Source organism: Yaniella halotolerans DSM 15476 (assembly GCF_000420805.1).
GTDB lineage: Bacteria > Actinomycetota > Actinomycetes > Actinomycetales > Micrococcaceae > Yaniella > Yaniella halotolerans.
This window is the reverse complement of record NZ_ATVQ01000003.1, coordinates 342145-383185: the sequence shown is the minus strand read 5'-3', so window position 1 is coordinate 383185 and position 41041 is coordinate 342145. Positions and strand designations below refer to the sequence as shown.

At 56.5% G+C, this 41041-nt stretch carries 41 protein-coding genes and 1 tRNA gene (1 of these 42 cut by a window edge); 27 read left to right on the top strand and 15 right to left on the bottom strand.

The features are described 5' to 3' along the window. Positions 1–249 (bottom strand): UBA domain-containing protein (locus G583_RS0111640; protein ID WP_022870996.1); only part of this gene is annotated, 249 nt, incomplete at its 3' end. Positions 250–483: 234 nt separating this feature from the next. Here G583_RS0111640 and G583_RS0111635 point away from each other — a divergent pair. The 4 genes from G583_RS0111635 to G583_RS0111620 all read left to right on the top strand — a co-directional run bounded on the left by G583_RS0111635 (position 484) and on the right by G583_RS0111620 (position 3974). Further along, positions 484–669 (top strand): hypothetical protein, encoded by a 186-nt coding sequence (locus G583_RS0111635; protein ID WP_022871356.1) that lies wholly within the window; start codon positions 484–486, stop codon positions 667–669. Then, entirely contained in the window at positions 662–2074 is a 1413-nt protein-coding gene (locus tag G583_RS0111630) for an amidase (RefSeq protein ID WP_022871355.1), read from the top strand. The genes G583_RS0111635 and G583_RS0111630 overlap by 8 nt, the downstream gene beginning before the upstream one ends. Positions 2075–2181: 107 nt before the next feature. Beyond that, complete coding sequence (locus G583_RS0111625) at positions 2182–2802, top strand: AmiS/UreI family transporter (protein WP_022871354.1); 621 nt, start codon at positions 2182–2184, stop codon at positions 2800–2802. Further along, positions 2802–3974 (top strand): ArsB/NhaD family transporter, encoded by a 1173-nt coding sequence (locus G583_RS0111620; protein WP_022871353.1) that lies wholly within the window; start codon positions 2802–2804, stop codon positions 3972–3974. Before G583_RS0111625 ends, G583_RS0111620 begins: the two co-directional genes overlap by 1 nt. On the opposite strand, the gene G583_RS0111615 is transcribed toward G583_RS0111620, so the two are convergent. Then, the gene (locus G583_RS0111615) at positions 3957–5033 is read right to left on the bottom strand and encodes a substrate-binding domain-containing protein (RefSeq protein WP_022871352.1); all 1077 of its coding nucleotides are present in this window, start codon (positions 5031–5033) and stop codon (positions 3957–3959) included. The two genes, G583_RS0111620 and G583_RS0111615, sit on opposite strands and share 18 nt — an antisense overlap. A gap of 162 nt (positions 5034–5195) precedes the next feature. Here G583_RS0111615 and G583_RS15820 point away from each other — a divergent pair, with 162 nt between their 5' ends. From G583_RS15820 to G583_RS0111570, 9 genes are all read left to right on the top strand, one after another. Beyond that, positions 5196–5711 carry a MarR family winged helix-turn-helix transcriptional regulator gene (locus G583_RS15820; RefSeq protein ID WP_022871351.1) on the top strand — a complete coding sequence of 172 codons (516 nt, stop codon included), beginning with the start codon at positions 5196–5198 and terminating at the stop codon, positions 5709–5711. A 175-nt stretch (positions 5712–5886) separates the two neighbouring features. Further along, on the top strand, positions 5887–6567 hold the full coding sequence (locus G583_RS15815) for a TetR family transcriptional regulator (protein WP_022871350.1): 681 nt from the start codon (positions 5887–5889) through the stop codon (positions 6565–6567). Positions 6568–6574: 7 nt separating this feature from the next. Then, the gene (locus tag G583_RS0111600; protein ID WP_022871349.1) at positions 6575–7492 is read left to right on the top strand and encodes an ABC transporter ATP-binding protein; all 918 of its coding nucleotides are present in this window, start codon (positions 6575–6577) and stop codon (positions 7490–7492) included. Continuing rightward, a complete protein-coding gene (locus G583_RS0111595) occupies positions 7489–9138 on the top strand; it encodes an ABC transporter permease (RefSeq protein WP_022871348.1) in 1650 nt (549 codons plus the stop codon). The genes G583_RS0111600 and G583_RS0111595 overlap by 4 nt, the downstream gene beginning before the upstream one ends. Positions 9139–9267: 129 nt before the next feature. After that, the gene (locus G583_RS0111590) at positions 9268–10962 is read left to right on the top strand and encodes a potassium channel family protein (RefSeq protein ID WP_022871347.1); all 1695 of its coding nucleotides are present in this window, start codon (positions 9268–9270) and stop codon (positions 10960–10962) included. A gap of 78 nt (positions 10963–11040) precedes the next feature. Continuing rightward, positions 11041–11907 carry an ABC transporter ATP-binding protein gene (locus G583_RS0111585; RefSeq protein WP_022871346.1) on the top strand — a complete coding sequence of 289 codons (867 nt, stop codon included), beginning with the start codon at positions 11041–11043 and terminating at the stop codon, positions 11905–11907. Beyond that, complete coding sequence (locus G583_RS0111580) at positions 11904–12542, top strand: ABC transporter permease (protein ID WP_022871345.1); 639 nt, start codon at positions 11904–11906, stop codon at positions 12540–12542. Before G583_RS0111585 ends, G583_RS0111580 begins: the two co-directional genes overlap by 4 nt. Then, positions 12539–13240 carry an ABC transporter permease gene (locus G583_RS0111575; RefSeq protein ID WP_022871344.1) on the top strand — a complete coding sequence of 234 codons (702 nt, stop codon included), beginning with the start codon at positions 12539–12541 and terminating at the stop codon, positions 13238–13240. The genes G583_RS0111580 and G583_RS0111575 overlap by 4 nt, the downstream gene beginning before the upstream one ends. 40 nt (positions 13241–13280) lie before the next feature. Beyond that, positions 13281–14207, top strand: coding sequence for an ABC transporter substrate-binding protein (locus G583_RS0111570; RefSeq protein ID WP_040895623.1), 927 nt, complete (start codon positions 13281–13283; stop codon positions 14205–14207). 7 nt (positions 14208–14214) lie between these two features. Here the strand turns inward: G583_RS0111570 and G583_RS15810 are convergent, their stop codons facing one another. After that, on the bottom strand, positions 14215–15480 hold the full coding sequence (locus G583_RS15810; RefSeq protein WP_022871343.1) for an AI-2E family transporter: 1266 nt from the start codon (positions 15478–15480) through the stop codon (positions 14215–14217). Between the two features lie 289 nt (positions 15481–15769). Here G583_RS15810 and G583_RS0111560 point away from each other — a divergent pair, with 289 nt between their 5' ends. The 8 genes from G583_RS0111560 (at position 15770) to G583_RS0111525 (ending at position 24163) form a co-directional block, all read left to right on the top strand. After that, positions 15770–16501: a metal ABC transporter ATP-binding protein gene (locus G583_RS0111560; protein WP_022871342.1), complete on the top strand. Its 732-nt coding sequence runs from the start codon at positions 15770–15772 to the stop codon at positions 16499–16501. 3 nt (positions 16502–16504) lie between these two features. Continuing rightward, complete coding sequence (locus G583_RS0111555; RefSeq protein ID WP_022871341.1) at positions 16505–17368, top strand: metal ABC transporter permease; 864 nt, start codon at positions 16505–16507, stop codon at positions 17366–17368. 20 nt (positions 17369–17388) lie between these two features. After that, positions 17389–18315 (top strand): metal ABC transporter solute-binding protein, Zn/Mn family, encoded by a 927-nt coding sequence (locus tag G583_RS0111550; RefSeq protein ID WP_022871340.1) that lies wholly within the window; start codon positions 17389–17391, stop codon positions 18313–18315. Between the two features lie 18 nt (positions 18316–18333). Further along, positions 18334–18813 (top strand): thioredoxin-dependent thiol peroxidase, encoded by a 480-nt coding sequence (bcp, locus tag G583_RS0111545; protein WP_022871339.1) that lies wholly within the window; start codon positions 18334–18336, stop codon positions 18811–18813. 65 nt (positions 18814–18878) lie between these two features. Continuing rightward, positions 18879–18964, top strand: a tRNA-Leu gene (locus G583_RS0111540). Between the two features lie 80 nt (positions 18965–19044). Then, positions 19045–20667 carry an ABC transporter substrate-binding protein gene (locus tag G583_RS0111535; protein WP_022871338.1) on the top strand — a complete coding sequence of 541 codons (1623 nt, stop codon included), beginning with the start codon at positions 19045–19047 and terminating at the stop codon, positions 20665–20667. Positions 20668–20788: 121 nt separating this feature from the next. Then, positions 20789–22273 (top strand): malate:quinone oxidoreductase, encoded by a 1485-nt coding sequence (locus tag G583_RS0111530; RefSeq protein ID WP_022871337.1) that lies wholly within the window; start codon positions 20789–20791, stop codon positions 22271–22273. Positions 22274–22462: 189 nt separating this feature from the next. Next, positions 22463–24163: an HNH endonuclease signature motif containing protein gene (locus tag G583_RS0111525; RefSeq protein WP_022871336.1), complete on the top strand. Its 1701-nt coding sequence runs from the start codon at positions 22463–22465 to the stop codon at positions 24161–24163. Here G583_RS0111525 and G583_RS0111520 read toward each other — a convergent pair. The 4 genes from G583_RS0111520 to G583_RS0111505 form a co-directional block, all read right to left on the bottom strand. Next, positions 24160–24450 carry a hypothetical protein gene (locus tag G583_RS0111520; protein WP_022871335.1) on the bottom strand — a complete coding sequence of 97 codons (291 nt, stop codon included), beginning with the start codon at positions 24448–24450 and terminating at the stop codon, positions 24160–24162. The genes G583_RS0111525 and G583_RS0111520 overlap by 4 nt on opposite strands. Before the next feature lie 19 nt (positions 24451–24469). Beyond that, the gene (locus G583_RS15805; protein WP_022871334.1) at positions 24470–25735 is read right to left on the bottom strand and encodes a sodium:phosphate symporter; all 1266 of its coding nucleotides are present in this window, start codon (positions 25733–25735) and stop codon (positions 24470–24472) included. Positions 25736–26166: 431 nt separating this feature from the next. Beyond that, complete coding sequence (locus tag G583_RS0111510) at positions 26167–29286, bottom strand: AAA family ATPase (protein WP_022871333.1); 3120 nt, start codon at positions 29284–29286, stop codon at positions 26167–26169. Then, positions 29286–30476, bottom strand: a complete 1191-nt coding sequence (locus G583_RS0111505) for a metallophosphoesterase family protein (RefSeq protein ID WP_022871332.1) — start codon at positions 30474–30476, stop codon at positions 29286–29288. The genes G583_RS0111510 and G583_RS0111505 overlap by 1 nt, the downstream gene beginning before the upstream one ends. 45 nt (positions 30477–30521) lie before the next feature. On the opposite strand from G583_RS0111505, the gene G583_RS0111500 reads away from it, so the two are divergent. Then, the gene (locus G583_RS0111500; protein ID WP_022871331.1) at positions 30522–31424 is read left to right on the top strand and encodes an ADP-ribosylglycohydrolase family protein; all 903 of its coding nucleotides are present in this window, start codon (positions 30522–30524) and stop codon (positions 31422–31424) included. A 55-nt stretch (positions 31425–31479) separates the two neighbouring features. Further along, a complete protein-coding gene (locus G583_RS0111495) occupies positions 31480–32094 on the top strand; it encodes a methyltransferase (protein ID WP_022871330.1) in 615 nt (204 codons plus the stop codon). A gap of 10 nt (positions 32095–32104) precedes the next feature. On the opposite strand, the gene G583_RS16650 is transcribed toward G583_RS0111495, so the two are convergent. Together G583_RS16650 and G583_RS0111485 are read right to left on the bottom strand one after the other, a co-directional pair. After that, positions 32105–32317, bottom strand: a complete 213-nt coding sequence (locus G583_RS16650) for a CDGSH iron-sulfur domain-containing protein (RefSeq protein ID WP_084677372.1) — start codon at positions 32315–32317, stop codon at positions 32105–32107. Beyond that, positions 32314–33255 (bottom strand): iron-containing redox enzyme family protein, encoded by a 942-nt coding sequence (locus G583_RS0111485; RefSeq protein ID WP_022871328.1) that lies wholly within the window; start codon positions 33253–33255, stop codon positions 32314–32316. Before G583_RS0111485 ends, G583_RS16650 begins: the two co-directional genes overlap by 4 nt. 159 nt (positions 33256–33414) lie before the next feature. On the opposite strand from G583_RS0111485, the gene G583_RS0111480 reads away from it, so the two are divergent. Further along, complete coding sequence (locus tag G583_RS0111480) at positions 33415–34044, top strand: protein-L-isoaspartate O-methyltransferase family protein (RefSeq protein WP_022871327.1); 630 nt, start codon at positions 33415–33417, stop codon at positions 34042–34044. Between the two features lie 27 nt (positions 34045–34071). On the opposite strand, the gene G583_RS0111475 is transcribed toward G583_RS0111480, so the two are convergent. Genes G583_RS0111475 through arsB form a run of 4 tightly spaced genes read right to left on the bottom strand, consistent with a single transcriptional unit; the run spans position 34072 to position 37867 of the window. Continuing rightward, positions 34072–35895, bottom strand: a complete 1824-nt coding sequence (locus G583_RS0111475; protein WP_022871326.1) for a DUF2207 domain-containing protein — start codon at positions 35893–35895, stop codon at positions 34072–34074. A 19-nt stretch (positions 35896–35914) separates the two neighbouring features. After that, on the bottom strand, positions 35915–36247 hold the full coding sequence (locus G583_RS0111470) for a hypothetical protein (RefSeq protein ID WP_022871325.1): 333 nt from the start codon (positions 36245–36247) through the stop codon (positions 35915–35917). Positions 36248–36282: 35 nt separating this feature from the next. Further along, a complete protein-coding gene (locus tag G583_RS0111465) occupies positions 36283–36714 on the bottom strand; it encodes an arsenate reductase ArsC (RefSeq protein ID WP_022871324.1) in 432 nt (143 codons plus the stop codon). Continuing rightward, positions 36698–37867: an ACR3 family arsenite efflux transporter gene (arsB, locus tag G583_RS15800; protein WP_022871323.1), complete on the bottom strand. Its 1170-nt coding sequence runs from the start codon at positions 37865–37867 to the stop codon at positions 36698–36700. The genes G583_RS0111465 and arsB overlap by 17 nt, the downstream gene beginning before the upstream one ends. Positions 37868–38019: 152 nt before the next feature. Here arsB and G583_RS0111455 point away from each other — a divergent pair, with 152 nt between their 5' ends. The 3 genes from G583_RS0111455 to G583_RS0111445 are packed head-to-tail and all read left to right on the top strand — an operon-like array spanning position 38020 to position 39867. Then, positions 38020–38316 carry an ArsR/SmtB family transcription factor gene (locus tag G583_RS0111455; protein WP_245540627.1) on the top strand — a complete coding sequence of 99 codons (297 nt, stop codon included), beginning with the start codon at positions 38020–38022 and terminating at the stop codon, positions 38314–38316. Between the two features lie 15 nt (positions 38317–38331). After that, positions 38332–39462 (top strand): cysteine desulfurase family protein, encoded by a 1131-nt coding sequence (locus tag G583_RS0111450; protein ID WP_022871321.1) that lies wholly within the window; start codon positions 38332–38334, stop codon positions 39460–39462. A gap of 6 nt (positions 39463–39468) precedes the next feature. Then, positions 39469–39867 (top strand): MmcQ/YjbR family DNA-binding protein, encoded by a 399-nt coding sequence (locus G583_RS0111445; protein ID WP_022871320.1) that lies wholly within the window; start codon positions 39469–39471, stop codon positions 39865–39867. Here G583_RS0111445 and G583_RS15795 read toward each other — a convergent pair. Beyond that, positions 39859–40977 carry an FUSC family protein gene (locus G583_RS15795; RefSeq protein ID WP_022871319.1) on the bottom strand — a complete coding sequence of 373 codons (1119 nt, stop codon included), beginning with the start codon at positions 40975–40977 and terminating at the stop codon, positions 39859–39861. The genes G583_RS0111445 and G583_RS15795 overlap by 9 nt on opposite strands. A gap of 11 nt (positions 40978–40988) precedes the next feature. Next, a protein-coding gene (locus G583_RS15790; protein WP_022871318.1) for a hypothetical protein crosses the window boundary here: on the bottom strand, positions 40989–41041 show its end. The gene runs 664 nt beyond the window's last position; 53 of the gene's 717 nt are visible here — the last part of the coding sequence; its start codon lies off the right edge, out of view; the stop codon is at positions 40989–40991.

Genomic DNA, 41041 nt, shown 5'->3' with positions numbered 1-41041 from the left:
CATCATCCGCCACACCCGGACCAGCTGCTTTTTCGCATTCTGAGAGTACTTGGTGGGTTTGTGATTGCGCCGGTCGATGCGCACCACGTTTTTGACCCCAAGGGTCTTGGAAGTCAGATACCGCCGAGCTGTGGACCGACCGGCCCCGGTCGAGGCACAGAACTGATCGATAATCTCTGATTTCTCTGCTTTGGTTCCGGTGCGGTAATCGGTGCGCAATTGCTTGGTGACTTCTATGCGTGTAGCCATCGAGGTTCTTTCCTTCTTCATAACTTCAGGCTAGAGTCTCGCGCTCACGGTCTGTGAGGCACGACACGAGCTAGACGCTCAATATGAATAAGGTACGTCGCAACCTTGAAGATGTTAGCCAAGTCACATACGCTTGAAATAGTTCCATCTGGAACTATTTCATTTCTAGCTACGTATTTGACTGACCCGATACACGAAGCTCCAGGCACGTCCTGTTGAGCATTTCAAGGAGAAATGTTGAGTATTTCAGTGAAGGACATCCTCACCGATAAAGGCGTCCACCCAAGTGAAGAACATCTGGAGAAAATCGAGGCGAAGTGGGCCGAAATCCGCCAGCTCAAGGGGAACCTTGAGAATGCGAACCTCGACGACGCTGACATCGCACTGCGGAATATCCCGGGAGGAGATCACGTTGCCTAAGGAACTGCTCTCCAAAACGACCACCGAAGTCGCCAAAATGATTGAGAATAAAGAAGTCTCACCAGTTGAGCTCACGCAAAGCTTGCTCGATCATTCTCATGGTCTCAATGACCAGGTAAATGCTTATATCAGTTTCCGAGAGGACGCCGCTTTGGCAGAAGCCAAGGTTGCCGAGGACGAGATTTCACAGGGCAACTACCGCGGACCGTTGCATGGCATTCCCCTGGCCATCAAAGACAATATTTATGTCGGTGGCGAAGTCACAACGATGGCATCAAAGATCCATGGCGACTTCGTATCCAAGGATGATTCTTCGGTCGTCAAAAAGCTACGAGAAGCGGGCGTCGTACTGACCGGTAAGCTCAACATGCATGAGTACGCTTGGGGCATCGACAATAACAGCCCACATTTCGGGCCAGTTGCGAATCCATGGAATCCCGACAAAGTGCCCGGCGGCTCAAGTGGCGGCTCCGGAGCGGCAGTAGCCGCGGATATGAGCTTCACTACCCTAGGCACAGATACGGCAGGATCCATTCGGATACCTTCTGCAGCATGTGGGCTCGTAGGACTGAAGCCCACACACGGTCGTGTTGCAAAATACGGTTGCTTCCCATTGGCCTGGAGCCTGGACCACATCGGCCCCATGTCCAAGAGCGTCGCTGATGCGGCGGCAACACTACAGGCAATCTCCGGGCACGATCCTCGAGATCCGACTTCAGTAGATGTGGCGGTCTCGGATTATTCAGCAACACTGGATAGTGACCCCAAGGGGCTGAAGATAGGCGTAGAAGAGGATTATTTCTTCCGCGATGTCGACTCTCCCATTGAGGACGCCGTACGAAAACAGATCGACCAACTGGTGGATCAGGGGGCCACACTCAAAACAGTGAAGATCCCTTCACTTCGACATTCAGAGTGGGCTGAGCTGGCTACGAGTCTCTCAGAGGCCTCTGCTATTCACCACACCGATCTGCAGAACCGTCCAGAAGACTTTGGTGCAGACATTCGCTTCCTCTTCGAACTGGGTGAACTCTTCTCCTCTGTGGAATACCTTCAAGCACAGCAAATCCGTCGACAGATCAAACAAGAGTTCACGGCTGCACTGCAAGAGGTTGATGTCATTATCGCTCCGACTTTGCCCGTCATGGCACCGGATATTGGTTCACCAGTTGCACAGTTGAATGGGCAAGATGTTGATCTCATCGATGCCTTTATTCGATATACGGGACCGAGTAACCTGACCGGTCTGCCGGCCCTCACTGTCCCGGTCGGTCTCACTGATGGGCTCCCCATTGGCCTGCAGATCATTGGTCGAGCGTTTGATGAAGCTGGAGTCCTGACGGTCGGCGCACAAATCGAAAGGACCAACCCTATGGAAGGCCGTCGCGCATCCATTGGTGCTTAGAACACCGACTCTATGAAATCCCGAAGTCAGTGATCCGAGGGCTGTATCCTCATTGCCCTCGGATCACGGCCCGGGAACAAAACTATAGAAGAATACTGGGAGCAGGCATGTCTGATCTCGCGTTACTCTTTGTTGGGGCCGTACTCTTAGTCAACGGATTAGTGTTTCTCGAGCGAGTCGACGGAAAAGCGGCCATCCCCGTCAATCTCCTCACCGGAGGTCTCTTACTCTTCACTGCCTTATTGCAAATCCTAGAAGTCGACGCCACCTCACCTGACTACGCTGCGACAGCTTTCGGTGCGGCTGGACTATCTGTCTTTGGTTTCACCTACCTCACCGTCGGAGGAAATTCCTTATTCGGCGGAAGCGGGACCGCTCTAGGATGGTTCTGCGTCTGGGCTGCGGGTATTTCAGCAGTTCTTGCGGTCGTGAACTTCACTTTCACCGGCAACGTCAACATGGCCTTGTTATGGAGCGCGTGGTCGGTATTGTTTACTGCCTTTTTCTTAGCGCTCACTTCGAGTGCAGTTTACCTGACGAAAGCAGCGGGAGTTCTCGCAATATTGCAGTCAGTCAGCACCGCGACCATACCCGCTCTCTTGAGAATCAGCGGGGTGTGGGCATCGACCTCCACACTTCTCATCGCGCTCGTCCAAATTGCGGTGGTCGCAGCCTACGTCGGCGCTGCTATATATTGGCGGAAAGCGCCGGCAGCTACGATGGCTTGATGGGTCCAAGAGTCACCACGGGAGCACTGCTCTTAGCCACCACGGCCGCAATCATCCTTGTCGTCATCGAGCCGTCAGAAGCGAGAACCCTGGCATGGAGATTGCTGCCAATTTTTGTTTTTGTCGCCGGTATGTCTGTTGTCGTAAATGTTTGTGCACAAGTGGGAGTATTTACCGCAGTAGCGCAAGCGCTCGAACGGACTGCTCCCAGCGCAGCGATAAATAGGACTAGATTCCTTTGGGCTGGGCTGATACTTCTCAGCATTGTGGTGACGGCATTCTTATCCTTAGATACCACCGCAATCCTACTTACCCCGCTGGCCATCGCCGTCGCGAGGAGAAATCACCTCAATCTGGTCGCGGTCGCTTTATCTGTGGTGTGGATTGCCAATCTCGCTTCGTTGCATCTGCCCGTATCGAATCTGACGAATCTGCTGGCGCTGTCTGGCAAAGGATTTACCAGTGAAATCGACTATGTTTCCGCTGCTCTTGTACCTGCGATTATTGCTACGACGATTGCAGTATGCGCCTCACTGATAGCAAATAAGCTTCCGGAACGGCTAGCCACCAGCACATCCCCGTCAGCCGGCGAATTATCCCAGCTCTCGAGTCCACTTCTCAAACCGATGTTGATCATCCTCGGAGTTTTGCTTCCTGCCCTGGCCTCACCGATCCCCTACTGGTTGTCCAGTACGGTCGCGGCGACGGCGGTCCTAGCGATCACTGCGTGGAGACGACGTGAGATCCTATCGGTTTCGCTAATCCCCTGGTCTTCTCTGGTACTCGCCGGGGCATTATCCACGGTTGCTACAGCTCTGAATGCACTCGGCGGAGCAGAGCTAGTAGGTGAGCTACTCGAAGACACCCATGCCACACCGATGGGTCTACTCCAGCTCGCCGGGGCCGGTGCAGTGTCCGCGAATTTGATCAACAACATTCCTGCTTTTCTTGCGTTGGAACCCGCCCTGGCAACCTCCAGCGGCTATCTGGCCATGCTTATCGGAACAAATACTGGGCCAATCGTGACTCCGTGGGCGTCATTGGCGACACTACTGTGGCATGATCAGTTACAACGTGCTGGCGTTCGAATTCGGTGGCGTACGTTTATAGTTTTAGGCCTGATACTGGCACCCATTGCGGTAGTTTTACCAACGTTAGGGTTGCTGCTTTAGAACAGGTTTCAGGGTATTGAGTACATCGAAATCCAAGCCATCTGCCTGAGCAATCGTCACAGGTTGGATCGCCTGATGATTCCGGAACGACACCAGACCACGCGGACTCCACAATTCGACGTCATTGATGACTCGATCAAATTTTCCGATGTCTGTACTGCCGCTCAACTTGGCTAAGGCCGACAACGTGTAGATCCCTTGATAACACGATTCGGCCATGTTGTTGAGCGGGGGTGCTGCCGCCCCATGTGTTTCAACATATCGACCAAGAAAGTTAAGCGCCTCCGAACTGGTCATCGTGCGAAAATAACTCGCCGACGAGAACAGATTCTTTGTGGCCTCCGCGCCTGTCGCCAGCAGCATATTCTCATCCATCAAGGGGCTATACCGCGTGATGTTATCTTGTAGTCCGGCTTCAGCGAATACGCGATTAAAGTCCACCGCGTCCTGGCCGACAAGCAACATCAGCACCGCATCACAACCACTTGCTGCCACTGCCTGCGAAAGTGCAGGTTCTCCACCATCACCCATATCCACGAGTCGGCTCCCGACAATTTCTAACCCTAATTCTGCGGCGGCTAAGGCAGTCTTCTGTAAAGAACGAACAGGCCAAATATAGTTCGCGCCAACCACATACCATTTGCGGTGTCCCAGGTGTTCGCGTAACCATTTCAGCGCAGGAAAGATCTGTTGTTCCGGGTTTTCTCCCGTCAGATAAACTCCTGGGCTTTGCTTGTCGCCCTCGGATAACGACGTATATACATAAGGGATGCGGTGCTTCAGCAGGGGCACAAGACGCTTGCGTATTGAGGAAATATGCCATCCCGTCAGGGCATCAATGTGCTTCGACGCGACAAGTTCATCGATTTCCTGCGCTATATTTTCCGGCGCTCTGCCTCCGTCAATAAAAACGAGTTGTACTAGACGCCCGTCGATGCCATTGGTCTGATTCAGCTCTAGCTTGGCCTGCTCGGCAACTGCCACACAGGAAGGTCCGAAAATCCCTGCGGGCCCTTGGAACGGCACAAGGAGGCCAATTCGATACATTTCGTCGTGCATGCAGGACCCTCCTCACTGGAATATCTATTCAGGTGGTGTGAAAGTCAGAAAACCGTAACTACTCGGATTCGAAAATGCACCATTTCCAATGTTGAATGTGAAAAATGTCAAGTAAACTGGCCTGCATTAGTCGCCCGATTCGCCCGTTGAAGGAGTCCACTGATGCAAACCTCCGGTAATCATCACGGCCCCAATCTGCCACCAAACTCGTCAAGTGCGATATTGGTCACATCCCTGTTGCAAACTACCAAAGATTTTTCTTCATCGGTCTCTGACATCATTGCTCCACATGGATACAGCGTGGATGAATGGTTGGCGCTGCGCGCGATCCGGCGTGATGATGGCTGCTCTGTTTCACAAATTTCAGATGCATCCGGCTGTACAGGTGCGGCGCTCACTCGGGCGGTGGACAAACTTGTCGCCAACGGACTCGTTTATCGTGAAGTCAGCCAGATTGACCGACGCAAAGTTGTCGTCTTTATAACGGACGCTGGCCGCGACGTCGCCGACGCCATTCATCGTCGAATTTTCGATGTAGAAAGCTCTATACAGGACGCACTTTCCAACGCGGGTCTCTCTGCAGAGGCATTCACTAGCTTACTCGATGCCCTAGGGGGCCTTGCGTCATTCTCGACGCAGGAACACCACTCGACGCTTCAAGAGCCCAGTATTCACTGAGTCAGTGCCGGACGCTGAGGCACGACTCCTTCCTGCACGGTTGGTCAGCGGCCGGCCCGCTTCAAAGCCCTTGATGCCGTGAACAATACGCAGAATTATCCTCATGACCCTTGACCCCGAGTTCCGCACAATTTTAGACTGACTAAATAAACAGTCAGTATAGGTGAGGGGCGCAATGTCAACTGAACACAACGTGAGCGGCGACGGAGCAGAACGCATCCTCAACGCTGCAATAAAGCTCTTCGGAGAACATGGTGTGCGTGGAACAACGCTGAAGTCCATCGCTGCGGAAGCCAACGTTTCTCAGGCGCTGATTGTGCATCATTACGGCACTAAAGAGGGTCTGCGGTCGGCCTGTGACGCCTACGTGGCCGATGTGATTCGCGAGCGCAAAGAGGAGACATTAGCAGAACCACAATTCGACCCGTTGATGACCTTACGTCGCTTGGAACAGGGTCGCCCCCTGTTGCGCTACCTCATTCGCACGTTGACCGAAGGTGGTGCACATGCAGCTCAGTTGATTGACGGGATGGTCGCGGATGCCAAGAGCTATATGTCACAGGGTGAGCGCGACGGCGTCATCAAGCCCAGCGATACCCCGCACGACCGTGCAGTGGTGTTAGTGATCTGGTCTATGGGCGCCTTGGCGTTGCATGAGCATGTCGAGCGACTACTCGGAGTGGATTTCCTGGCAGAGAACGTACCACCCGAAAGTCTCCAACGCTACTTGCGGCCAGCGCTCGAGCTGTTCAAGCACGGACTTGTAGAAGACGGTTCATTCGACCATTTGGCAGCCTTCCTAGGTGAGGAGAAGTCCCAAGGAACAACCCAAACCAGCCATGACGACAAGAAGTGAGGCTCTCATGACAACGACTCCAGCAATCTCTATCCGTGGCCTGATCAAGAATTTTGGCAGCACACGCGCCCTGGACAGTTTGAATCTTGAGGTCAATCAGGGTGAAGTACATGGTTTTCTCGGCCCCAATGGTGCTGGGAAATCCACAACCATCCGTGTTTTGCTTGGCTTATTGCATGCTGATGCCGGAACTGTGGAAGTGATGGGAGGCGACCCCTGGAAGGACGCCGTGGCCCTGCACCGACGCCTCGCATATGTGCCCGGTGATGTCGAGTTGTGGCCCAACCTTACTGGTGGAGAAGCAATCGATGTCTTTGCGCGCCTTCGCGGCAAACTGGATCGCACACGTCGCAACGAACTGTGCGAACGGTTCGATTTAGATCCGACCAAAAAGGCCCGCACGTATTCCAAGGGGAACCGTCAGAAAGTCGCGCTGATTTCGGCTCTGGCATCAGACGTTGAGCTTTTGCTACTCGACGAACCAACAGCCGGACTCGACCCTCTCATGGAGGTCGTCTTCCAGCAGGCAATTCGCGAAGTCAAGGATGCGGGTACCACGGTCTTGCTCTCCAGCCATATTCTTTCCCAGGTCGAGGTGCTGGCCGATCGAATCTCTATTGTTCGACAGGGCAGCGTCGTAGAAACCGGTAGTTTGGACGAATTACGGCACATGACCCGCACCACGGTGATCGCCGAGACAGACCATCCAGCCCCACACCTAGCGCAGCTGTCTGGAGTGCATGACTTCACCGAGCAGGAGGGCAAGGTTCAATTCCAGCTCGACGGGGACAGTTTCGACGAGGCGATGCAATCCCTGACACCCCTGGGGATACGGTCCTTGGTCGCCCACCCGCCAACCTTGGAACAGTTACTCATGCGTCACTATGGTGACGCTGCCACTGGAGCAGAGGAGGCCCCACGATGACTACCACAACGCGCTCCCCTCGTCATCGTAAACCTGCCGTTGCCCGAGCTTCGCGGCTGGTTGGCACCGGGACGATGATTCGATTGGCGCTCCGGCGCGATAGGTTCAGACTGCCAGCCTGGATCGCCGCACACGGATTACTTGTCGTATACATTGGCTCGGCTTTGCCGCAACTTGCGCCGACCAAAGAGGATCTTGCCGGGATTTCATCGCTCCTTTCGCAACCGGTGGGGCGGATGTTTACGGGCCCGGCATTTGGCATGGACGATGTGACCTATGAGCGGTTCTTCGCCGCCGGTTACGTACCGTATTTGTTTATCCTGGCGGCCTTGATGAACATCATGTTGGTCATCCGTCATACCCGAAAAGAAGAACAGACCGGCCGAGCCGAACTGATCCGTGCAAGCGTCACCGGACGTCATACCGCACTGACTGCCGCCCTCATCGTCGCATTGCTCGCGAATATCGCAGCAGCAGCCCTAGTAATCGTCCTGGCTGTGATGCTCGAGTATGCGCTGGTGGGATCGATGTTGGTTGGCTTCGCCACCGGTCTCACCGGGCTTGCCTTTGCTGGGGTGGCGGCAATAACCGCACAACTCAGTGAATTTTCTCGTTCTGCAACGGGCATGGCCGGTGCCGTCCTTGGTGTGGCGTTTGTGCTGCGAGCGCTGGGCGACATGGTCGCCGTTGGCGGTTCTGCACTCTCGTGGGCCTCACCGCTGGGGTGGGCCGCACAAACGGCTCCCTATGTCGAAGACCGTTGGATCCCCCTGGTGTTGCTAGCTGGTTTTGCGGCAGTGACCATCACCGCCGGGTTCGTGCTGCAGCGTCGTCGCGATTTTGGCGCAAGCCTGATTCCGCCTCGACCCGGACCAGCACATGCAGCAGCATCATTGGGACATCCCCTTGGGTTGGCGTACAGACTACAGCGCGGCGGCATGCTCGGCTGGGGCAGCGCTATCTTGATCCTGGGAGTGATCAACGGGTTATTCACCCAGGCCATGCTCGACGCCGGTGAGGACATGCCGCCCCAGCTCAGTGCCGTCTTTGGCAGTGAACAATTACTCGACGGCTATGTCGGATTCCTTGGAGGGTTTACTGGTATTTTCATTGCTGCCTACGTGGTGTACGCGATGCAGACGTTAAAGAGCGAAGAAGATGCCGGGCGTGCTGACACAGTGCTTGCTACAGCGGTGTCTCGGATGGGTTGGCTGAGCACCCACGTCGTTGTGATTGCGTTGGGTAGCGTGGTCATAACAGCCGTCACCGGGCTCAGCACAGGGCTTGGGGCAGCAACAGTGACCGGCGAATGGGAACTTGTTGGTTCCCTGTTCTTGGCGCATTTCGCAGTCGTGGCGGCACCGTTGACCGTCTTGGGGCTCTGCGCTGCTCTATTCGGTCTGGTGCCACGAGTGGTCGCCCCGGTCGGGTGGTTGTTGGTCGCCCTGATCGGTATTGTAGAGCTCTTTGGCGATCTGCTGGACTTGCCCGAGTGGCTTCGTACCCTGTCACCCCTATGGCACTTGGCGTCAGTTCCGGTAGAAGGCTTCGAAACTATGCCAATGATGGTGTTGTTGGGAGCAACGCTGGTGTTGCTGGCAGTAGGGTTGGCAGCATTTCGGCGTCGCCAAGTCAATGTGGTCTAACCCCGCGTTGCCTTGTATCACGCGTCGAATTACGATGGTGTGCTTGTCTACATTTTTCTGCGCCGTGCCGCAGGATGCATACCAGCAATTTCGAAGTCCGTACCGTCCGAGTAGGTTTAGGGAGTCAGTTTGGCACGGAAAGACAAAACACCGTCTGTCACCAGAGCCTTGAAACAGAATCGCGGTTCGCGGCTGGTGCTGTGGATCTTTTCCACCGGTGTGGCACTATTGTTTGCCTACAGCGTCGCCTTTCAGTTTTTGATGGCCAGGGAAGGACAGTCGCACAGCTGGACCGACGCCGTGTACTGGACGATTACCACCATGTCCACCTTGGGTTATGGAGATATCACATTCGACTCGGAGCTCGGTCGGATGTTCTCCATGCTGGTGCTGTTGAGCGGTATTTTACTGATCGTAGTACTTTTGCCATTTTCGTTTGTGCAGTTCATTGTCGCCCCCTGGATGGATCAGCGAGAAGCAGACCGTGCACCGCGCTCAGTCCCGGCTAACGTCCGGGGACACATCATTCTGGCTGGCCTCGACGTCGTCACTCAAACGTTAGTAGCTAGAGCCAAACGTGCCGGTAGACCAACGGTCGTGATTGTCGAAGATACGGACCAGGCGGGTCGATTGCACGATGAAGGTTACCGCGCGATGGTCGGCTCGCTCGACTCCCCCGAAACGTATCGGAAGGCCCGCGTAGAACAGGCCGCAATGGTGACCTCAACGCAGGCTGACACGACGAACAGCAACGTCACATTCACGGTGCGTCAAGTCGACCAAGATGTCACGATCGCAGTCACAGCGCAGAAGAAAGCTTCGGTAGATGTACTCGAGTTAGCCGGCGCCAATCACGTATTGCAGCTGGCACCCACACTGGGTCGGGAACTGGCACAACGCAGCCTTGGGAATACCGGTCGCCCGCATATTATTGGACACTTCGGCGAAACGTATATTGCTGAGGCCGCCGCCAGGGGCACAGCACTCGTTGGTAAAACCGTGGACCAAGCACAGCGGCATATGAACCCGAATTTGCGCATCCTTGCAACGATGCGCCTAGGACGGTTGGGGGCCATCGGCACCACGCAACCGATCGATGAGAAAACAGTGCTGATCATCGCCGCCGATGGCGACGTGCTAAAGGAATACGAGGCGAAATTCCATGATAAATCAAAGCCTGAAAGTCCAGTCCTCATTCTCGGAGGTGGCCAGGTGGGCCGAGCCGCAGCCGAAGAGTTCGAAAAAACCGGAGTCCCCTACACCATCGTCGAAAAAATCCCGGATCGCATTCCGTCGCACTTGAACGGTGTTGAAGGTGACGCCGCAGAATTGCGTGTTCTCCGCGAAGCCGGCCTGGACGACGCCGCTGCCGTGTTGGTCACCTCTCATGACGACGATCTCAACGTATATCTCACGCTGTATTGCCGCCGATTACGTCCTGAGCTCCAAGTAGTAAGCCGTGCCACCTACGAACGCAACGTTGCCACCCAGTACCGCGCCGGAGCCGATAATGTCTTGTCCTATGCCACCATCGGAGCCACCGCACTGTGGAATAATTTCGGGCCTGACCATCGTGTAGTCATTGCCGAAGGCAACGAATTATTTCCCGTACCTGTGCCGCCATCCCTGGCCGGTACGGCACTGTTCGACTTGAGAGTCTATGAAGAGACGGAATGTCATATCGTCGCCGTCACCAATGGTGACAAGGGCTTGCTGCCAACGACCGAACGGATTCCGACAACGCCCGAGCATAAACTCCTCCTACTTGGCGACCGCCACGCAGAACGAGCCTTTCGGCACAAATACTTGCGGGAGAAAGGCTAAGGGGCTCGCCATCCTCAACAGGATGCGCTAAACCTGCCATGATATGAGCTCAAGGCAGTAGCATCGAGAACAGCCTAAATGTTCAACCGAAAGACAGCGACCTCCAGCATGATCTCATTTGAGTCGGTCACCAAAACCTATCCGGGTCCCAGCCGTTCTGCTGCCGATGTTGTCGCTGTGCGCGATACAAGCTTTACCGTCGACACCGGCACGATCACCGTCTTGGCAGGGTCCTCGGGTTGCGGCAAAACAACGCTGTTACGCATGGTCAATCGCATGGTTGCCCCGACATCTGGTCGCGTGCTGATCAACGGTGACGACATTGCGCATATGAATCCGGTGCAGCTACGACGTAAGATCGGCTACGTTATGCAGCACGCCGGTCTGTTGCCGCATAAAACCGTGGCCGAGAATATTGCAGTCGTTCCCCGGCTCAACGGTGCGAGCCGTACCGAAGCGAAGCGATCGGTTGATCGCATGCTTGACATGGTGGAACTGCCAGCGGACATGGCGGACCGGTATCCGGCTGAACTCTCCGGTGGACAGGCTCAGCGTGTGGGGGTGGCCCGAGCGCTGGCTGATGAACCACGGATTTTATTGATGGATGAGCCGTTTGGTGCAGTGGACCCGCTGGTTCGCACCGGGCTACAGCAACAACTCGTTGACATTCAGCACGAGCTCGGCACCACAATGCTGTTTGTGACCCACGATATGAGTGAAGCCCTGCGACTCGGACACCAGATCATTTTGCTCGCCGAGCAGGGACGCATTATGCAACAGGACTCCCCCACCAAGCTTGTAGAGCAACCGGCCAATGCTTTCGTCGAAGATTTCCTCGGCCTCAACGCCGTCGACAAGACCCTGCGTACACGCACGACCGAGGATGGTCGCACCATGATTGTGGACGCGCACGGTCGGCCGGCAGGTTTCCTGGAGCAAGCATGAACTGGGTGACCAATAACCTGGAGACGATCATCAGTGCGCTGGGATGGCACGTGGCTCTCAGTGTCCCAGCTATTGTTGCAGCACTTCTCTGTTCGATTCCGCTGGGCTGGTTGGCACACCGGCTCCCCCGCTACTCCGGGCCCATTATTACCGGCTCCGGTCTCCTGTTTGCCATCCCTTCGCTGCCGTTATTGATCGTGCTCCCCGTGCTCACCGGAGCGGGCATGCGAGACGGCAGCAATGTCGTCATCGCGCTGACACTCTATGGCATCGCCCTGCTTGTGCGTTCGGTGGCCGATGGCTTCAACTCCATCTCGTCCGAAACTCGCCTGGCCGCCACGGCACTGGGCTATTCGGGGTTTCGCCGGTTCTTGACCGTCGAGCTCCCGTTAGCTGCACCAATTATTTTGACCGGCTTGCGGGTGGTGACCGCCTCCACCATTGCCCTGTGCACAGTTGGCGCTGTACTCGGCATCCCGTCGTTGGGCACCCTGTTTACCGATGGGTTTCAACGGCAGATCCTGGCTGAAATCATGACCGGCATTATTCTGACTCTTGGCCTGGCTGGAATATGTGATGCACTCTTGGTGGTGCTTGGGAAGCTCTTGATGCCCTGGCAAAAGCAGGTCGCATGAACGTAATCCAGGAGACCTTCAACTGGCTGGTCGACCCCCAAACGTGGAGTACCGACGGCCACAACATGATCATTCGCAGCGTAGAACACCTGCAGTACAGTGCCCTCGCAGTGACCCTCGCGGCCCTTTTGGCCATACCTGCCGGCTGGTTCATGGGCCACACCCGTCGGTTCTCCGGCGTCATCGTTGGTATCACCGGCGCAGCACGTGCCTTACCAACCCTGGGGCTGATCACCCTGTTTGGGTTACTGCTGGGCATTGGCCTGGTGCCACCCATGATTGCCCTGGTGGTCCTCGCGATTCCGTCGATTCTCGCCGGCACATATTCAGGGATCTCTGCGATCAACACCTCCGTGATAGACGCTGCGCGGGCACAAGGATTCACCACACGACAACTCGTTACCCGAGTCCACTTGCCCCTGGGATTCGCCATGATCGTCGGTGGACTCCGGTCCGCCTTCATCCAGGTCATGTCCACAGCAATTCTTGCAGCGTATGTGGGTGCAGGCGGCCTGGGACGGTTCATATTCTTGGGCATTAATACGCAGGACACCCCGATGCTACTGGGGGCTTCAATCTGGATCATGGTGCTGGTGGTGCTCGTGGATGCCCTCTTCAGCCTTGGCCAACGGTTCGCCACCCCAACTGGCGTGCGCCGGCTGCATGCAGTACCAGCTACAGAACCTAGCGCCGGTTAATGATTGCCGAGCAGATTGCGCAAACGTAGCATGAAGTTTCATGAACTCTCATCACACAAAATACTCCCGCACCCTGTTCACTCCGCTAGCTTCCGTTGCAGCCGCCGCACTGCTGCTCACCGCATGCGGGGCTGATTCAGATCCATTGGAAGACGACGACACCCAAGCCGACGGTGACACCATCGTCATTGGATCACAGGCATACTATTCCAACGAGATTATCGCTGAGATCTATGCACAAGTGCTCGAAGATGAGGGATTCGAAGTCGAACGCGATTTTCAAATCGGCCAACGCGAAGTGTATATGCCCGAACTTGAATCTGGCGAGATCGATCTGGTGCCCGATTACACCGGCAACCTAGTGCAGTACTACAGCGATGAAGCTGACTCAGGCTCGCCCGAAGAGGTTCACGAACAAGTCAGCGAGGTGCTGCCGGATGGTCTACAAGCCCTCGACTTTGCCGATGCTACCGACCAGGATTCCTATACGGTCACATCGCAGACTGCCGAAGAATATGATCTCACGTCCATCGGCGATCTAACAGAACTCGGCGACAGCGTCACCATGGCGGCGAATTCAGAATTCGAAACTCGACCATACGGGCCCGAAGGTGCCCAGGAGCTCTATGGAGTCACCATCGAACTGACAGCGGTGGAAGATTCCGGTGGACCGCTAACTGTCGGTGCGCTCACCGACGGAGATGTCCAAGTTGCCGATATCTATACGTCGTCTCCCGCCATTGAGGCCGAAGACCTCGTGGTCTTGGAAGATCCGGAATACTTGATCCTGCCGCAAAACGTCGTCCCGATTGCCAGTGCGGAGCTGGATGACCAGGCCGTCGACGCCCTCAACGAAGTCCAAGCCCAACTGGGGGCAGAGGACCTCGTTGAGCTCAACACTCGATCGGTCGAAGATGAAGCCCCGGCTGCAGATGTTGCCAGTCAGTGGCTGGAGCAGCAGGGATAGATAGCGACTATTCTGCGCTGATCCTCTCTCGAGCTTCGGCAATCTTGCGAGCCTTCTTGGCCTGTTTTTCGGCCTTGCGCTCTTCTTTGAGTTCTTCTTCGTGACGTTTGCGCTCCATGCCAACGACTTCGATTTGCTCGGCCGCGCGATCCACTGGATCCCATTCGGCTGCTACATCGCGATCGGTCCACACCTTGATGACGCTCCAGGCCACCGCAACCATGGGAACGGCAAGTACCGCACCGATAATACCGGCCAGGACCGTTCCCGCAGTCAGGGCCATCAAGATGACCAGCGCGTGGAGGCTGAGCGTCTGGGCCATCACAACCGGCTGGAGGAAGTTACCTTCAAGCTGGTTGACCAGGATGACGGCGGCCAACACGATGAGCGCCACAACCGGTCCGTTGGCGACCAGTGCAACCAGCGTTGCCAAGACACCAGCGGCTGTCGCACCGACCAGTGGAACGAAGCCACCGAGGAAGACAATGACACCAAGTGGCAGGGCCAGTGGTACCTGCAAGATGAACAGTGCCAACATGATGCCGATGGCATCGGCTGCCGCGACAATGGCAGTACCACGAATGTAGCCACCGAAGGTGTGCAGCGCGCGATCTCCCGAGGCAATCCATTTTGCACGGTAGTGGTCCGGTGACCACGAGACGAAGAATGCCCAGATGCGGTCGCCGTCTTTCAAGAAGAAGAACAGGATGACTAACAGCAGCACCAAGCTCGTGAAGAACGTTCCGGCAGCGCTAATCGTTGTGACTGCACCGGTACCAAACTCGGCAGATGTCAAAAAGTCAGTGACGGTGTCGAGCGCTGAGTCAATTTGTTCTTGCCCGAAACTAATCCCGAAGCTATCGGTGAGGTCTGTGACCCAAGAACGCAGCTGGTTGAACCCTTGAACAGCTTGGTCCACGAGGGTCTGCCATTCGTTCATTACGGAAAAGACCAGCCCGGTCCCAATACCACCCAGTACCAACAGGGAGCCCAAAAAGACGGTCCAGGCAGCCAATATATTTGACATGATCTTGCGGCATAGGCGGACCAATGGCCACAATGCACACGCCAAGATCACTCCGATCATGGTCGGGATAACGACCACGGTCAGATTGAGTAGGGCAACGACCACCATGCCAACGACGAGGCCGATGAGCAGCAATTGCAGTGCTCGCATACCTAGTCGACCGAAGATGTCAGTCCATAATCCCGAAACCGTAAACGACGTGCGCTGCTTTTCTGGCACGTTGGCTTCATACAGTGAATCGGTCACGTGGTTCCTCCAAATATGCCTACCAGCGCTTTCTTCGTCACATACTACTGCGCCGATACGGCTCGACCTATTTCTTGCCGTGAGTCGACCAACAACCTTCAAGACTACGAACTATCAGACTTGAAAGTTCGTTGAGGCGAACATATGCTCAGATGCGTTGCAGCACTGCCAAGCGCAAAGTAATCCCGCGTAGATTAGGAACCAAAACGTCCTGACCTACCTAAGATCAACATATGGCGTGCACCGATGCACGGCGCAGACGAGACACTGCGAGATGAAAGGCTAAGACGTGGCATCTACTGGGTTGTCCATTGAGAACCTGCACGTGTCATATCGCGGCGTCAAGGCACTCGACGGGCTCTACCTGACGGTGCCAGCAGGCCAAAAAACCTGCATTGTTGGTCCGAACGGTTCCGGAAAATCCACAACTTTGAAGGCGGCTCTGGGACTCATTGAGCCCGCACACGGTAAGATCCGATTTTTTGGTCAGCGCGTGGACGCTGTGCGGAAGCGCATCGCCTACGTACCGCAGCGTTCAGCAACCGACTGGGACTTCCCCATCAATGTCTTCGACACTGTACTATTGGGCACCTACCCGCGTTTGCGATTGTTGCAACGGCCGGGTGCGGTCGAACGAGAAATCGCACGCAGGGCGTTACTCCGCGTCGACATGGAAGCATTTGCTCATCGTCAGATTGCTGATCTGTCCGGTGGACAACAGCAGCGGATCTTTATTGCTCGTGCACTAGCCCAGCAGGCAGATATTTTGCTGCTCGATGAGCCACTCATGGGAATAGATGCCGCGAGCGAGGCCAATATTATCGAGATCCTGACCGAATTATGCGATGCCGGAAAAACCGTCGTGATGGTCCACCACGATCTGTCCAATATTCACAAGTATTTCGATCATATGATCATGCTCAATCAGCAGCGCATCGCGCAGGGGCCCATTGACCAAGTGTTGACGGCAGATAATCTCACCAAAACTTTCGGCGCCAATCTTCTGGGCCTCACGGAGTAATCAGTGGAATTTCTCAACGACCTGATCAACTACCCTCACTTAGCTCGCGCCGCGATCACCGCCGTCATCATTGGCATAGTCTCCGGCGTCGTTGGGTCCCTGATCATTCTGCGAGGCTTATCCCTGATGGGCGATGCCATCTCGCATGCGGTCATGCCGGGTATTGCGGTGTCGTTCTTCTTTGGTGCCAATATTTTTATCGGAGCGCTGGTTTCCGGGCTCCTGGCAGCCGCCGGTATTGGATTTGTCGCCGCGAACTCTCGGCTGAAACGTGATACCTCGATCGGCATTGTGTTTACTGCGTTCCTGGCCGCGGGTGTGATCCTCTTGGCCCAAACGGAATCCTCGGTATCACTGCAGTCCATTTTATTTGGCGATGTCTTGGCCACGCTGCCCTCACAAATGTGGCAGTCAGTGGTCATTGCGGTCGTGATTTTGACCTTGGTGGTCTTGTTTTATAAGCAGCTACAAATCACCACCATGGATACCCAAGTCGCTAAAGCCTATGGTTTTCCCACACGCACGATCAACTATGCCGTGCTGATTGGCTTAGCTGTGGTGACGGTTTCGGCGGTGCAAACCGTCGGCGTTATTTTAGTCGTGGCCATGCTGGTCACCCCCGCGGCCGCAGCATTCTTGCTCTCCCGAAAATTCTCGACCATGATGTGGCTGGCCGCACTCTTCGGTATGGTCTCCTCCATTGTTGGCATGTATTTCAGCTACACCTTGGCGCTGCAATCCGGTCCGGCTATCGTACTCGTAGCATTCACGCTGTTCCTGTTGGCCTTTTTCTTTAGCCCCAATCAAGGATTTTTGTGGACGCAACTGCAAAAGCTTCGCGATCGTCGTCGCATTTCGGCCTCCTAGGTCGCAGAAAGGCCCGCCCGATGTCTACCACTCGCACCGCAACGTTCGCGGCCATTGGCGTACTCTCCTTGGCCGGTTGCGGTGATGCCCAACAAACAGTCGACCAAAACAATGAGACGCTGCAGGCCGTCTCATCGTTTTCAATCCTCACCGACATGGTCGAAGAAATCGCCGGTGAACACGTCGAAGTCTACAACCTTGTCCCGGTGGGCCAGGATCCACATGAATACGAGGCGCTGCCGGACGATTCCAAAGCGATGGCCGACGCCGATATCTTTTTCTATAACGGGCTGAACCTTGAAGGCGGCGAACACGGCTGGGCGGCTCGCATGGCAGACGCCGTCGAGCTAGACGCCGACCACCGGGTTGAGGCCGCCGAAGGCGTCGAGCCAATGTACCTGAGCGAAGGTCTCACCGATTCCGTAAACCCCCACGCATTCTTGGATCCGAATGTTGGCATGATCATGGCCGATAATATTGCCGAAGGGCTCAGCGAGGCCGATCCAGACAATGCTGCGGCCTATGAACAGAACCTGGATGACTACTTGGCTGAACTCAGTCAACTAGATGCGCAGTACCAGCAAGAGATCGGTGACCTGGCAGAAGAACGACGAGTACTGGTCACCTCCGAGCGAGCCTTCCAGTACGTGGCCGAGCGCTACGATTTACGTGAGGGCTATATCTGGTCTGTTGATACCGATGACGTGGGCACTCCGGACCAGATTATTTCGGCCATTGATTTCGTCAACACGTACGAGCCACCTGCGCTGTTCGTGGAGTCCAATGTGACACCGGCTCCGATGGAGACCGTTGCCGAAGACACCGGCGTCGAGATTTATGCCACGGTGTATTCCGATGAGTTAGCTCCCGAAGGGGAGCCAGGAGACACCTATCTGGGGTTCTTGGAAGAAAACCTCACAAGAATTTCTGAAGGATTACAGCAGTAAATACGAAAGGAACGATCCATGACTGATAACCGTCTCACAGCCGGCGATACCGCCCCGGCATTTTCCCTGCAGGACGCCAATGGTGATACCGTCTCGCTGTCCGATTACGCCGGCGAGAAAGTGATCATCTACTTTTACCCCAAAGCCATGACACCCGGCTGCACCACCCAGGCCTGCGACTTCCGCGACCGCTTAGAACGCTTTACCGCAGATGGCTACCGGATCCTCGGCGTCTCCCCTGACCCCGTCAATAAGCTGGCCCAATTCATGGAGAAAGAAGAGCTGAACTTCCCAATGCTCTCCGATGAAAACCACGCGGTAGCCGAGGCCTACGGTGCTTGGGGCGAGAAGAAGAACTACGGAAAAGTCTACGAGGGGCTGATCCGTTCAACGATCGTCGTCAATGAACAAGGCACGGTTGACGTGGCACAATACAACGTGCGCGCCAAAGGGCACGTCGATAAACTGCGCCGCGACCTTGGTTTAGCCGAAGCCTAAAGTTTCAATTAGGCAATTCGTTGTGGATGGACTAAAATGATTCCTCGGTCCACCACAACGGATACGCGGGCGTGGCGGAATTGGTAGACGCGCTGGATTTAGGTTCCAGTGTCTTATTGACGTAAGGGTTCAAGTCCCTTCGCCCGCACCACCTGAGATCAGTTGAACCCGCTCCCGCCGAGCGGGTTCAGTTGTATTGGGGGCTTTTGACGTTCACGAGGAAGGGTCACCGTGCATCTTTCCCGACGCACCCTGTTGGCAGGGCTCGCATCAATCGGCCTAGCTCCGTTGGTTTCCCCCGCAGCAGCCTCGCAGAGCGTCGTCAATAGTCAATCGGCCCCAGAAAATGCGGCACGGGCCTTCCGTATCGGCGTCCCGGCGAAAGCCTTGAGCACCGATCCAGCCGTCACCAACGACATTGAAACCCATCGGCTGGCGCGCCAGGTCTATCAAAATCTCATCGGCGTGGACCCAGAAACCGGGGAAACCATTGCCGAGCTTGCCACCGACTGGACATTTTCCGACGACGGGCTGCAACTGGTCCTGGAACTCGAACAAGACGTCACCTTCCACGATGGCACCGAGCTGACCGCCGACGTCGTCGTCAAAAATTTTGAACGCTGGGGCAGCGTCAACAAACTGCTGGGCACCGAACGACTGCGCCAGGTTGGCCGCCTGCCATACTCGGTGGTGTTCGGCGGCTACTCTGACGAGGATGCCTGCCTGCTGGAATCCGTGATCGCGTCGTCTGAGCACATTGTCACCCTGACGTTCACCGAACCGGTCCAGGCACTAATCCGCTCACTCACCCACCCTGCCTTTGCCGTTAGTTCGCCGGAATCCTGGGCCGACTTTGATGCTGCCTTTGAAGACGGTTTGCCGCTGGTCCCCCTGGCCGGGACAGGTCCCTACCGGTGGGGCGACACTTCGGGTCAAACCATCGGTCTAGAATCAGTCGATGACGGTCACGACGTCGCCGTGATGGCCGTGCCGAATTTGCACGAGCGACTCTACGGGCTCGACACCGAACAGCTCGATGTGTTCGATGCCGTCTCACCGGCAATCCTGCGGCAACTGGTCCAGTCGGGGTACCAAGTCCTGCAACGCGACCCGTTGGCGGTACTGTATCTGGGCATAAACCAGGCGCACCCTGTAATGCAAAACCTCCACGTGCGCCAGGCAGTAGCTCACGCACTCTTCCGCGGTGACATGGTCGACTCGCTGCAGTTAGCCGGCTCCTATGTTGCCCACCAGTTCAATCCGCCGTCACTACTAGAGCGTTCCGAAGACGTCACCACATATAACGGCGACCTCAACCAAGCGACAAACCTGTTAGCGGCCGCCGGCTACGATGGCGAACCCATCGAATTCTGGTACCCGACCGGGGCCGAACGCGTCTATATGACCCAGCCGCAAAAACTTTTCTCCTACCTGGCCGGACGGTTGACCGCCGCGGGCTTCAATATTGTGGCCAAACCGGTCAGCTGGGATAACGGTGACTATATGTCTCAGGTCATGGGCGATCCCAGCGACCGGGCCCTGCATCTCTTTGGTCGCAACGTGTATGTGCGCGATCCGCTCTATCTGCTGGCCGAACTCTTTGAACAACCCAACCGCGAATTCGGGTGGCGCAATAACGCGGTCGCCGACGTGCTAGCACAGGCGCGCATCGAAGAGGACTCCGATACACGCACCACCATGTTGGCACAGGTCGAAGCGGCCATCTCACTAGACCTACCCGCCATCCCCCTGACCTTCCCGATCACCGCACTCGCCTCCGGTCACGACGTCGAATTTTATCCCATCTCCCCTGTGCTCGATGAGCAATACGAGCGAATCCAACTGCGCGAGTAGCCGGATGCGGCAGGTTGTGCACACACTGTCGCGCAATTTATCTTTGACCACTTGACAGTAGTAGAGTGGCATGGTCATAAGTGTTCATCTGAACAGATCAATGAAGATCAGGAGAGACGCCGTGCCGCAGTCAGGATCATCCCCCGCATACGATGTCGTATTGATCGGGGGTGGGATCATGTCTGCCACCTTGGGCACAATGCTCAAGGAGCTGGAACCAGACTGGTCCATTGCACTGTACGAAAATCTTCACCAGGCGGGTCAAGAATCCTCCGACCCCTGGAACAACGCCGGAACAGGCCACGCCGCGCTGTGTGAACTCAACTATTCACCCGCCGGTCCGAATGGTTCCGTTGATATCACCAAAGCCGTGAACATCAACGAGCAGTTCCACGTCTCCCTGCAGTACTGGTCTCACCTGATCAAAAACGGCACCCTGAAGAACCCCGAACAGTTCATTAACGCTCTGCCGCACATGTCATTTGTCTGGGGCGACGACCACGCTACCTACCTGCGCAGTCGGTACGAAGCGATGTCCGCCAACCCGCTGTTTGCCGATATGGAGCACACCGAAGACCACGACGAAATCGCCGAGTGGGCGCCACTGCTGGTCGAGGGTCGAAACCAGGGTGAGCGCGTAGCCGCTTCGCGCGTCAAAGCCGGTACTGACGTCGACTTCGGCGCGCTATCCCGTCAGCTGATTTCCAATATGACCAATGACGGCGTTGACGTGCACTACGGCCACAAAGTGTCGGGGTTGTCCCGCGATACTGACGGTCGCTGGTCGGTCGATGTGAAAGATCGGATCGGTGGCGAAAAGTTCACCGCCAAAGCACGCTTCGTGTTTATTGGTGCCGGTGGCGGTGCCCTCGACCTCTTGCAGTCATCCGGGATTCCAGAGGCCAAAGGCTTCGGTGGGTTCCCGATCTCCGGCGAATTCCTGCGCTCCACCGATCAGGAAATCATCGATCAGCACCACGCCAAGGTATATGGGTTAGCCGCCGTCGGTGCACCACCAATGTCCGTACCGCACTTGGACACCCGCTTTGTCGACGGTCGCCGCTCGTTGATGTTCGGCCCATATGCCGGGTTCTCCACCAACTTCTTAAAGAGTGGCTCCTTCCTCGACCTACCGAAGTCGATTCGCCCACATAACCTGTGGCCCATGCTCAACGTGGCCAAAGACAACTTTGACTTGGTGGGCTACCTGATCTCAGAAGTCACGAAGTCGCACGGTAAAAAAGTCGATGCGCTGCGCAATTTCTTCCCCGAGGCCACCGATGGTGCGTGGGAACTCATTACCGCAGGCCAGCGTGTCCAGGTCATGAAGAAGGACAAGCAGAAGGGCGGCGTACTGCAGTTTGGTACCGAGCTGGTCTCCGGTGCTGAAGGCTCGATCGCGGCCCTGCTCGGTGCCTCCCCCGGTGCTTCCACCGCCGCGCCGATCATGGTCGAACTGTTGCGTCGCAGCTTCCCAACCCGCTTTAGCAACTGGGAATCCAAGCTCACCGAAATGATTCCATCACTGGGTCAGCGTCTCAACGACAACCCAGAACTCCTGGCCGAGATTACCAAGGAGACCACCAACACCTTGAAGCTGGGCTAGAACTAGTCAACGAGATAAACATCCCGGACTCGACGTTACGACGTTGAGCTCGGGATGTTTTCTTTTGTGGGCGGCGTCATCCACAGGTGCCGACGAGGCGTGCTGTTCTCCACATACTGAACGCACCGCATGGTGTCGCGCGCCGGAACGCGGCAAGCTGGGAGTCACTCAGATCGGAGGTGAAACCATATGTCGTCGACAGCCCAAATTGCGCCGGAACACGCAGCTCCCAACGTTCAGCTACCCGGTGTCGGACATCCCATCGACTGGGACGCAATGCCCGTCGACGACGTCTACGGTCTCATCCGCGAGCTGTACCAACATTTGGCCGAGCGCGAGCCAGAAACTCCGACCGATGGAGTCCTCCAGCGTTCCGTGCAGCTGCAAGATACCCTGCGCTTCGCCACTGCACTCCAAAACCGCTACACCGTACTGATCAAGGATGCTTTCAACTCCACCTCATTGCGGTCCACACTGGATCTGCCCGAGGGCAAAACCCCCTTTCGTGACCCGAAAGATCTGCTGGCAAAAACTCACGACATCCGGGCCAATGAGGCCAGCGCACGCATTCGTTTAGCTGACGCGGTAATGCCGGTGCGTGCAACCGATCCCGAGCGTTCTGACGACGCGGTAGTGGGCGAAACCCTTCTTCCCATGCTCGCAGCATTCCAGGGACGTATGAATCCCTCGAAGCTTTCCTCAGCGCTGAGCATGATCGATGAGGTCGACAAAAATGCCGTTGCTGCGGGCAAGGACGACCAGTATCGCCAAAAACTCCGCAAACTCGTGGATAAGGATCTCGCTGAAAAGATCGAGCACACCACGTGCGAAGAATTTAGCCGATACGTAGGGCAACGCAAGAATGAGCTGCTGGCTTCGACCGATCCGGCTGATCAAAACTTTCGTCAGGAACACACCGATGCGATGCACGATGTTCGCCGGATCGGACCGGTTCGAGGAAATAAGAATGCCATCGAATATCGCGTGACGCTGGACGCCGAGGGGGATGAAGCCACCCAGACCCTACTCGCCGCACTGACCAACCCGCGGGGTAAAGGTGACGACGAAGCATTCGAACGCCGTAGTGCTGGGCAGCGGCGGATGCACGCATTGCGTGACGTCATCAAATTCGCGCTCGCAAACTTGGATAAGACCGGATTCCGTGGCGCCAGTGGCGCTCATACTCAAATGACGGTCATCACCGACTATGCCACCCTGTTAGAAGGTATTCGCAACGATCTCGCCGATGCACTGCCCGAAGTCCCGCAACGTAGGCGGGATCGACTGCTGGCCCTGCTGGCAGAGCTGAATTCGAGTGCTGCTGACATCAAGCATGGCAGTGATTCAAAGCCTTCGGAGCCTAGTCAGCCTCTCGAGCCACCCGAACCTACCGGAAAAGCACTACCTGCCCCGAAGGTTCGCGACGTTGATCGGCTGCTCGACGATGAAAATCTTGACCGTTTACAGTCGCGCATATCGCGGGGAATCTTTACAAGTTTCATACCGCCGGATGTGATATTGCGGATGCGGTGCGATGTTGGGATCAGCCCGGTCACTATGACGGGGCGCCGACAGGTGTTGTCGATTGGGCGTCAACAGCGGCAATTTCCCGATACACTTCGGCGCGCCATTATTGGCCGGGATCGCGGGTGTGCTGTGCCGGGATGCCATTGGGCGGCTGCGTTGTGCGAAATGCATCATGTGCAGTCGTGGTCCGAGCATGGTGAAACCAGCATTGAGAACGGGGTGACCCTGTGCACGCATCATCACCAAGCTATCCATGCTGGGCAACTGCGCATCACGAGGGTTGATGGGGAATTTCGATTTGTGCTGCACCCGCTGATTGATCCAACGCAGCAACCACGAAAGAACTTTTTCTTCCAGACCTAATGCGCGTCTTGGTCTGGTTCCTCGGGGCGTGCTGTGAACTCGAGGAAAGTCTCACGCAAGAATTCTCGAACTGCTTGCCAATCCACTCGGCTTTGCTCAAGATGCTCAACCATCCGAGAAATCTCGGCATGCTGCTGGGCACGCAGTTCATCATCTGCACGCCTCTGAAGTCGGCGTCGTACTTCAGCCTGTAATAGCTCAGGCTGATCCGACTCAGCGAGATGATCAAGAAGTTGTTCATCCGTCAGGCTTTGCAAGGCAGCGTCGAAAGAATCTGGAGTTTCCATAACTGTTTCCAGAATCATTCTAGGAGAACAGCGCGCTGATACCAATCATCAGCGCCGGTAGCACCACGAACAGGCCGGCGAGCCAGGCTACGACGTAGAGCTTGTTCTTCGCGCCCAGGGACCCGATCCAGGTAGCTCCGCGTACCGGAAGTGGACGTAGGAACGGGATCAAGAAGATCGTGACGGCGGAGAAGATGTTGTAGAACAGGTGCACTGCTGCTGCGGTCATAGCCGCTGTGGCCTCGCCGCCGGTAAATGCGAAGGCAGCGATCATCGCCGTCATGGTGGTTCCGACGTTTGCTCCGACAGTGAATGGGTAAATCTGCCATAGCGAAAACTTGCCAGAGGCGGCCAGTGGTACGGCCAGTGAAGTAGTCGTCGATGAGGACTGCACCATGACGGTAATCAGCAGGCCGGAGAAGATGCCTGAGATCGGGCCGCGGCCAATGGCTTTGTGGAACATCTTCTCGACGTTGCCCACCAGTAAGACTTTGAGCATGTTCGAGATGAATTTGATGACCATCAAGATGAGAGCGACGCCAAGGCCGATCATGAAGATACCGGCCCATACGTCTGGCAGCGCTGCGAGGGCACCTGCCTCAATGAGATCCGCTCCAGGGTCGGTAACAGCCGAAACAGCGTCACCGAACGCAGTGAATACGGTGGCGATGATACCGCCGTCAGAACCCGTGGTGATGCCAGCGAACCAGGTGCCGACACGTTCAAGAATGCCGAAAGACCATTCGAGGGGGAAGAAAATGGCGATCGACAGGATGTTATACATGTCGTGAACCGACGCTGCAGAGAATGCGCGGCGGAACTGGTTCCGGTCCCCTGCTGCGCCCAGGGACACGAGGGTGGAGGTCATGGTAGTGCCGAGGTTTGCCCCCAGCAAGATTGGGATAGCGGTCTCCAAGGGCAGCCCACCGGCGACCAAACCGACGACTATTGAGGTTGTTGTCGAGGAAGATTGCGTGAGCACTGTGGCCAAAACACCGATGACGAGTCCGACAACGGGGTTTTGGGCAAAAACGAAAAGGTTTTCGGCTTGTCCGCCAGTTGCAGCGCCGAAACCGGAGCCAATCACACCAACCGCGGTGATCAAGATATAGACGGCAGCGACAATCGACAGCCACTCAACGATTTTCCGGGTTCTTCCGGTGATTGGTAAGCGTGCGATTAGGCCTGGGCGCTGGACAGTGGTGGTGTCCTGTTCCTCGGGTAGAGGTGCGCCGTTGGTCGAAGCGCTGTAGATCTTGCGCTCCGTTGAATTATCTAGGCTCATACCGAGATATCCCTTCCCCTTGGTGATCTCACGGACAGTAGAACATCGCAAGATGAACCAAAGGTTAACCCTGGAATACGAAGAGGTTTTTCTTGCCGGATTGCCGGCCTCCATGAGGCGTAAATCCACACTCTAGCGAACATTCACCCTAGTCAGCGGAGTAAACATGCCGTTCATCACACGCGAAAAACTTTTGGAAATTCTGGACTAAGTGAACAACAAGATCGTCGCCATGGCCACCCCGGGAGGCAGATGTTACAGATGAGAACAAAACCTTCATGACGCACATCACTTTTACTCAATTCTGTCTCCACTGCAGTCATCCTCTTCCAGCCGGTGATTCTGCAAGTGTTAACCAACAGTTCACCTAAGAGGCTCAGAAACCTGAACAGGACTCTGAACCTCAGAGCATGATGCTGATGCCTGTGCCGTTAGACGATGTCTGGACCGATAACACGCACCGTCGAACCACTTTGGGTTTTCTGTACCTGGATACGGTGTGGGATCTGCTGTTTCATGGATTCAACGTGAGACACCAACCCGATCAGTCGTCCGTCGTCCTGAAGCGCGTCCAGGACGCTCATGACATCTTCGAGGGTGTCAGCATCCAATGACCCGAATCCCTCGTCGATGAATAACGTATCCATCGAGACCCCTCCCGCTTGCGCTTGGACGGCGTCCGCAAGTCCGAGTGCTAGAGCAAGGGAGGCCATGAAGGTTTCACCGCCCGACAGTGTTGACGGATTGCGTACCGTGTCATTGAGGTGGTCTATCACCTCAAGGTTCAAACCGGCGTATCCTCGTCCACCCTGGCCAACAGCGTGTTTGAGCTCGTAGCGGCCCCCAGTCATGCCGGTCAGTCGTTCGGAGGCGTTTGCCGCGACCTGTTCCAGCCAGCCGGCGAGTACAAAGGATCGCAACGGCATGGCCGCTGAATTTTCTCCGCGGCCGGCTACGACGTCGCTGAGACCCATGAGTTCCTCATAGACGGCTAACTGTTCGGCCGACCGTTTAGAGACATCGGCTAGGTTTCGTTGGTGTTCTCGGGTCTGCTCGTATGTTGTTTCAAGACTGCCGTGTTCGCGGTTGGCCTGGGCCAGGTGGACTTGAGCCTCCTGTTGCGCCTCCCGGGCCGCATCGAGTGTGGCATCCGAGGGGGCGGGGACGCCGGCATCGAGCAATGTGAGCCCGGCAATCACGGATGCTTGGCCGGCTTTCTCTTCCAAACGGTCTTTCTCAGTGGTCCACTGACGTACGAAGGCTTCGTGCTGGGCATGTGTTTCGGGTGACAGTATGCAGCCCAGAGCACTGGTCGCGTCATCGAAGGCAGGGTGGTCTGCGGTGGCGGAATTTTCGAGGGCCTGCCTAACCCGTTTCGCCGCGGTGTCGCGTGCCGAGACGGTGGATGATACCTGGCTCCCCTGGGCAACGATGTGTCCGACTAATTGATGCGCAGGTTCAGTCGCGTTACGCAGCTGTTCGACCGTTTCGAAAGCACCCAGCGTTTCGGTCAGTTCGGTCTCGGCGCGTTCAACTTCAGCCGAGATGCTAGCGATCTGCGTGGTGGCTTCGGTCAAGTGTTTTTCTGTCGCCGATGTGTCTTGGCGCAGTGTTTCAATCCGGGCTTCTTGCTCCTGCACACGGGCGCGCACCGTCGCCAATTCGTTGACTTGTTCTTGTGCGGTCTTCACCGCGTGCTGAGCATCGGCAACAGCATTTTGGGCATCGGTGACGCTGAGACCACCGGCTTGTGTTTGGAGCTCGTGCAGAGTGGTCAGCTGGGTTTGGTAGTCCTGCTCGGTTTTGTTGGCGGTTCGCCGAGCATCGGTGGCTTCCTGTTCCGCGGCTTGGACTGCAGCATTGGAAATCTCGGCGGCATTTTGCAGTTCGGCCGGTGCTGGATGTGACGTTGACCCACACACCGAACAGGGTTGATTGTCTTCCAACTGTTCAGCGAGGAAACCAGCCGCAGCATCAATACGACGGCGCAGTAGCTGCTGTGCGTTTTCCAGTGCCGTCTCTGCGATTTGTTGAGCACGGTCTCGAGCCTGTTGCCGTTGCTCGGCCCGGTCAGATGCCGTCTGCGCTTTTTTCGCCGCTGTTTGTTGCCCGGTGGCCTCATCAAGGCGCTGCTGGGAGATACTCAGTGTGTGCTCGACGCCAGCGAGTTCTTCCGCTCTGGCCTTGTCGGTCGCCACCTGCTCGGTCAATTTCGTAAAGGCAGATTCGTAGTCCTCCAACTGCTTGGTCAACACGGTGTGAGAACGCTGCCACTCGGTCAGGTGTTTTCGCTGCGCCGTAATTGCGGCTTGAGTTTTTTCGTGTTGCTCGACCTGCTCGAGTGCCCGAATTGCGCTGGTTTCAATGGTTTTCCACTGATCGCACAGCGTCTGTACGTCGTCGAGGTCAACGGTGAAGAGCTTGTGGCCTTCGGCGACCTGCCCCGCCCAGCTACCTATGACGTCGTCACGTTGTGCAGCGTCAAAGTCTTGCTGCCAGGCATTGACCGCAGCATCAAGCTGCTGGTTCACACTGTCCAGGTGAGTCTGGGTATCGACGATGGGTTTAGCTCGGGCATGGTCGTCCAACTGCTGGCGGGCTGACTTGGCCTCGGTGGTCTGTGCTTGGTGTGCGGCACTTCGAGTGCGGAAATCGTTGGCTTCTTGCAGCTGCGTCTGCTGGTCTTGGAGGTCGGTGAGTTTTTGACGGGCTTGCTCCAGTACTGAGGATGCCTGTTCCACGCGTTGATCAGCCTGCACTTGCAGGGCAGTCATCAGGGTTTGGACGTGTTCGATCAGTTCGACGTCCAACAGGTTGGCAAGATCTACAGCAGCCACGTGCCCAGCGTCATCGTCGGTCTCTTTAGAGGGCGCATAGGTTTCGGCGGTCTGGAGAAGCGTACCGCGCAGATTCTCGCGACGTTGACTGTCTGCTTCGACCGCCCCGCGCAATTTCTTAGCCTGTTGATTCAGGTAATCACCGATTTCATCGAACCGATGGGTGTTAAACAGCTGACGCAAAATAGCTTCGCGGTCATTGCTGGAAGCCTTGAGGAACCGTGCGAATTCTCCCTGCGGCAAGAGCACGACGGACGTGAATTGTTCACGTGATAGCCCAATCACCGAACGCAAAATCTGTTGGGCCTCATCCACTCGGGTCGTCAATTGTCGCGTCTCGCCTTCGACGACCTCATTGAGGGCCATGCTGGCTTGGCGGGTCACGACGTCGTCGGCATCTTTGGCACCGCGGCGTGGGGCGAAGTGTTGGAGCACTCGGTCGATGACGAATCGGCGAGAACCGAAGGAAATGTCCAGGGTGATGGTAGGTGGGGTGCCCGGTTCAGCCAGGGTTGAGTGGAGTTCGGTGTTCTTTCGCTCGTCGTCGGCTTTGCCGTAGAGCGCGAAGGTTACAACGTCCAGGATCGTGGATTTTCCGGCTCCCGTTGGGCCGTCGAGTAGAAACAGGCCGGCGGCATCGAGTTGTTCAAAGGCGAGTTCTTGTTTGCCGGGGTACGGTCCGATCGCTCGGAAAGTCAGATGGTGGATACGCATTATTTCACGTCCTGTTCTTTGACACGATTGACGTGGTGCAGTGCATCTTGCAACCAGGACTGCTCCTGCTCTGAGGCCGGCCGGTTGCGCACGTGATCCACAAAATCCACGACGAGGTCTAAGTCGGTTTTCGCCTTGGCGATGCGATCTGAGTAGCTGGTCTGGCGTTCGCGTACGCCGGTGGGCGCCAGAATGAAGTTCAGCATGTCGGGGAATCGCTCTTTGAGACGCTGGAATGCCCGACGAGGACGTTGCGGGTCGGTCACCGTGATTTGGCACCAGGCGTTCTCGGCCCAGGTGTACTGGTCAGATTCCAATAATTCGTCAATTTCGTCGGCCAGCACCGCAAGCTGTTTCAGTTGCGGGATGTCGATCCATTCGATCGCATCAGCGGCAATGCCGTCGGAGCTGGTTTCCAGAAGCCACATGCCCTTGCGATGATTGTGTTCGGAGAACGAATAGGCCACGGGTGACCCGCAGTACCGCACCGTATCGGTCATCGATTGCCGTCCGTGCAAGTGCCCCAGGGCCACATAGTGCATCCCGGCGAACATATCGGCTGGCACCTGGCCCAGTGTGCCCACCTCGGAGTCCTGCCCGACGTCTTCACCGATATTGCGTTCCGATTCCGAGCCCGTGGCCCCGGCGGCAAACAGGTGGGCCATCATGATGTGCGTGGCATCAGCCAAATCTTGCTCGGCGATGACCCCGTGGATCTGCTCCATGACGTGGGACATGATGCTGTAGTGATTGGCATCCACCCCAAATTCTGGTGCCTGGAGGCGGGGCTCCAAATACGGCACCGTCCAAATACATAGGCGCCCCGCATCGTCGTCATCAAACACAATCGGATCCACGACGGTTTCGGGCATCGTGCGAATGTAGACGCCGGCATCGCGCATCATCCGGGACATGAAACCCAGCCGAATCGCTGAGTCATGGTTGCCCGAGGTGACCACCACTTGGGCACCAGCAGCATGCATATCCACCAGCGCCTGATCGAACATACGCACCGCATCCACCGGTGGCAGCGCGCGGTCGTAAACATCTCCGGAGATCAGCACCAAGTCAATATTGCGTTCCGCGATGGTTGAAACAATGAAATCGATGGCGTGCTGCTGCGAAGACAGCATATCGGTGTTGTGGAAGGATCGGCCCAGATGCCAGTCCGAGGTGTGAAGAATACGCATGCCACTAGTCTAAGCACCCAGATGAGACACGATAAGGTTAGACGCATGGATAACTACTCGTCGCGCATTGCCGGGATCGTTTATGGAGGTGCTGCAGCCGAAGCCGCCGCCATTGAACCCGAGGGCACTGAATTTTCGACCGGAACCCAGCTGGGCCTCTATACGGCAGATGGCCTCTTGGAAGTTTTGGAGTGGGCCTCCGAGGGTCAAGCGGCCGACCCACCGGCCAGCGTATGGTTGGCATTGCTACGCTGGTATAAATCCCGCTACGGAAACTTCCCGGAAGGCCTGCCGGTGGTCTATGATCGCTGGATCGACACCTACCCGCTGGGCAACGGCGACGTCGAAGACGCCACAAAAATTGGGTTAGAAGAACTTGAGATGGGCACTCCACGCAAACCCCACGGTGCCGAGGCTAGCGGTGCTCAAGCGCTTGTGCGCGCCGCACCATTTGGCATGCTCCCCCAGGTAGACGATGATTGGGTCGTGAAGATGTCACAGCAGGCTGCGGTCCTTACGCACGGGTCGTGGACGACGTCGGCGGCCTACAGCTTACTGATCCACCACGTGCTCGCCGGCCAAACATTCCTGGGTGCCGTCACCGAAGTCCTGCAGCGAATCTCCGAGCATGACGACGAGCTGTCCGAGCTGATTCACAGCGGTCTGGCCGGCACCGTGACAACACCGACGACGGCACAACAGGTGCTGACCGCGGCGATTACCTCGGTGGCTGATGCCCTGGAACAACCTGTGGCACCCGAACAACTCTTTGCTGCGGCTGTCACCAACGCGGTGAACTACGGCGGCAATACCCAAGCCACCGCTGTAGTTGCCGGACAACTGGCCGGCGGGTTGCTGGGCAACACCGCAATCGGTACCCCCTCGCACCTGCAAAATTATCTGGTGCTCGAAGAGCTGATTGACCGCTGGATTCGTCTGACCAGTTAAACCCTCGCCTTCTACAGCCTGCCGGATAACCACGCCGATCGAAAGTAGGAAACCCATGCATGAGCTCACGTTTGGCGGCTTGACTATCGCCTACGACCACCAGGTACTGCAGCCCAGACCGTGGACCGCGGCACAGTCCGTCTGGGCCTCCGAACTTTTGGATCAGAGCCCATCCGGGCCTGTGTTAGAGCTCTGCGCGGGAGTCGGTCATATCGGGCTGGCCGCAATCCAAGACTCAAACCGTGACCTCGTGATGGTTGATTTCAATCCCGTTGCCGAACACTTCGCACAGCATAACGCCGTTGTCAATGCCATGGCCAAGCGTGTGGAATTCCGGCTGGCGCGGATGGAACAAGCACTTGCCGATGACGAGCGTTTCAGCTTGATCATTGCCGATCCCCCGTGGGTTCGCACAACCGAGACGTCACGCTTCCCCGCAGACCCGGTGCCGGCCATCGACGGTGGGGACGATGGATTGGAGCTGGCGCGCATCTGCGTTGACCTAATCAACCAGCACCTAGCTGACGGTGGCTCAGCGTTGCTCCAGCTGGGCACCACCGACCAGGTTCGGCTCATCGCCCAGCACGCACAACAGCTAGGTGCGGGAGCTGTGGCCATCCACGAGACGAAAATTTTTGACGACGGGGTCATCGTGCACTTGGCGCGCTGAACGACTGTGCTTAGTCTGCGGAGCGTTTCCGGAGAAACTTATGGGTGCCATCGCACCACGGTTTGATTTGAGATTTGCCGCAGCGACACACCGCGGTGACGGGCCGGGTGGTTTGATGTTCGTTGCCGTCTTCGTCCTCGATCACATGGTCGCCACGCAGTAGCATCGGTCCCCCGGGGCACAGCACGATATCGGGGTGGTCTGAGTTTGGTGTCTGGTTCATGCTGCCCAAGCCTCAAGCATACGATTCGCGTAGCGGTCCTCGAGGTCCATGCTGGTCCATGCTCCAAAATACACATCGTCGTATAACGCTGGCTCTTCTTCAATTAGGACACCACAGATGGTGCGTACGGCCAGCTGCTCGTGCACCGCGTCGGCCTCGACGTGTTCGGTGTAATACTCGATCATCTCTGCGGGGAAACCAAGCCGTTCCAGACCCTGAGCAATGCGCCGTGACGGCACCGAGCTGGTGGTTTCAAAAGCGGCGAGAAATCCCAGGGATGCCGCCCGGAGTCGACGGTTCAGGCCGAACATGGACATCGCGTTATTTTGTTCCAGCACTTCAACCGGGGCCTCATTGATATAGGCGCCGTAGGCGGATTCCAGACCGCTGGCGTCCAATCCGTCGGCAAACATCGTGGCGTGCAGGCGGTGCGGATTGCCTGCACCATATTCGTCGTATTGTAATTCCATCACCGCTGCTTTAACCGGCCCGGACAGGCGAGGTACGACCCAGGTTGTGTGGTCTGATTCTTTCAGGTGATAAATCGATTTGTGGCGCAGAAATTCACGCACTTGTGTTTTGGTTGCCGATCGGTGCACGTGTGCAGCCAGCGATGGCCCGTCGTGCTCGGCCACGAAATCGAAGAAGGTTTCGGCGAAGTCACCGGGTTCTGGTGCCTGTGGTGCCCTAGCCCGCAGCGTTTGTTCAAAGTCTTGTTCCAGACGACGACGCACACCAAGAACGTGTGGATCCCATTCCAGGTCATCGGAGATGTCGTCGAAGCCCCCGTGGTGTTGCTCATACATGATCCACAGCGCAAGCTGGGCGTCTTCAGTGGTTTCAGGTTCCGGAGCGTCAAGCAGTCCGGATGTTTCGCCACTTCGCAGCGCGTGGAGGACGGCGTGGCTCAGCGGCCCGCGACTCGCGGGACTCAACATTGGCATAGTTCCTCGTCTTCTCGTCACGGACTCAGATGCGAGCCCAAAACACTAGTCAATCCAGTAAGTGATAACGGTGTCAAGGCTCGGCCAACATCTCGGTTGTCTTTGGCAACTAGACTCGGTAGCACTCTTCAAGATGTTGAGAGGTGGGGAATCATGAGGCAGCGAAATCACTGGGAAGCCGTCGTCGCGGCCACCGCGGATCCTGACGGGACCGACCGGATCGTGGAAGCGATGCGTCGCCGTCCTCGTACGGACTTCTTACCGGCGAAGAAACACCGCGAGGCCGGCTTCAACCGGCCCGTGCAGATCGGGTTTGGGCAAACGAATTCTCAGCCCAGCACGGTGGCCGATATGCTGCGCCTGTTAGACGTGCAGCCCGGACAGCGCGTATTGGATTTGGGCGCTGGTTCCGGTTGGACGACGGCGATTCTGGCAGACATGGTTACGGATACCGGAACCGTCTTAGGTCTCGAGCTCATTTCCGCTCTCGCCGACCGAGCCAATGACGTGTTGCAACGTCACGATGTGCCCTGGGCCAGTATTGCCACAGCACAGCGAGATATTCTGGGGGCCCCAGAACATGCACCGTTTGATCGGATTCTCGTTTCGGCAGAAGCCACACACCTGCCCGCGGAGCTGGTAGAGCAGCTCACACCCGATGGCGTTATGGTGATAGCGGTGTCCGGGGAGATGCTTCGGGTCCAACGCCGCGGTGATAACCCTGCTGACGCCGAAATCACGCAGCACGGGGCCTATCGATTCGTGGACCTCATTGTGTCCTGACAGGCCGAACCAGCTGGCGATGCTCGGTTAGCGGCCACCGGCTGCACCGCCGCCCCCGCCTCCACCGGCAACTCCACCACCGGTTGAACCAGCACTCGGGCTCGATGTTGCCGCCGCGGCACTGACCGAGCTCAACATCGACGATAGCGAATCCTGTATCCCGCCGGTGCCATGGTGGAGCAGTGCCGGATACCAGACCGGTGCGGGGAAATGATGGTGCCGGTAGGCGCTGGCCAACACCTCAGACCAGTCTTCCTGCTTGCCAAAGAGCACCGCGTAGGGCAAGAACTGGTCGTAGAGCGCAATGATGTGACCACCCGGTTCATCACGTGTCGAGGCCGGTGTGCGGGTGGCATGGGTATAGGACTGCATCATCTTGAGACGAGCGGCCTCGGATGTGTCCATCATCTGACGCAGTTCTTCCAGTTGCTGTCGCATCGCAGCACCTTGCGGAGTCAGAACGCGATGTCGAACGACGCAAATGAATATGAACATGAGGCTGAGCAATCCCAGGACCACGCCCAACACGGTGGTCACTGTATTATCGCGACTTGCGCCCATGATCAGCAGGACCACGGTTGGGATGAGCAGCACCAGGGCGAGCCAACCACTCGCGGCTGCTTTGCCATGACGCACTGTGCGTTGATATCCACGCTCCAGAACTGCTTCCCCGCTGGCCTTTTCAACCTGTTGTGCGGCTTGTGTAAAGTCCTTTGAGTCCTTGGGAAAATCAAAGAGGTCCCCGGGTTCTAAATCTGGGAAAAGACCTTCCAATAGCTGCGTCTCCAACGGGTCGGTGGCCAGCTGTGAATCAATGAGTCGCAACTGTGGCTGGGAATCCGCCTTCTTGTCCGTGGGGTCGTCGACTTCTTCGATACGCAACACACCGTTGACCGCCAAGTGCAGGATCATGGCGACCATCGGTTCATTGGCCTGGCCCGTCAACCATTTGGCCAGCAATGGGTTCATGTCGGCTGGTATGCCGTAGGTCGTCGTCGTCTGGCTGGAGGTCTCGCGATATCTGCGCACCATGGCCCACACGGCTGCGGTTCCCCCGGCAGACAGCAGCAGCGAAGCCCCAACCAACACCAACGGAACCCCATCCAGCACAAAGTTTGCTTGACGTTCCGGCGGTTGCGTCACAGTGCCTGGCTCGACACCGATCGCCACGGTGACTCCGTTGCCACTCCTCAGGTCTTCTTCAGCCACCGTAAATGCTGCGTTCGCATCCCCCGAAGGCTCGATCGCGCAGTCCCGGGTGTCCCCGGGTGTTCCGAGATAGCAGGCTGACGCTCCCGTGAGTGCGGCACTCAGCGTCGGGTCGAGTGTGATGTCTGCGGTCACGTCAGCGATGGGTTGCTGACGGTCGACGGGGACGATATCCCAATAAAATTCATCGGCCTGATCGGTCGCGTGCATCACGTCGTCGACGGTGTAGTTAATGACGTAGGTCTGGGTGCCATGGACGAACGAATCGTCACCAACCAGGATCGTTTTGAAACCCTCGGCCTCTTCTGTTTCAAAGGGCACAGCATTCCCATCACCGTCGGTCACACTGATCTCCTGTGGTTCGGCCGGAGCACTCTGATAGCGCAGCGGCAGCGACCGCACGATCCCGCGGTTCTGATCTGTCTGTGGGAACTCGGCAACCAGCTCTTCGGTAACCTCTGCTTGAGCTCTGCCTTGGTCGTCGAGGCGGAGTTCGTAATTCAGGTTCCAACTGGCAAACTGAAAGTTCTCAACATCCTCGTCTGATTCATCGGCTGCGGCGCTGCTCACCGCTCCCAACATCATGATGGCGATACCAGCGATCAGTGCCCACAATCTGCGAGCGCGTACTTCACTACCCATGCCACCAGTATAAATGCCGTTACCGAGGGTCTTCTTTCGGATCGTCAAAGGCAGTATTCACACGATCTATTCGTTGTGCTTCAGTTGAGGTCTCCTCGACGGTCGGTCGTCCCAGCAGCAAGGACTGGTAGCTATCCCCTGCTCCTATGATCGGCCCAAACGCTTGGCGCATTCGCTCGCCGGGTTTCGCCCGGATGAAACGGATGATGATGCCCAAAGCTACGGCTGCCAGGAAGATGAGCACCATCGCACCGATCAGACGAGAAAAGTCGCCGTCCTGAACAAACCAGACAATAATGCCGCCCAGCACAACCAGCAACACGATGCCCGTAGAGATGATCCTACGTTTCATGGTTCCGCCTTCCGGGTCGCGTTGTCCACATCATCTCAGTTCTGTGTGGCTTCGGTGTCAGCGAAGAGTTCTGCCACCAGGTGTTGGACTCTGACTTTGATGTCGTCACGAATATCCCGAACGGCCTCGATTCCTTTGCCGGCGGGATCTGCTAAGGCCCAGTCCTCATAGCGTTTACCTGGACACACGGGGCAAACGTCCCCACACCCCATGGTGATCACGACATCGGCTTCTTGTACCGCATCTGTGGTGAGGATGTTCGGCGTCGCTGCCGTGATGTCGATGTTTTCTTCGGCCATGGCTTGTACGGCCACGGCATTGAGCTGATCAGCAGGTTCGGAACCTGCGGACCAAACTTCAATACGACCGCGACCAAATGCTTGCACAAATGCGGCGGCCATCTGGGATCGCCCAGCATTGTGGACGCACACAAAGAGCACGCTGGGTTTGTCATGGACGGTGTTCATGGATGTATGCTCCAGGCTTCTGTGCTGCGGTACGGTTGCCAGGATGGGCTGGCTTCCGCGTGAGTGGGACCGTGGGATCATGAGGAAAGAGCTTGCGGCCCAGCCACACCGCCACATATACCAGGGCCACCAAAACTGGCACTTCGATGAGGGGACCCACCACACCTGCGAGCGCTTGACCGGAAGTCACACCGAACGTTCCGATGGCCACTGCAATGGCCAACTCAAAATTGTTACCGGAAGCGGTGAACGCGACCGACGTCGTTTTTGCATAGTTGAGACCGAGCATTTTGGCTACAAAGAAGCTCACCAGGAACATCAGCACAAAATAGAGCAACAGTGGCACGGCCATGCGGGCAATATCTAACGGCTGGGAGACGATCGCCTCACCTTGGAACGCGAATAGCAGCACGATGGTGAATAATAAACCGTAGAGCGACCAGGGGCCGATCTTGGGCAAAAAGGTATGTTCGTACCAGGTCCGCCCCTTAGCACGTTCTCCGAAAGTCCTGGTCAGAAAACCCGCCAGCAACGGGATGCCGAGGAAGACTAATACAGAGGCAATGATCGCCCATATCGAGAATCGTGCCGACGTCGTTTCTAAGCCAAGCCAGGATGGTAGCGCCTGGAGATAGAACCATCCCAGCGCACCATAGGCCACGACCTGGAAGACGGAGTTGATGGCCACCAGTACAGCGGCAGCTTCTCGATCCCCGCACGCCATGTCATTCCAGATGAAAACCATGGCGATACAACGTGCTAAACCAACAATGATGAGTCCGGTGCGATACTCTGGCAGGTCTGCGAGAAACACCCAGGCCAGTACGAACATAAACAGTGGTCCTAGAACCCAGTTGAGCACCAAGGAGAGGACCAGCAATTTGCGGTCTCCCGTGACCCGGTGAGTTTCGTTATACCTGACCTTCGCTAAGACCGGGTACATCATGACCAACAGGCCAAGAGTGATGGGGACGGAAATGCCGCCAAGAGTCATCGCGTCAAGCGCTGCATTGAGGCCGGGTACGAAACGACCAAGACCGATGCCTAACCCCATGGCCAGCAGGATCCACACCGCCAACCATCGGTCCATCAAAGACATTTCCTGCATCACCGGCGAACGCGTTTTTGCAGGTGAATCTGTGGCAGCGCCCATAATGGTTCCAGATCCTTCATATTGACATCCGTCGATTCGACAGAGTTGAGGCTATCCTGACACATCGATAGATGTCAATGTATGATGAAAGTATGCACACTGCCGCCGAAACATCGAAGACCTCCCCCGCTCTGCAACAGCCGTGCTGCACCATGGCGAATTTTCCAGACACCACGCACCAAGCAGAACTCATCGCAGAAATGTTTAAGGCGCTCGCCGACCCCACCCGCCTGCAGTTGTTATCGCATGTCGCTGCACAAGGCTGCGATAATGTGTGTGCATGCGACCTCACCGAAAAGCTCGGTATCACCCAGCCGACCGTCAGCCACCATATGAGAAAGCTGGTCGACGCAGGTCTGGTGACTCGCGAACAACGTGGCAAGTGGGCGCACTACAGTATCGTTCCCGAAGCTTTCGCTCAGCTACGTGACATCCTAGATCTGTCGTAAACCAGCGGAGGAACAATGCCAGAAACAACAGTGAAGCCCGTCTATCTCGATCACAACGGCACCACCCCGGTTGCCCCAGAGGTCGCTGACGCCATGTGGCCATTCCTGACCGAACATTTCGGCAATCCTTCAAGTGCTACGTCCCAGGGCACCCTGGCTCGGCAAGCAGTCGAACAGGCACGCGAGTCCATTGCCTCACTCATCGACGCCCATCCCGATGAAATCACATTTACATCCGGCGGCACCGAAGCAAATAACCTCGCGATCCGGGGCACCGCACAGTTGATCACCCAACGATCGGCTGTCACCTCGGTAGTTGAACACCCGGCGACGGTCGAGCCGCTCCACCTGCTTGAACAACAGGGATGGGATATTCATCGATTGTCCGTGGATTCAACCGCGCATATTGAACCTTCAGCTGTGCCCAATGGACCACTGGGATTAGGCACGTTGATCCTGGCGCAAAACGAAGTCGGTACTATCCAACCCGTTGCAGAGTTTGCCCAGCGAGTGCATACTGCCGGCGGAGTGGTCCACACCGATGCGGCCCAAGCAGTCGGCAAAATTCCAGTCTCGGTGCAAGAGCTAGCTGTTGATTTGCTGAGCATTGCCGGCCATAAACTGTATGCTCCCAAGGGCATAGGAGCCCTCTACGTCCGACGCGGTACGCTCATTGACCCGGTACTGGTCGGTGCGGGGCAGGAACACGGTCTGCGGCCGGGTACTGAAAACGTCGCCAGTATCGTTGGACTCGGTGCCGCAGCACAGCTGGCAAAAACGCTGTTGAGTAACGAGGCTGCACGTCAGAAGCAACTGACCGAGATGCTGTGGGAACGACTCAAAATCGCCATCCCTGGGTTAGTACGTATTAGCCCGTCACAACATTGCCTACCAAATACGCTGATGGTAGCAATCCCGCACCGTATTGGTGGCGATATTCTCGATACGGTTGACAACGTATCAGCATCAACGGGCAGCGCATGCCACGCTGGTGTCCACACTCCTGCTCAAACGTTGCTGGAGATGGGATTCGAAGCCGATGTCGCGCTCGGGGCGCTACGGCTCTCGATCGGTCGGCAAACCAGCTCAGCAGACATTCACACGACGGTGACCACTTTGCACACTGCGTTACAGAAGCACGAATAGCAACGCATGGACGGTACTACGTTGCAACACTACGCACGCGATCGTGCTGGGGAACTTCCGCACACCACAATGGGATACCCATTCGGTCCCGACCACGAAGTCTATAAAATCCGTGGCAAGGTGTTTATGCTCCTGACTGACGTGACCGGTGAACCAATCGTGACGCTCAAATCCTCACCGGAAGAAGCAACCGCACTCCGTGACGCGTATGAAGAAATCTCGCCGGGATACCATATGAACAAGCGCCACTGGATCACAGTGTCACCCGGAAAGGCTCTCGATAAGGAACTCATCAACGACCTTGTGACAGAGTCGTATTTATTAGTGATCGAGAAGAATCTGCCGCAATATCAACACCCGGTAGATCCACGCACTTTCGGTCAGGAACACTCGCCCTCAGCCTGACGAGGTAGGACGCTGACCATCCGGAGACATCCCCGCAATACTAATGATGTGGCGCAGGCTGGTCAGCAACGAGCCATACACTGGCCAGGCACGCGCCGGAAGATCGTTATGGTGAGAAAACTTCAGAGCAATCTCATCCAGACGGTCAAAGAGTGGTTCCACGCTCGCATCAGTATCCGCGATCGTGTCGCCGGCTTCACGTAAAATTTTGACCCATTCATGCCGGAAACCAGTGTCCCAGCTGCCGTCTTGATAGGTCGCTTCACGTAGCGTGCGCGCAAGGTGGCTCAAATGCGAAACACCCTCGTCCATACGTTGCAATATTTCCTCGTAACTGACCTGATCATGCCGAGTCTCTGGGGCTTGCACCCGAGAATTTTTGAACCATGGACGATACCGACGTGGGTTGCCACGCTCACTTTCGCGAGCAAAACGCACGGTCTGCCAGGCGGAGTCGAGTTCATCGCTCATGGATTCCATTTCCCGCAACCACGCTTCAACCTCATCCGTGTTCCATGAATCGGATAATTCCTCGCTCATGGTGCTCAAAATTTTGCCCATCCGATCACTGGCATGCTCCACGTAGCGTTCGGCCTGCTGATCTCGCAGGGGTGGCACAATCAGGAGGTTGACGACGAGTCCTACGGCCACACCAATTGCAACTTCGACGAACCGGTCGACCATCAAATGTTCTTGGCTCTGATAATCACTGGCCAGCACAAAAATTACCGTGGTCACAATGGCCATGCCTTCGTCACGGATCCAGTTCAATCTTGCGGCAACGAGACCGATCAACAACGCCAGAGCAAAGGTTGCAATGCTGACACCGAGGAAATGGCCAACAACGAAGGAAAGCGTCAGCCCAATTGCAGAAGCCAACGTGGACTGGACCCCGTGCGAAAACGACCGATATACCGTGGCGTGGACGGTCAGCATGGCCGTCCACGGTGCCAAGAACGCGATCTCAGAGCCCCACCACAACGCCACGATCGCCCAGGCAATCGTCACGGCTATCACGGTTTTAGCCACCTGCAACAGGTCCGTGAGAGTCTCTGGCCGCTTCAACCACCTCACCAATCGTTCTCCGATACGTGAAGTTTGAATAGCCACAGGTCCTCCTTTCACATTGGTTCAGCTTCTCCGCCCAGTACATCAACATGTACATGGTCGAGGT

Coding starts and splice junctions, on each gene's coding strand:
- G583_RS0111505 (WP_022871332.1), bottom strand. CDS start 30,476: ATGCGTATTCTTCACACCTCGGACTGGCATCTGGGCCGATCCTTCCAC.
- G583_RS15805 (WP_022871334.1), bottom strand. CDS start 25,735: ATGAGCCTAGATAATTCAACGGAGCGCAAGATCTACAGCGCTTCGACC.
- G583_RS0111475 (WP_022871326.1), bottom strand. CDS start 35,895: ATGGGTAGTGAAGTACGCGCTCGCAGATTGTGGGCACTGATCGCTGGT.
- G583_RS0111485 (WP_022871328.1), bottom strand. CDS start 33,255: ATGTTGAGTCCCGCGAGTCGCGGGCCGCTGAGCCACGCCGTCCTCCAC.
- G583_RS0111580 (WP_022871345.1), top strand. CDS start 11,904: ATGAACTGGGTGACCAATAACCTGGAGACGATCATCAGTGCGCTGGGA.
- G583_RS0111615 (WP_022871352.1), bottom strand. CDS start 5,033: ATGCACGACGAAATGTATCGAATTGGCCTCCTTGTGCCGTTCCAAGGG.
- G583_RS0111585 (WP_022871346.1), top strand. CDS start 11,041: ATGTTCAACCGAAAGACAGCGACCTCCAGCATGATCTCATTTGAGTCG.
- G583_RS15815 (WP_022871350.1), top strand. CDS start 5,887: ATGTCAACTGAACACAACGTGAGCGGCGACGGAGCAGAACGCATCCTC.
- G583_RS0111450 (WP_022871321.1), top strand. CDS start 38,332: ATGCCAGAAACAACAGTGAAGCCCGTCTATCTCGATCACAACGGCACC.
- G583_RS0111455 (WP_245540627.1), top strand. CDS start 38,020: ATGGCGAATTTTCCAGACACCACGCACCAAGCAGAACTCATCGCAGAA.
- G583_RS0111495 (WP_022871330.1), top strand. CDS start 31,480: ATGCATGAGCTCACGTTTGGCGGCTTGACTATCGCCTACGACCACCAG.
- G583_RS0111600 (WP_022871349.1), top strand. CDS start 6,575: ATGACAACGACTCCAGCAATCTCTATCCGTGGCCTGATCAAGAATTTT.
- G583_RS0111500 (WP_022871331.1), top strand. CDS start 30,522: ATGGATAACTACTCGTCGCGCATTGCCGGGATCGTTTATGGAGGTGCT.
- G583_RS0111465 (WP_022871324.1), bottom strand. CDS start 36,714: ATGAACACCGTCCATGACAAACCCAGCGTGCTCTTTGTGTGCGTCCAC.
- bcp (WP_022871339.1), top strand. CDS start 18,334: ATGACTGATAACCGTCTCACAGCCGGCGATACCGCCCCGGCATTTTCC.
- G583_RS0111510 (WP_022871333.1), bottom strand. CDS start 29,286: ATGCGTATCCACCATCTGACTTTCCGAGCGATCGGACCGTACCCCGGC.
- G583_RS0111595 (WP_022871348.1), top strand. CDS start 7,489: ATGACTACCACAACGCGCTCCCCTCGTCATCGTAAACCTGCCGTTGCC.
- G583_RS0111550 (WP_022871340.1), top strand. CDS start 17,389: ATGTCTACCACTCGCACCGCAACGTTCGCGGCCATTGGCGTACTCTCC.
- arsB (WP_022871323.1), bottom strand. CDS start 37,867: ATGGGCGCTGCCACAGATTCACCTGCAAAAACGCGTTCGCCGGTGATG.
- G583_RS0111445 (WP_022871320.1), top strand. CDS start 39,469: ATGGACGGTACTACGTTGCAACACTACGCACGCGATCGTGCTGGGGAA.
- G583_RS0111575 (WP_022871344.1), top strand. CDS start 12,539: ATGAACGTAATCCAGGAGACCTTCAACTGGCTGGTCGACCCCCAAACG.
- G583_RS0111570 (WP_040895623.1), top strand. CDS start 13,281: ATGAACTCTCATCACACAAAATACTCCCGCACCCTGTTCACTCCGCTA.
- G583_RS16650 (WP_084677372.1), bottom strand. CDS start 32,317: ATGAACCAGACACCAAACTCAGACCACCCCGATATCGTGCTGTGCCCC.
- G583_RS0111520 (WP_022871335.1), bottom strand. CDS start 24,450: ATGGAAACTCCAGATTCTTTCGACGCTGCCTTGCAAAGCCTGACGGAT.
- G583_RS0111470 (WP_022871325.1), bottom strand. CDS start 36,247: ATGAAACGTAGGATCATCTCTACGGGCATCGTGTTGCTGGTTGTGCTG.
- G583_RS0111635 (WP_022871356.1), top strand. CDS start 484: ATGTTGAGTATTTCAGTGAAGGACATCCTCACCGATAAAGGCGTCCAC.
- G583_RS0111525 (WP_022871336.1), top strand. CDS start 22,463: ATGTCGTCGACAGCCCAAATTGCGCCGGAACACGCAGCTCCCAACGTT.
- G583_RS0111480 (WP_022871327.1), top strand. CDS start 33,415: ATGAGGCAGCGAAATCACTGGGAAGCCGTCGTCGCGGCCACCGCGGAT.
- G583_RS0111620 (WP_022871353.1), top strand. CDS start 2,802: ATGGGTCCAAGAGTCACCACGGGAGCACTGCTCTTAGCCACCACGGCC.
- G583_RS0111625 (WP_022871354.1), top strand. CDS start 2,182: ATGTCTGATCTCGCGTTACTCTTTGTTGGGGCCGTACTCTTAGTCAAC.
- G583_RS15820 (WP_022871351.1), top strand. CDS start 5,196: ATGCAAACCTCCGGTAATCATCACGGCCCCAATCTGCCACCAAACTCG.